This window comes from Microbacterium saccharophilum, assembly GCF_007992455.1.
GTDB lineage: Bacteria > Actinomycetota > Actinomycetes > Actinomycetales > Microbacteriaceae > Microbacterium > Microbacterium saccharophilum.
In genome coordinates, this window is record NZ_BKAH01000007.1 from 113,246 (window position 1) to 168,444 (window position 55,199).

The following is a 55,199-nucleotide window of genomic DNA, read 5'->3' on the forward strand; positions in this document are numbered from 1 at the left end:
CGATCGCGGTGTTCCACCGCGACTTGTCGAAGGCCAGGATGCCGAGCCACACGGGGGCGAGGAGGATGTACAGGACGACCCAGACGGACTCCTTCTGCAGCTTCAGCCCGACCCGCCACGCCGCGAGGGCGAGGACGAGGTAGCTCGCGATGGAGATCAGCTGCCCGACGACCGGCAGCCAGCTGAGGAAGATCGACGCGCCGATGGCGATGAGGATGAGCCACGGGCTCAGGTCGCCCAGCTTCGAGAACACCATGTAGTTGTAGATGGGCACCCATGCGCGCCACTTCCCCTGTACGCCCGCCTTGTCGAAGATCTTCATGAGGAAGAAGGAGGTGATCACGTACAGCGCCACGGCGAAGACGAAGAAGAGGAAGCCGAGCGCGAGTACGGCTGCGATACCCGGACCGTCGTTGTAGTCCATGTCGTCCCTTTCAGAACGTGCGGCATCGCCGCCCGAGGAATCCGGGCGATCGCCCGGTTGGCTCACATCGTAGCGATGCGCGTGGCCGCGAGGGGGAAACTGCGCCACACCTCGCCCCGGCGTGCCGCGGTCGATAGCCTGGCCAGAGCACAGCCGAAGGGACGCCATGACCGACATCAACGATCCGACCCCTCCCCCGCCGCCGAGCGTTCCCGCCGCGGAGGCGGCACGCGCGGCCGCGCGGGACGATGCGACGGGGACGGCGCAACCGGCCTACGACCCGGCCATCGACCCGGACGACACGGGCGTTCCCCAGGCTGCGCCGGGCGCCGACCTCGCTGCGACGGGGCGCGGGTTCCTGAGGTCGCTGTTCGATGTGTCGTTCTCCACGTTCATCACGCGCCGCCTCGCGAGCGCCTTCTATGTCGTGGGGCTCGTCGCCATCGGCATCGCGTTCATCGTGTACTTCGTCGGCGGCCTGGTCTCCGGCATCGGCGCGCTGTGGTGGAACCCGGGCGCGGGCATCTCGCTCATCGTCGCGACGCTCATCGTCGTGCCGATCGCGGCGTTCCTCGCCGTCGTCGTGCTGCGTTTCATCATCGAGGCGGTCGTGGCGCTCATCGCCATCGCGGAGAACACGCAGCAGACCGCGGAGAACACCGAGCGCGGCTGAGCGCCCTCAGACCACGAGCTCCAGTTCGCCCGGGGCCCCGGGCCGCAGCGTCCACCCGGCATCTCCCGCCCAGCGCAGCAGGGCGTCGCGCGTGGACACCCGCGGACGGGCGAGGGCGAGCGCGCGGGTGAACGCGCCTTTGGCGTGCTTGTTGAAGTGGTTGAGCGCCCGGACGGCCCCGTCCGGACCGGCGGTCACGACGCGGACGTAGGCGGAGGCAACTCCCGGCGGGACGGGGCCCAGGGCGGCGTAGGCCTCGGAGCGCATGTCGAGGACGAAGCGCGGGCCGGCCTCCGCGAGGGCGGCCGAGACGGGTTCGGCCCACACCCGGCGCAGCGGCCCGACGCCGGGAAGAGCGGCCCCCGCGGCGAGCCGGTACGCGGGGATGGGGTCGAGCGCCGCGACGGGACCGAACGGCGCGGAGTGGATCAGCACATGGTCGCCCAGCCACCGCCGCGCCGCGGCCGGCAGCGACGCGGCATCCAGCGCGTCGAAGAGCACGCCGGTGTACCGGTCGACCGCGGGCATCGTCGCAGCGGTCCGCAGCTCCGCGTTGACGCCGATCTCGCCGCGCCGGCGGTCGGACAGCTTGAGGATGCGCGCGGCGGCATCGGGATCGGCGCTCAGCGCCACGAGGGCATCGACGACCCGTCGGCGCGGGCCGGTCAGCGCGGGCAGGGCGAGGGACGCGGGATCGAAGGATGCGCCGGCACCACCGGGGCGCTTGGTCTCGGACGGGGGAAGGAGGATCAGCATGGGCGGGAACGACGACGCCGCCCGGCGGACCGGGCGGCGTCGTTCGTGCGTGTCAGGCCTGCAGGGCCGCGTGACCGGCGACGATCGTGAGGACGTCGCCTTCCATCGAGAGGAAGCCGTCGTGCGCGGTCGCGACCACCTTGGCACCGTCGGTCTGCGTGATGCGGACCTGGCCTTCGGCGAGGATCGCGAGCACCGGCTCGTGACCGGTCATGAAACCGATCTCGCCCTCGACGGTCTTGGCGACGACGAGGCTCGCCTCGCCGTGCCAGACCTCCTCCTCCGCGGAGACGAGGGTGACGGTCAGCGCCATGTCAGTTGTTCTCCTTCTGGATCTGCGCCCACTTCTCTTCGACGTCGGAGATGCCGCCGACGTTGAAGAACGCCTGCTCGGCGACGTGGTCGAAGTCACCCTTGACGATGGCGTCGAACGACTCGATGGTCTCCTTGATCGGGACCGTGGAGCCCTCGACACCGGTGAACTTCTTCGCCATGTAGGTGTTCTGGGAGAGGAACTGCTGGATGCGGCGGGCGCGCGAGACGACGACCTTGTCCTCCTCGGACAGCTCGTCGACACCGAGGATCGCGATGATCTCCTGCAGCTCCTTGTTCTTCTGCAGGATCTGCTTCACGGCGGTGGCGACGCGGTAGTGGTCGGCGCCGATGTAGCGCGGGTCCAGGATGCGGCTCGTCGAGGTCAGCGGGTCGACGGCCGGGTAGAGGCCCTTCGACGCGATCTCACGGGAGAGCTCGGTGGTGGCATCCAGGTGCGCGAACGTCGTCGCGGGGGCCGGGTCGGTGTAGTCGTCGGCGGGGACGTAGATCGCCTGCAGCGAGGTGATCGAGTGACCGCGCGTGGAGGTGATGCGCTCCTGGAGCACACCCATCTCGTCGGCGAGGTTCGGCTGGTACCCCACGGCGGAGGGCATGCGGCCCAGCAGCGTGGAGACCTCGGAGCCGGCCTGCGTGAAGCGGAAGATGTTGTCGATGAACAGCAGCACGTCCTGCTTCTGCACGTCGCGGAAGTACTCCGCCATCGTCAGGGCCGACAGGGCGACGCGCAGACGCGTCCCCGGCGGCTCGTCCATCTGGCCGAAGACGAGGGCCGTCTTGTCGAAGACGCCCGCCTCCTCCATCTCGTGGATCAGGTCGTTGCCCTCACGGGTGCGCTCGCCGACACCGGCGAACACCGACACACCGCCGTGGTCCTGCGCGACGCGCTGGATCATCTCCTGGATGAGGACCGTCTTGCCGACGCCGGCGCCGCCGAAGAGGCCGATCTTGCCGCCGAGGACGTAGGGCGTGAGGAGGTCGATGACCTTGATGCCGGTCTCGAACATCTGGGTCTTCGACTCGAGCTGGTCGAAGTTCGGCGCCTGGCGGTGGATGCCCCAGCGCTCGGTGACCTCGATGGTCTCGCCGGGCGCGCCGTTGAGGACGTCACCGGTCACGTTGAAGACCTTGCCCTTGGTGACATCGCCGACGGGGACCGTGATGGGCCCGCCGGTGTCGCGCACTTCCTGCCCGCGGACCATGCCGTCGGTGGGCTTGAGGGAGATGGCGCGCACGAGGTCGTCGCCGAGGTGCTGGGCGACCTCGAGCGTGATCTCGGTCTGCTCCTGGCCGATCGTGATCGTCGTCTTCAGAGCGTTGTAGATGTCGGGGATCGAGTCGTGCGGGAACTCGATGTCGACGACGGGGCCGGTGACGCGCGCAACGCGACCGACGACCGTGGTCTCGGCGGCTTCGGCAGTGACGGTGGTCATTGTCTGTCTCTTTCGGTTGGTCTTACTTGCCCGACGCCAGAGCGTCGGCGCCGCCGACGATCTCGGCGATCTGCTGCGTGATCTCCGCCTGGCGCGCGTTGTTGCGCAGGCGCGTGTAATCGGTGATGAGCTTGTCCGCGTTGTCGCTGGCCGACTTCATGGCCTTCTGCGTCGCCGCGTGCTTGGCCGCCGAGGACTGCAGGAGCGCGTTGAACACGCGGCTCTGCACGTACACCGGCAGGAGTGCGTCCAGCACGGTCTCCGGGCTCGGCTCGAACTCGTACAGCGGGTACACCTGGTTCGTGGCGGACTCCGCCTCGTCGGCCTCGACGACCTCGAGCGGAAGCAGGCGCACCGTCTCGGGCGACTGCGTCATCATGCTGACGAACCGGTTGTACACGAGGTGGATCTCGTCCACGCCCCCCTCGTCGCCGCCCAGGTCGTAGGCACCCAGCAGGGCGCCGGCGATCTGCTCGGCCGTGTTGAAGTGCGGCGTGTCGGTGTCGCCGACCCACTCACCGGCGGACGCGATGCGGCGGAACTGGAAGAAGCCCACCGCCTTGCGACCGACGAGGTAGTAGTCGACCTCCTTGCCCTGCGAGCGGAGGAGCTCCGCCAGCTGCAGGCCTTCGCGGAGGATCTGCGAGTTGAACGCACCGGCAAGGCCCCGGTCGGATGCGAAGATCACGACCGCCGATCGGCGGATGACCTCGCGCTCCGTCGTGAGCGGATGCTGGACGTTGGAGTGCGTCGCCACGGCGGAGACGGCCCGCGTCACGGCACGCGCGAAGGGAGAGGACGCGCGAACGCGCGCCATCGCCTTCTGGATGCGCGAAGCCGCGATGAGTTCCATCGCCTTCGTGATCTTCTTGGTCGTCTGAGCAGAAGAGATCTTCTGCTTGTAGACCCGGAGTTGAGCGCCCATGGGTTCTGTGTCTCAGCAGCGTCGCGGCTCAGCCGCGGCGGCCCTTGACGATCTTCTCCTGGTTCACGTCTTCCTCGTGAGCGGCGGCGACCTCTTCGTGACCCGGCTTGTTGATGGCCTGGCCCTTGCCGCCCTGGAACTCCAGGATGAAATCGTCGGTGACCTTGGTCAGCTCGGCGACGGTGTCGTCGTCGAGGACGTTCGTCTCGCGCAGCCGGTCCAGGACCGTCGTGTTGCGCTTGAGGTGGTCGAGCAGATCGCGCTCGAACCGCAGGACGTCCTCGACCTCGATCGTGTCGAGCTTGCCGTTGGTGCCGGCCCAGATCGAGACGACCTGCTCCTCGACGGGGTACGGATCGTACTGCGGCTGCTTGAGCAGCTCGGTGAGGCGAGCACCGCGCGCCAGCTGGCGCCGCGAGGCGGCATCCAGGTCGGAGGCGAACATCGCGAACGCCTCGAGCGAGCGGTACTGGGCCAGTTCGAGCTTGAGCGTGCCGGAGACCTTCTTGATCGACTTGACCTGGGCGTCACCGCCGACGCGGGACACCGAGATGCCCACGTCGACCGCGGGACGCTGGTTCGCGTTGAACAGGTCGGACTGCAGGAAGATCTGGCCGTCGGTGATCGAGATGACGTTCGTCGGGATGTAGGCCGACACGTCGTTGGCCTTCGTCTCGATGATCGGCAGACCGGTCATGGAGCCGGCGCCCAGCTCGTCGGACAGCTTCGCGCAGCGCTCGAGCAGACGCGAGTGCAGGTAGAAGACGTCGCCGGGGTACGCCTCGCGGCCCGGCGGGCGGCGGAGGAGCAGCGACACGGCACGGTAGGCCTCGGCCTGCTTCGACAGGTCGTCGAAGATGATGAGGACGTGCTTGCCGCCGTACATCCAGTGCTGGCCGATGGCCGAGCCGGTGTAGGGGGCGAGGTACTTGAAGCCGGCGGGGTCGGATGCGGGAGCCGCGACGATCGTCGTGTACTCCATGGCACCGGCGTCCTCGAGCGCGCCCTTGACGCCGGCGATCGTGGAGCCCTTCTGGCCGATCGCGACGTAGATGCAGCGCACCTGCTTGTTCACGTCGCCGGAGTCCCAGTTGGCCTTCTGGTTGATGATCGTGTCGATCGCGATCGCGGTCTTGCCGGTCTGGCGGTCGCCGATGATGAGCTGACGCTGGCCGCGGCCGACGGGGATCATGGCGTCGATCGCCTTGATGCCGGTCTGCATGGGCTCGTGGACGCTCTTGCGCTGCATGACGCCGGGCGCCTGCAGCTCGAGGGCGCGGCGCCCCTCCGAGGCGACCTCGCCGAGTCCGTCGATCGGGTTGCCGAGCGGGTCGACGACGCGACCCAGGTAGCCGTCGCCGACGGGGACCGAGAGGACCTCGCCCGTGCGGGTGACCTTCTGGCCGGCCTGGACGCCGGAGAAGTCGCCGAGGACGACGACGCCGATCTCGTGCTCGTCGAGGTTCAGCGCGAGACCCTCCACGCCGTTGTCGAACCGGACGAGCTCGTTCGCCATGACGCCGGGCAGACCCTCGACGTGGGCGATGCCGTCGGCCGCGTCGACGACGGTGCCGACTTCGGTCGCCGCGGCCCCGGTGGGCTCGTAGGCGGCGACGAAGTCTTTCAGCGCGTCACGGATGACGTCGGGGCTGATGGACAGTTCTGCCATGGTCTTCCTTCTTGTGCAATGTCTGTGTCGCAGAGCCGGGCCCTGCCGTGTCCGCCCCCGGTGGGGCGGGAAGTGTCAGCCCGCGAGCTTCTGACGCAGGTCGTTGAGGCGGGAGGAGACGGTGGCGTCGATCACGTCGTCGCCGATCTCGATGCGGAGGCCGCCGACGACCGTGGGGTCGACGACGACGTTCAGCGAGACCTCGGCGTCGTACCGCTGGCCGAGGGTGCGCTCCAGGCGCGTGCGCTGGGCGTCGCTGAGCGGCGCCGCCGTGTACACGGTTGCCACGGTGCGTCCGCGCTGGTCCGCGACGAGGCGGAGCGCGTGGGTCAGCAGCGAGCGCACGCGACGCTCGCGCGGCTGCTGGACCAGCGACGAGGCGATCAGGGTGGTCGCGCTGCTGGCACGGCCCTTCAGGATCGACTCCACGAGGGCGCCCTTGGCGTCCGCTCCACCCAGCCGGCTGCCGAGCGCGAGTTCGAGCTCGGCGTTGCCGGCGATGGCGCGGATGAGCTCGAACAGCTCACCGTCGACGTCGGCGGCCGCGTCGGCGATCGCCGCCGCGCGGATCGCGAGATCCTCGATGCCCGTGATGAGGTCGTCCTCGGACGACCACCGCTCGGCGACGACGGTCTGCAGCAGCGACACGGTCGTCGGCTGGAAGCCGGCGAACACGTCTGCGACCACGTTGATCCGCGCCCCGGCGGGAGCCGTCGAGTCGAAGAGCGCGCCGCTCAGCTGCGACGTCCCGCCGAGCGCGCGCGCCGCGGCGAACAGCTCGTGGGCGACGCCCAGGTCGACACCGCCGACGGCATCCAGTGCCGCGGTCGAGGCCGCCTGAGCCTGAGTGGTCGCGCTGCCCATCAGTTCGTCGCCTTCTCGGAGGCTTCGAGGTCGGCGAGGAAGCGGTCGACGACGGCCTGGGCCTTCGCGTCGTCGGAGAGGGTCTCCCCGATGACGCCGCCGGCAAGGTCGAGCGCGAGCGTGCCGACCTCGCTGCGCAGCGAGACCAGCGCCGACTGGCGCTCCGCCTCGATCTGCGTGTGCGCGGCGGCGCTGAGGCGCGCGGCCTCGGCGGACGCGGTCTCCTTGGCCTCGGTGACGATCTTCTTGCCGTCCTCACGGGCGGCGTCGCGGATCTCACCGGCTTCCTTGCGCGCCTCGGCGAGCTGCGAGGTGTACTCCTCGAGCGCGGCCTCGGCCTTGCGCTGGGCTTCGTCGGCCTTCGCGATGTTGCCCTCGATGGCCTCGGCGCGCTGGTCGAGCAGCGCCTTCATCTTCGGAAGGGCCACCTTCCAGAAGACGAAGAGGATGACGACGAAGCAGACCGCCGACCAGATGATGTCGTACCACGCCGGGATGAGAGGGTTGTGCGCAGTGGCAGCCTCTTCCGCCGCATACGCGACAAGAGCGTTCAGCATCCTGTCTCCTTAAGACTGGGAAAGCGCGATCAGTAGCCGAAGATGAAGGCGGTGGCGATGCCGATGAAGGCGAGCGCCTCGGTGAAGGCGATGCCGATCCACATCAGGACCTGCAGGCGGCCGGCCAGCTCGGGCTGACGGGCGACGCCCTCGATCGTCTTGCCGACGACGATGCCCACGCCGATGGCGGGGCCGATGGCGGCGAGGCCGTAGCCGACCGTCGCGATGGAACCGGAGACCTCGGCGAGAACCGTAGTTGCGTCCACGGGGGTGTTTCCTTTCAGTTGGGTGGGTGGGCGTGTGCCCGCCCGCTCAGTGCTCTTCTGCCACCGCGAGCTGGATGTAGACCGCGGTGAGGATGGTGAAGACGTAGGCCTGGAGGGCAGCCACCAGGAGTTCGAACAGGGTGAAGATGAAGCCGAACGCGAGGGAGCCTGCGGCCAGCGCCGACCACCAGCCCCCGGCCGTGAAGAGGAAGAACTGGGTGGCGGCGAAGAACAGCACCAGCAGGAGGTGGCCGACCATCATGTTCATGAGGAGTCGGAGGGTCAGGGTGACCGGCCGGATGATGAACGTCGATATCAGCTCGATCGGCGTGACGATGATGTAGATCGGCCACGGGACGCCGGAGGGGAACAGCGCGTTCTTGAAGAAGTTCTTCGGGCTCTTCTTGATGCCGGCGTAGATGAACGTCACGTAGCTGACCACGGCCAGCAGCAGCGGCACGGCGATGATCGCGGTGCCGGCGATGTTCAGGAACGGGATGACGCCGGTCAGGTTCATGAACAGCGTCATGAAGAAGATCGTCGTGAGGATCGGCAGGAAGCGCTGCGCGTCCTTCTTCCCGAGGAGGTCCTCGGCGATGTTGACGCGGACGAAATCCAGGCCCATCTCGACGAGGCTCTGGAAGCGTCCCGGCACGATCGTCATGCGGCGCGTGCCGAGCAGGAAGATCACGACGATGGCGATCGTGGCGAGGAACTGGATCAGGTGGATCCGGTTGATCTCCAGCGCGCCGATCTGGAAGACGGCGTCCGGGAAGAACTCATCGATCGACGGTCCATGGAATCCGCCGTTGTCTTCGGCGGTGGTGGCGAACATGTTCGCAGCTTGAGTAAACAGCGCTGGCTCCAGCTTCGGGGCATCGGTGTCAGCCGAGGCGACGATGGTCGGTGAGCGTCACTGCGCAATCGCTCCGAAGAGCGGGCGGGCGCAGAAACAGCGTATCAGTCCCGCGGGGCGCCTCCGACCTCGGGGGCGGCCTCGCCGCCGTCCTCCCCCAGGTCGGCCGCGGTCGGCAGCGTCACGTCGCTGACGTGCGGAATGCGCATGCGCGTCATGACGACGACGTCGATCACGAGCGAGGCGACGACGCTGGCGATGAGGGCGACGAAGAACACCGGCGGGTTCAGCCACGGCTGCCCCCGCAGGACGACGAGGGCGACGATGAAGAGGATGAACTTGACCACCCACGCCCCCATCACGGTGCCGAAGAAGATGGGGATGTAGAGGGCGTCGCCGTACCAGCGGTTCGCGATCAGGATGCTGGCGCCGGTGAGGCCCAGGAAGACGGCGGCCAGGAGCACGGCGACGAGCGCGCTCCACAGCCCCTCGGTGCCGGCGACCGCGTACCCGGTGATCGCGCCGATCACGGCGAGGGCGCCGGTGGCGCCGGCGGACCACAGCAGGGTGGTGCGCAGGACCGGGGTGCTGGAGACGGTCGGACGAGTCATGGGGTGGGTTCCTGTCGGGCCGGGACGCGGCGCGGGGCGCGGGCGGGTGGGAGGGTGACGATGAGACACGCGGCGAGCCCGACGGCGAGGTAGGCGACCCCGGGCCAGTACAGCCCTGGCCAGTCGGCGGTCGTGCCGATGTACATCAGCAGCACCGCGAGGCTCACGACGAGCGTCCACGCGTAGAAGACGATGACGGCGTTGCGGTCGGTGTGCCCCATGTCGAGCATGCGGTGGTGGAGGTGCTTGCGGTCCGGGGAGAAGGGCGACTTCCCCTTCGCCATCCGGCGGATGACCGCCATCCCGAAATCGAGCAGCGGGAGGAGCACGATCACGACGGGAAGGAGGATCGGGATGAACGCCCCGAGCAGCTGGGAGCGGCCGAACACGTCGTTGTCGCCGAGCACGTCGGGGTCGAGGTCCCCCGTCACCACGATGGAGGCGGTCGCCATCAGCAGGCCCAGCATGAGCGCGCCCGAGTCGCCCATGAAGATCTTGCCCGGGTTCCAGTTCAGCGGGAGGAAGCCGAGGCAGACCCCGACGAGGACGACGGCGATGAACGGCGCGAGGCTGGAGTAGCTGTCGAAGCCCCGGTCGCGGGCGACGAGGTAGACGTAGACGAAGAACACGCCGTTGGCGATGAGGGCGACGCCGGCGACGAGCCCGTCCAGGCCGTCGATGAAGTTCACCGCGTTCATGACGATGACGATCGCGAACACCGACAGCAGGAAGCTCTGCCAGCTGGAGAAGAGCAGCTGACCGCCGATCGGGATGGCGAAGATCTGGATGCCGCCGAACCCGACGATGATGCCGGCGGCGAGGAACTGCGCGCCCAGCTTGATCATCCAGTCGAGGTCCCACAGGTCATCGGCGACGCCGATCACGACGATGAGCAGCGTCGCGCCGAGGATCGACCAGATGCGCGCCGGGTTCTGCCAGAGGATCGCGAAGTAGGGCACCTGCGACGACAGCGCGAAGGCGAACACCACCCCGAGGAACATCGCGACGCCGCCGAGCCGTGGTGTCGGGGTCTTGTGGACGTCGCGCTCGCGGATCGCCGGGTAGAGCTTGTATCGGAGGCTGACCCGCAGCACGACCCAGGTCAGCGCGAGCGTGACCGCCGCGGTCAGGATGAAGGTGAAGACGTAGTGCCTCACGCAGCGCCGCCGGCCTCGGCGGGGTCGTCCTCGAGCAGGTCGCCGAGGATGCCGCGAAGGGCGGCGCGGTCGACGGCACCGTCCCGGAGCACCCGGACGGGGCGGTGGGCGGGGCCGACGAGGCCGGTCGCGTCGATGATCGTGGATGCCACACCGGTCTGCGACGCTCCGCCGTCGAGGTACACCGCGACGCTCTCCCCCAGCATGTCGACGGCGGCATCGACCTCGATCGCGGCGGCCTTGCCCGTCAGGTTGGCGCTGGAGACGGCGAGCGGGCCGCACTCCTCGAGCAGTTCGAGGGCGATCGGCTCGGCGGGCATGCGGACGGCGACCGTGCCGTGCGTATCGCCGAGATCCCAGGAGAGGGACGGCTGCGCGGGGAGCACGATCGTGAGCCCCCCGGGCCAGAACGCCTCCACGAGGCGCTCGACCGGCTCGGGGACCTCGGCCACGAGGGCGCGCATCGTGGTGAGCCCTGCGACGAGGACGGGCGGCGGCGACTGGCGTCCCCGGCCCTTGGCCGCCAGAAGGCGCGCGACGGCAGAGGCGCTGAACGCGTCGGCTGCGACGCCGTAGACCGTGTCGGTCGGGAGGACGATGAGCTCGCCGCGGCCGATCGCCTGGCGCGCCTGGCGCATGCCGGCGAGCAGCTCGGCCTGGTCGCGGCAGTCGAACACGGGAGACATAACCGCACCATTCTAGAGGGGACGCGCCGCGCGCTTCCTGAGCGGGCCGCGGCCGGGTGCGAGGGGTCAGGCGCGCAGCGCGGTCGTCGCGCGGTCGCGCGTCGTGAGGTCGCGGTGGGTGGCGGCGGCCCGCCAGCCGTCGGCGGTCAGGAGGGCCCGGATCGGCTCGCCCTGCCATTCGCCGTGCTCGATGACCAGCATCCCGCCGGGGTGGAGGAGCCGGCGGGCGACGGAGGACAGGATGCGGACGACGTCGAGCCCGTCGGCTCCCCCGTAGAGCGCCGACGGCGGGTCCCAGAAGCGCACTTCGGGGTCGCGCGGGATCGCGGCATCCGGCACGTACGGCGGGTTCGAGACGACCACCGAGACGGTGCCGTCCAGCTCACCGAACGCGTCCGCGAGGTCGACGAAGGCGAGACGGGCGTTGGCTGCGCCGACGGCGGCGAAGTTCTCCTTCGCCCAGACGAACGCGTCCACGGCGTTCTCCGCCGCGTGCACGCGCGCATGCGGCACCTCGGTCGCGAGGGCCAGCGCGATCGCGCCCGATCCGGTGCCGAGGTCGACGGCGACCGGCTCCGGGCCGGCGGCCGCGCGCAGCGCGTCGATCGCGAGCTGGGCGACCATCTCGGTCTCCGGGCGCGGGACGAAGACCCCGGGACCGACGCGCAGCTCGAGGTGACGGAACGGGGCGAGGCCCGTCAGGTGCTGCAGCGGCTCGCGGGCCGCCCGCCGCGCGACGAGGTCGAGGAAGCGGTCCCGCCCCTCGGCGGGCACGTCGTCGCCGCGCATCGCGGCGGCGGCCAGCGCGCCACGGCTCAGCTGCCACACGTGCGCGGCGAGCAGCTCGGCGTCGGCGTCCGGGGTCGCGACGCCGGCGGCGGCGAGCGTCGCCGCGGCGGAGCGGATCAGCGCGGCGAGCCGTTCGGGGGCGGCCGGGCGCGGGGCGTCTGTGGAGCTCATGGGCGCGCACCAGCCTAGCCGCGGCCGCCGTCACATTCGGCCCGTCGGCCGGGCGGACGCGTAGGCTTGACCGACGGTCACCGCCCCGCGCGGGGACGACGCAGATACCCGCATGAAAGGCAGGCCATGTCCGGCATCCACCCCGACATCACGAGCGCGTTCGGCAACACCCCGCTGGTGCGACTCAACCGCGTCGCCGAGGGCCTCCCCGGCACGGTGCTCGCGAAGCTCGAGTTCTACAACCCCGCCTCCTCCGTCAAGGACCGCATCGGCATCGCGATCGTGGATGCCGCGGAGGCCTCCGGCGAGCTGAAGCCGGGCGGGACGATCGTCGAGGGCACGAGCGGCAACACCGGCATCGCCCTGGCGATGGTGGGCGCGGCGCGCGGCTACCGGATCATCCTCACGATGCCGTCCTCGATGTCGGTCGAGCGTCGCATGCTCCTGAAGGCGTACGGCGCCGAACTGGTCCTCACCGAGCCCGCACTGGGCATGAAGGGCGCGGTCGCGAAGGCCGAGGAGATCGCGGCGGAGACGCCCGGCGCCATCCTCGCCAAGCAGTTCGCGAACCAGGCCAACGTCGACGTGCACCGCCGCACCACCGCCGAGGAGATCATCCGCGACACCGACGGACAGGTCGGCTACTTCGTCGCCGGCATCGGCACCGGCGGCACCATCACCGGTGTCGGCCAGGTCCTGAAGGAGCGCGTGCCGGACGCGAAGATCGTCGCCGTCGAGCCCGCCGACTCGCCGCTGCTGACCACGGGCACGCCGGGTCCGCACAAGATCCAGGGCATCGGCCCCAACTTCATCCCGGCGATCCTCGACCAGACCGTCATCGACGAGGTGCAGGACGTCGCGTTCGATGACGCCATCCGCGTCGCGCGCGAGGTCGCGACGAAGGAGGGCATCCTCGTGGGGATCTCCTCCGGCGCGGCCGTCTGGGCGGCTCTGCAGGTCGCTGCGCGCCCCGAAGCCGAGGGCAAGAACGTCGTCGTCATCATCCCGTCCTTCGGTGAGCGGTACCTCTCCACCGCGCTGTACGAGCACCTGCGCGAAGACTGACGCGTGCCCGGCATCCATCCCGACATCACGACGGCTTTCGGGGAGACCCCGCTCGTCCGCCTCAACGCGCTGACGGAGGGCCTCCACGCGGAGGTCCTCGCGAAGCTCGAGTTCTACAATCCCGGCGCCAGTGTGAAGGACCGCCTCGGCTACGCCCTCGTGGAGGCCGCGGAGGCCTCCGGCGAGCTCGTGCCCGGCGGCACGATCGTCGAGTCCACGAGCGGCAACACCGGGATCGCCCTCGCGCTGATCGGCGCAGCGCGCGGCTACCGCGTCATCCTCACGATGCCCGCGTCGATGTCGAAGGAGCGCCGTGCGCTGCTGAAGGCGTACGGCGCGGAACTCGTCCTCACCGACCCCTACAAGGGGATGACGGAGGCCGTCGAGACCGCGCAGCGGATCGTCGCGGAGACGCCGGGGGCCGTGCTCGCGCGGCAGTTCGAGCACGAGGCGAACGCCGCGATCCACCGCGCCACGACGGCGGAGGAGATCTGGCGCGACACCGACGGGCGGGTGGACTGGTTCGTCGCGGGCTCCGGCACCGGCGGCACCGTCACCGGCGTCGGGCAGGTGCTCAAGGAGCGCAACCCCGACGTCAAGGTCGCCCTCGTCGAGCCGAAGGACTCCCCCGTCCTGACGGAGGGTCGCGCCGGCGGGCACCGCATCCAGGGCATCGGGCCGAACTTCGTCCCGGCCGTGCTGGACCGCTCCGTCGTCGACGAGATCTTCGACGTCGAGTTCGACGATGCGATCGAGGTGGCCCGGAGCCTCGCGACCCGCGAGGGGATCCTCGCGGGGATGTCGGCGGGCGCGGCCGTCCGGGCGGCCCTGCAGATCGCAGCCCGGCCGGAGTCGGCCGGACAGCGCATCGTCGTGATCGTCCCGGACTCGGGCGAACGGTACCTCTCGACGGCGCTGTACGCGCATCTGCGGGAAGAGGCGTCGTGACGCGGATCGGACTGCGCGCACGGGTCCGCGAGGACCTTGCGGCCGCGAAGCTGCGCGACCCCGCCGCCCGCGGCGGCCTGGAGATCGCGGTGCTGTACTCCGGCGTGCACGCCGTCTGGGCGTACCGCCTGTCGCACGCGCTGTGGGTGCGGGGTTTCCGCTTCCCCGCCCGCTTCGTGTCGCAGCTGGCCCGTTGGCTCACCGGCATCGAGATCCACCCGGGCGCCCGGATCGGGCGGCGCTTCTTCATCGACCACGGCATGGGCGTCGTCATCGGCGAGACCGCCGAGGTCGGCGACGACGTCATGCTCTACCACGGGGTCACCCTGGGCGGTCGGACGCGTGCCGCCGGCAAGCGGCATCCGACCCTCGAAGACGGCGTCGCGGTGGGTGCCGGCGCGAAGATCCTCGGCCCCGTGCGCATCGGTGCGCGCACGGTCGTCGGAGCGAACGCCGTCGTCACGAAGGACGCCCCGGCGGACTCCGTGCTCGTCGGCGTTCCCGCCAAGCCCCGGCACCGCGTCGCCGGCGACGACACCCGGGCGCTGCTGACGGCGCCCGAGTACTTCATCTAGCCCTCAACGGCGGATGCCGACAGGCGTTGTGCCTGCTCGGCTCAGGCGATCGGCCGGGCTCAGGCGGTTTCCGGCGGAATCAGCCTGACGTGGGCTGAATGCCTGACTCCGGGCGACGCGGCATCCGGAACTCATGCAGTCCGGATCTCTCCAGCACAGCGGATGCCGGCCGGCGGCGCGCTCAGCCGGCGCGGCGCTCGGCGACCTTCTTCTTGAACAGCAGCATCGGCAGCAGCAGGGTCGCGAGCGCCGTGACGATCCAGACGATCACGGGCGCCAGCACCCGGGCGAGCGCGCCGCTGATCGTGAGTCCCGCGCCGGGGATCAGCGCGACGACGACCAGCGCGACGAACGTCGAGAGGATGCCGATCCCGCCCAGGAGCACCGGGGCGTTGCGTTGCGCGACACGCGCGAGCCACGGCGCGAGGACGCTCTGCAGGACGGCGAAGATCACGATCGCGAGGACGAAGCCCCACCAGTCGCCCCAGTCGATGCGGAACCCATCCAGGATGAGGTCGGCCGCGATGAGGCCGATCGCCGCCGAGACGAGGAACACCAGCGCCCGCAGCAGGAACATGATCATGGCGCCGAGCGTAGCGGCCCCGGACGCACGTGGGGAGCGGCCTGCGCCGCCATGTCACGCTTCCTGCGGGTCGAATGCCGCCGACCCGCCCGTGCCGTGACATGCCACGAGCGGATGTCACAGAGGATGCCGGTGCGCTCGGCGATCACCCGCGGGAGGTGTGACACACCCCGGAGCGCGGGGCCCCTTCGGGCCGACACACTGCCCCCGGGCGCCGGCATCCGCCGCGTGGTGTCGGCGAGCGGTCAGGAATCCCCGCCGAGGGCGGCGAGCTGCGCCTCCTCGTCGGCGGCGATCGCCGACTGGACGATCGGCTCGAGCGCGCCGTCCATGACCTGATCGAGGTTGTACGCCTTGTATCCGGTGCGGTGATCCGCGATGCGGTTCTCCGGGAAGTTGTAGGTGCGGATGCGCTCGGACCGGTCCATCCCGCGGATCTGCGAGCGGCGGGCGTCGGATGCCGCGGCATCCAGCTCTTCCTGCTGCCTCGCCAGCAGCCGGGCGCGGAGCACGCGCATGCCGGCTTCGCGGTTCTGCAGCTGGCTCTTCTCGTTCTGCATCGACACGACGATGCCCGTGGGCACGTGCGTGATGCGCACCGCGGAGTCGGTCGTGTTGACGGACTGACCGCCCGGCCCGGACGAGCGGAAGACGTCGATCTTCAGATCGTTGGGGTCGATCTGGATCTCCTCCGGCTCATCTACCTCGGGGAAGACGAGCACGCCGGTCGTGGAGGTGTGGATGCGGCCCTGCGACTCCGTCGCCGGGACGCGCTGCACGCGGTGCACGCCGCCCTCGTACTTCAGGTGCGCCCAGACGCCCTGCGCCGGGTCGGTCGAGGAGCCCTTGATCGCGACCTGCACGTCCTTGTAGCCGCCCAGGTCGGACTCGTTGCGCTCCAGCAGCTCGGTCTTCCACCCCTTCGAGGCGGCGTACTGCAGGTACATGCGCAGGAGGTCCGCGGCGAACAGCGCCGATTCGGCGCCGCCCTCCCCCGCCTTGATCTCCATGATGACGTCGCGGGCGTCGTCGGGGTCGCGCGGGATCAGCAGCCGCCGCAGGCGTTCCTGCGCGTCGGAGACCGCCTCCTCGAGCGACGGGACCTCGGCGGCGAACGCCTCGTCGTCCTTGGCGAGCTCGCGCGCCGCCTCGAGGTCGTCGGCCGCCGCCGCCCATGCGTCATGGGCGGCGACGATCCGCGACAGCTCGGCGTAGCGCCGGTTGACGCGCTTGGCGCGCGCGGCGTCGGCGTGCACGGCCGGGTCGGAGAGTTCCTCCTGAACGGCCTTGTGCTCGGCGATCAGCCCTCGGACGGACTCGAACACGACGCCGCCGATCAGCGGATGCTGTTCTCGTGCCCGTGGCTCGAACCGCCGCCGTGGCCGTCACGAGCGGGCGTCGGAATCGACTTCTGCATCTGCACGAGGAACTCGACGTTGGACTGCGTCTCCTTGAGCTTGCCGAGCACGACCTCGAGCGCCTGCTGCGGGTCGAGTCCGGCGAGGGCACGACGGAGCTTCCAGGTGATCTTGACCTCATCGGCCGAGAGCAGCATCTCCTCCCGGCGGGTGCTCGACGCGTTGACGTCGACGGCCGGGAAGATGCGCTTGTCGGCGAGCTGGCGCGAGAGGCGCAGCTCGCTGTTGCCGGTGCCCTTGAACTCCTCGAAGATGACGTCGTCCATCTTGGAGCCGGTCTCGACGAGCGCCGTGGCGAGGATCGTGAGCGATCCGCCGTTCTCGATGTTGCGTGCCGCGCCGAAGAACCGCTTGGGCGGGTACAGCGCGGACGCGTCCACGCCGCCGGACAGCACGCGGCCGCTCGTCGGCGCCGAGACGTTGTAGGCACGGCCGAGACGCGTGATCGAGTCGAGCAGCACGACGACGTCGCGGCCGAGCTCCACGAGGCGCTTGGCTCGCTCGATGGCGAGCTCCGCGACGGTCGTGTGGTCCTCGGCGGGGCGGTCGAAGGTCGAGGCGATGACCTCGCCCTTGACGGTGCGCTGCATGTCGGTGACCTCTTCGGGCCGCTCGTCGACGAGCACGACCATGAGGTGGACCTCGGGGTTGTTCGTCGCGATCGCGTTCGCGATCTGCTGCAGGACGATCGTCTTGCCGGCCTTCGGCGGCGCGACGATGAGGCCGCGCTGGCCCTTGCCGATGGGGGCGACGAGGTCGATGATGCGCTGCGTCAGCTTCTCCGGGGCGGTCTCCAGGCGGAGGCGGTCCTGCGGGTACAGCGGGGTCAGGTTGCCGAACTCGACGCGACCGGCGGCGTCCTCGACGGACAGGCCGTTGACGGCGTCGACCTTGACGAGCGCGTTGTACTTCTGGCGGCTCGACTGCTCGCCCTCGCGCGGCTGCTTGATCGCGCCGACGACGGCGTCGCCCTTGCGCAGGTTGTACTTCTTGACCTGGCCGAGGGAGACGTACACATCGCTCGGACCGGGCAGGTAGCCGGTGGTGCGGACGAACGCGTAGTTGTCGAGGACGTCCAGGATGCCGGCGATCGGGATGAGGACGTCATCCTCGCCGATCTCGGTCTCGAACTCGTCGCCCGGGGTCTGCGTGCGGCGCTTGTTGCGCTGGCGGCCACGGCCCTGGCCCTGCTCGTCGTCGTTGTCGGCGGGGGCCGCCTTCTCCTCCGGCTGAGCGGCGGGCTGGCTGCCCGCGCCGTTCTGGCCGGCCTGGCCGTTCTCGGCCTTGGCGTTGCGGTTGCGGTTGCGGCTGCGCGAACGGCTGCGGCCGCGGCTGGGCGTCTCGCCGTCGCCCTGGGCGTCGTTGTCGCCCTGCGCGCCGTCGGTGTTCTCACCGTCGGTGCTGTCGGCCTGCGCGGTCTCGACGTGCGCGGCGGCGGTGTCGCCCTGCGCGCCGTCGGTGGCCGGCTCAGCCTGCGCGGCGTCGGTCGCGCCGGCGGCCTGCACGGCGGGCTCGGTGTCTCCGGCGGTGCTCTGCTCGGCGGCGGCGGTCTCGACCGGGGCCTCCGCTGCGGGGGCCTCCGCTGCCGGCGCGTCGTCGGCCGGCGCGTCGGCGGCGGGCGTCTCGGCGACGATGTCGCTGCTCTTCGCGCGGCGCGGCGCGCGCTTGCGCGGCGCCTTCTTGACGGGTGCTTCCTCTGCGGCGGGTGCCGCCTCGGCCGGCGTCTCGTCGGCGGGTGCCTGCTCGAGTGCCGGGGCGTCGGCGGCGGGCGCCTCGTCGGCGGCGGGCGCCTCGGTCGGCGCCTCCTCCGCGGCGGCGTCCTCGGCGGGGGCCGCGGCGGCCTCATCGGCGGGCGCCTGGGCGGCCTCAGCGGCAGGCGCGGCGGTGTCGGCCGCGGCGTCGAGGCCGGGCTGCTCGGCGTCGTTCAGCACGGGGGCGTCAGTGTTCTGGATCTCGGAGAGGGACTCCACGAGTACTCCTTCGTAAGGGGAAAGGTCCGAACCGCTCGGCATCCGGTCAGAGACAGGAGCCGACCCGACCCACATGAACGTCCGTAGCCGCAGAGGACAGCGGGCGCCGATCGGGGTTGCGCGGTGGTTCGCAGATTGCGACGGAGGTCAGATTCACGGGTGACCCGTGGAACCCTCCGTATGGTCCCTCACTGTACCACCCTTGACGTCGACGGCCAGCATGAGCGCCTCCCACGGAGTGTCCGACGCGGAGGCCGCGATCTCAGCCGCCGCAAGGCGCTGGCCGGGGCCGTCGGCGAGCACGAGGACACTGGGTCCGGCGCCGGAGACGACGGCGGCGAAGCCCTCGGCACGCAGGGTCCGGACGAGGGCGTCGGTGGGCGGCATCGCCTGCGCCCGGTAGGACTGGTGGAGCTTGTCCTCGGTCGCGGCGAGCAGCAGCTCGGGGCTCTGCGTGAGCGCCGCGATCAGCAGCGCCGAGCGCGAGACGTTGAAGACGGCGTCCTCGCGGGTCACCTGCAGCGGCGCCAGGCCACGGGCGACCGAGGTCGACATCGTGAAGTCCGGGACGAACACGACCGGTGAGACACCGCGGTGCACGAGCAGCTTCTTGTGCTGCGGGCCGTCGGCATCCAGCCAGGCGATCGTGAGGCCGCCGAACAGCGCCGGTGCGACGTTGTCGGGGTGCCCCTCGAGCTCCGTCGCGAGGCGCAGCAGCGTCGCGTCGTCGAGGTCGACGTCGCCCGCGAGCAGGCCCTTCGCCGCGAGCAGACCGGCGACGACGGCGGCACCGGAGGAGCCCATCCCCCGGCCGTGCGGGATCGTGTTGCGCGCGGACAGGTGGATGCCGGGCATCTCCCGGCCGCACGCGGCGAACGCGTACGCCATCGACCGCACGACGAGGTGCGAGGCGTCCGTGGGGACGTCCTCCGCCCCCTCGCCGGTCACGGTGATCTCCACGCCCGGTCCGTCGAGGGTCGTGACGGTGAGCTCGTCGTAGACGCTCAGGGCGAGCCCGAGCGTGTCGAACCCGGGGCCGAGGTTCGCGCTCGTGGCGGGAACCCGGACGGCGACGGCACGTCCGGCGTCCACCGGCCGCGAAGCGTTCATCCCGCCGCCTGGACGGGCGCCAGGTCCAGGACCGAGGCGACCTCGCTCGTCGTCGCATCCACGACGACGGGCTCGACGGACGAGCCGTCGGCGTTGCGGAGGGCCCACTGCGGGTCCTTCAGGCCATGACCGGTGACGGTCAGGACGACCTTGGCGCCGGCCGGGATGACGCCGGCCTCGGCGCGGTCCAGGAGCCCGGCGACGCTGATCGCCGAGGCGGGCTCGACGAAGATCCCGACCGTGGAGCTCAGGAGCTTCTGCGCCGCGAGGATGCGCTCGTCGTCGATCGCGCCGAACCAGCCCTGCGTCGCGTCGCGCGCCTCGAGGGCGAGCTCCCACGAGGCCGGGTTGCCGATGCGGATCGCGGAGGCGACCGTCTCGGGGTTCTTCACGACCTCGCCGCGCACGAGCGGCGCGGAACCCTCGGCCTGCAGGCCGAACATGCGTGGGACGCGCGTGGAGACGCCGCGGGCGACCTCCTCGCGGTAGCCGCGCGAGTAGGCGGTGTAGTTGCCGGCGTTGCCGACCGGGATGAAATGGAAGTCCGGGGCGTCACCGAGCTGCTCGACGACCTCGTACGCGGCGGTCTTCTGGCCCTCGATGCGGTCGGGGTTGACCGAGTTGACCAGGTGCACGGGGTAGTTGTCGGCGAGCTCGCGCGCGATCTCGAGGCAGTCGTCGAAATTGCCGCGGATCTGGATGAGCGTGCCGCCGTGCGCGACGGCCTGGCTGAGCTTGCCCATCGCGATCTTGCCCTCCGGCACGAGCACGGCGGCCGTGATGCCGGCGTGCGCCGCGTAGGCCGCTGCGGAGGCCGACGTGTTGCCGGTCGACGCGCAGATGACGGCCTTCGCGCCGTGCTCGACGGCGCGCGACAGGGCCACGGTCATGCCGCGGTCCTTGAAGGAGCCCGTGGGGTTCATGCCCTCGAACTTCACGTAGACGTCCGCGCCGGTCATCCGCGACAGCGACGCCGCGGGGATGAGCGGCGTGCCGCCCTCACCCAGCGTCACGACGGTGGAGGCGTCGGTCACGCCGAGCCGGTCGGCGTATTCGCGCATCACTCCGCGCCAGAGGTGTGCCATGTCAGTTCCCTTCCACGCGCAGGACGGAGACGACGCGCTCGACGACGCCGCTCGCGGCGAGCCGATCCACGGTCTCGCTCAGGTCCTGCTCGACGGCCTTGTGTGTTCCGATGACGATCCGGGCGACGCCCGGCTCCCCGTTGCTCTCCCGGATGACGGTCTGCTCGACGGTCGCGATGGAGACGCGGCCCTCGCTCAGGATGCCGGCGACGGTCGCGAGCACGCCCGGCTCGTCGTCGACCTCCAGGGTGATCTGGTAGCGCGTCGTGACCCGGCCGATCGGGACGACGGGCAGGTTCGCGCGGGTGGACTCCCCCACACCCACGCCGCCGGCGATGTGGCGGCGCGCGGCGGAGACGATGTCGCCCAGGACGGCGGACGCGGTCTGCACGCCGCCGGCGCCGGCGCCGTAGAACATGAGGTCTCCGGCGGCCTCGGCCTGCACGAAGACGGCGTTGTTGGCGCCGTGGACGCTCGCGAGCGGGTGCTCGCGCGGGATGAGGGCCGGGTAGACGCGGACGGAGATCGACTCGCCGTCCGCGCCGGTGAGGCGCTCGCACACCGCGAGGAGCTTGATGACGTAGCCGGCGTGCCGCGCGGCATCCATCATCTGCTTGTCGACGGAGGTGATGCCCTCGCGGTGCACGCCGTCGAGCGGCACGGCGGTGTGGAAGGCGAGGCTCGCGAGGATCGCGGCCTTCTGCGCCGCGTCGTAACCCTCGACGTCGGCCGTCGGGTCGGCCTCGGCGTAGCCGAGGGCCTGGGCGTCGGCGAGGACGTCGGAGAACTCCGACCCCTCCCGGTCCATGCGGTCGAGGATGTAGTTGGTGGTGCCGTTGACGATCCCCATGATGCGCTGCACCCGGTCGCCGGCGAGGGAGTCGCGCAGCGGCCGGATGATGGGGATGGCGCCGGCGGCCGCGGCCTCGTAGTACACCGACGCGCCGACCTGGTCGGCGGCCTCGAAGATCTCCGGGCCGTGCGTGGCGAGGAGGGCCTTGTTGGCCGTGACGACGTCGGCGCCGGAGTTGATGGCCGCGAGGATGTGGGTGCGGGCCGGCTCGATGCCGCCCATCAGCTCGATGACGATGTCGGCGCCGACGATGAGCGGCTCCGGGTCGGTCGTCAGCAGCTCGCGCGGCAGGTCGGTGTCGCGCGGCGCGTCGAGGTCGCGCACCGCGATGCCGACGAGGTCCAGAGCGGCGCCGGCGCGGTCCGCCAGCTCGTCTCCGTGCTTGCGGAGGAGCGCGGCGACCTGGGAGCCGACGGCGCCGGCACCCAGCAGAGCCACGCGGAGGCGGCGGTATTCGGTCATTCGGTTCCCTCGGTCAGGCGGATCCCGGCGTCGCGCGCCAGCAGGTCGTCGATGGTCTCGCCACGCACGATGACGCGCGCCCGGCCGCCGGCGAGGGCGATCACGGGCGGACGGGGCACGTAGTTGTAGTTGCTCGCGAGCGAGAAGCAGTAGGCACCGGTGGCGGGCACCGCGACGAGGTCCCCCGGGGCGACATCGCCCGGCAGGTACTCGGCATCCACGACGATGTCGCCGGATTCGCAGTGCCGTCCGACGATGCGGACGAGGGCGGGGGCCGCGTCGCTCGCGCGCGACGCGATGCGGGCGGAGTAGTCCGCGCCGTACAGGGCGGGGCGGGGGTTGTCGCTCATCCCCCCGTCGACGCTCACGTACACGCGCTCGAGGTCGTCCGAGACGCGCACGGGCTTGACGGTGCCGACCTCGTACAGCGTGACGCCGGCACGGCCGACGATGCTCCGTCCAGGTTCGAACGCGAGGGTCGGCACCGGGATGCCGTGCTGCGCGCACTGCGCGGCGACGGCGTCGACGATCCCGGCGGCGAGCTCCGCGATCGGGGTCGGGTCGTCGGCGGTCGTGTAGGCGATGCCGAACCCGCCGCCGAGGTTCAGGAGCGGCACGTCGCCGCCCGCGAGAAGCTCGGCGTGCACCTCGACGAGCCGGGCCGCGGACTCCGCGAAGCCCGCGGTGCCGAAGATCTGCGAGCCGATGTGGCAGTGCAGGCCGAGGAAGCGCAGCGAGGGCAGGGCGCGGATGCGGGCGACGGCGGCGGGTGCGGCCTCCAGCGCGAAGCCGAACTTCTGGTCCTCGTGCGCCGTGGCGAGGAAGTCGTGGGTCTCGGCGTGCACGCCGCTGTTGACGCGCACCAGCACGCTCTGCACGACGCCGTGCCGCTCCGCGACGGCGGCGAGCCGCTCGATCTCGAGGGGACTGTCGACGATGACCGAGCCCACGCCGACGGTGACGGCGCGCTCCAGTTCGGCGACGGACTTGTTGTTGCCGTGCAGCCCGATCCGCGCGGGGTCGGCGCCGGCGGCGAGGGCGACGGCCAGCTCTCCCCCGGTGGCGACGTCGACGGCGAGACCCTCGGCCGTGACCCAGCGGACCACCTCGGTGCTCAGGAACGCCTTTCCGGCGTAGTAGACGCGTGCCTGCGCGCCGTGCCGCGCGGCCGCGGCCGCGAACGCCTCGCGGACCTCGCGGGCACGCGCACGCACCTCGTCCTCGTCCAGGACGTACAGCGGGGTGCCGAACTGTGCGCGCAGCGTCGTGGCGGGGATGCCGGAGAGGGTGAGCACGCCGTCCCGGTCGCGGCGGGATCCCGCGGGCCACACCTCGGGGGCCAGAGCGTTCGCATCCGCCGGCACGGCAAGCCACTCCGGGACGAGCGGGCGGGCGGGCGACGCGGACACGGGGATCACCAATCGGGCGGGAACGGGCCTGCGGGCGGTGTCATCACGCTCCGGCAGTCCTTGCAGTCTAGGGCACGGGGCATGGCGGGCCCGTCGGTGTGACGAGCGCCGGACGCCTACCCGCAGGTGCCGTTCGCCTGCATCGCCGGGTCCCGCAGGATGCCGCTGTCGATGTCGAAGCGCGCGACGACACCGCGCTCGTCGACCTGGACGTCGGCGAGCGTCAGGGCGGCCGGCAGGTACTGGGCGAGGCAGACCTCCCACTCCTCGAGGAAGGAGCCGACGAGCGGTCCGAGCTGCTGCCGGACGGCATCCGCCGACACCTCGGCGTCGCCGACCAGGAGCGTCGTGGGAGCGAGGACGAGGTCGCCCTCGCGCGCCTCCGCCGTGAGTCGCACGCCGAGCGGGACCGTGGCCCCGAACACGTCGAACGCGGTCTCGAGGGCGACCTCCGGCGCTGCGAGGCGGAAGGCGTCGACGGGGAAGCCGTCCACCCGCGCCAGGAGAGCGCGGGTCTGCGCGTCGTCGAGGATGATCTCCGCCGACCCCGAGCTCCAGTCGACGCCGCCCCAGACGGGCACGTCCTGCAGGTTCACCCGGACGTCGCCGGCGAGGCCGTCGAGCTCCACGTCATCCGTGGCAAGGGTCATCTCGGGAACGCTGCCGACCACGAGCTGCGGCAGCAGCAGCCCCGGGATCTCGACGTCGATCTCCTGATCGGCGGGAAGGCCCAGATTCGAGACGAGCTGGTCGCGGATGACGTTCGGCGCGAGGGCACGCGCGGCGACCTCTCCCACGACGACGAGCAGAGCCACGACGACCAGCACGATGACCAGGGCGATCCAGCCGCGGCCGCGGCGGCGCGGCTCATCGGCGACCGTGGCCCAGCGGACCTCGGGGAGCGGGGTGGTGGGCTGCGCGTCGCCGGTCGTCACGTCACATCCGCTCGGGAGCGCTCACGCCGAGGAGGCCCAGGCCGTTGCGGAGGACCTGACCGGTCGCGTCGTTGAGCCACAGGCGCGTGCGGTGCAGGTCGGTGACCTCCTCGTCGCCGAGCGGCGTGACGCGGCAGCTGTCGTACCAGCGGTGGTAGAGGCCGGCGAGCTCCTCGAGGTAGCGGGCGACGCGGTGCGGCTCGCGGACCTCCGCGGCGAACGCGACGATGCGCGGGAACTCCTGCAGCGCACCGAGGAGCGCCGACTCGGTCTCGTGGTCGATGAGCTCCGGCGCGAACGCGGAGCGGTCGACACCGGAGTCCGCGGCGTTCCGCCCGACGTTGTGGGTGCGGGCGTGCGCGTACTGCACGTAGAAGACCGGGTTGTCGTTCGTGCGCTTCTGCAGCACGTCGAGGTCGATGTCGAGGTTAGAGTCGGCAGAGCTGCGGACGAGCGCGTAGCGCGCGGCATCCGTCCCGACGATCTCGACGAGGTCCTCGAGGGTCACGACGGTGCCGGCCCGCTTGGACATGCGCATCGGCTGGCCGTCCTTGACGAGGTTGACCATCTGGCCGATCAGGATCTGCAGGTTGACGTACGGCTCGTCCCCGAACGCGGCGCACATCGCCATGAGGCGCTGCACGTAGCCGTGGTGGTCGGCGCCGAGCATGATGATGCAGCGGTTGAAGCCGCGTTCGCGCTTGTCGAGGTAGTAGGCGAGGTCGCCGGAGATGTAGGCGGGCTGCCCGTCGGACTTGATGACGACGCGGTCCTTGTCGTCGCCGAAGTCGGTCGAGCGCAGCCACGTCGCCCCGTCGGCCTCGTAGATGTGGCCGAGGGCGCGCAGGCGCTCGACGGCACGGTCGACCGCGCCGGAGTCGTGCAGATCGTTCTCGTGGAAGTACACGTCGAAGTCGACGCCGAACTCGTGCAGCGACTGCTTGATCTCGTTGAACATGAAGCCGACGCCGATCGCGCGGAACGCCTCCTGCTTCGCCGCCGGCTCGAGGTCGTCGATGTCTCCCTCGTAGGCCAGGGCGACGCGGCGGGCGATGTCGTGGATGTACGCCCCGCCGTAGCCGTCCTCCGGCGTCGGTCGCCCCTCGTGGGCGGCGATGAGGCTGCGCGCGAAGCGGTCGATCTGGGCACCGTGGTCGTTGAAGTAGTACTCCCGCGTCACGGCCGCGCCCTGCGTGGCGAGCATGCGCGCGAGCGAATCGCCGACGGCGGCCCAGCGCGTGCCGCCCAGGTGGATGGGACCCGTCGGGTTGGCGCTGACGAACTCGAGGTTGATGACCTCGTCGGCACGGCTGTCGTTGGTGCCGAAGGCGGCGCCTGCCTCGACGATGGTCTTCGCGAGGGCGCCGGCGGCGGCGGCGGCCAGGCGGATGTTGATGAATCCCGGGCCGGCGACCTCGACGCTCGCGATGCCGTCGACCTCACCGAGGCGCGCGGCGATCTCCGCCGCGAACTCCCGCGGGTTCGCGCCGATCGTCTTGCTGAGCTTCAGCGCGGCGTTGGACGCCCAGTCACCGTGGTCGCGGTTCTTCGGGCGCTCGAGGACGAGGTCCGAGACGGTGAGTCCTTCGCCGGCGCCGACTCGTCGCGCCTCCGCGAGCGGGGCGATGACGGCGAGCAGGGCTTCGGAGAGGGCGTCAGGATTCATAACCTCTCAAGTCTACGGGCCGCACCCGCGCCCTCCTTCTGCCGGCGGAGGATGCCGCGGCTCAGGCGAGCTGGATGAGCTCGGCCCCGTCGTCGTGCGCGGGGTCGGATGCCGCGGCGACGATGTCGAGACCGTCGAACTCGGCGGCGTCGTCCGGCACGACGGCTGCGTCGACCCGCATGCGGGACAGCCCGACGTGGCCGCCGTGGTAGCTCAGGAAGGCGCAGTCCGCGGCATCCCGCCCCGTCGCGATGCGCACGAGGGAGCGGCGGTTGGCCAGCCGCGTCGCGTCCAGCACGTACCAGCTGCCGTCGAGGTAGGCCTCGGCGACCGCGTGGAAGTCCATCGGGCGCAGGCCGGGCGCGAAGCAGGCCGCGTAGCGGGCCGGCATGTCCATGGCGCGCAGCAGCGCGATCACGACGTGCGCGTAGTCGCGGCAGACGCCCTGGCCGGTCATGAGCGTCGTGACGGCGGAGTCGGTGCCCTGGCTGAGGCCGGGCGTGTACGTCGTGCTCGCCCCGACGAAGTCGCTGACCGCGGCGATCAGCTCGTGTCCCTGGAGCCCGCGGAACTGACGTCGCGCCTGCGAGAAGACCTCGTCGGACTGGCAGTAGCGGCTCGGACGCAGGTAGGTGATGGCTTCGAGGTCGCTCGTGGCCCGCTGCGTGCCGAGGCCCTCGACGACCGCCTCGTAGCGCACTTCGAGCCGTCCGGCCTCGCCGAGGAGCCGGTGCAGGCGGCTCCCGGACTGGTCCACGATCTCGGTCGGCGTGTACACGCGATCGCCCTGCGTGAAGGTCAGCTCCTCGCGGACGACGGGCGCGGGCTGGGCCGCCGCGATCTGGAAGATCAGGTCGACGGAGGACCCCAGATCCAGGTCGAGTTCGGCGGTCACGATGCGTTGCACCGGGATATCCTCGCATGCCCCGCGGCGTGCTCCGGCACGTGCGCGCCGTGCGTCCCGGGGGGCCTCCCGCGCGCTGATTCTGTCCGGCGCGGAACGTGACGTACCCTCTTCGCATGCGCGCGACCGACCCGACCTCCCGGCACATCCCGCCGTGGGTCATCGGGGGCCTCGCCGTCGTCGTCGCCGCCGTCGCCGTCGTGGCCGTCTGGCGCCCGTGGGCGACGCCCGCGGCCACCGTCGCGGCCGGCTCCGGCGACACGGCCGTCGCCGTCACGCCCGACCTTCTCGACCTGCCCGAGAACCCGACCGTCCTCATCTTCGGCGACTCCTGGACGTTCGGCTCCGCCGCGACGGACCCGGCCCTCGGCTACGCCTACGTCGTGTCCGCCCTCACCGGGTGGACCACGGTCGTGGACGGCGTGCGCGGCAGCGGCTACCTCAAGCCCGGCATCGACGGACCCGACTTCGGCACCCGCATCTCGGCGCTCGACCCCACGCTCGACCCCGACCTCGTCATCATCCAGGGGTCGATCAACGACCGCCGCCTCCCCGCGACCGGCTACGACGCCGCCGTCAACGCCGCGTGGGACCGGCTGTCCGCCACGTACCCGTCCGCGCGCGTCGTCGTGCTCGGACCCGCCCCGCAGGTGCTTCCGGTGCAGAAGGCGACAGCGCGGATCGACCGCGATCTCGCCCGCCTGGCCGCCCAGCGCGGCTGGTGGTACCTCTCCCCCCTCCAGGAGGGGTGGATCACCCAGGCGAACTACCTCGACGTCATCGACACCGGCGTCGGCCGGAACCATCCGTCGACCGCGGGACACGCCTACCTCGCCGAGCGCCTGGCGGAGGCGGTCGCGACCATCTCGCGGTGATAGTCTCGATCGGTACGCCTCCGTAGCTCAGTGGATAGAGCGCCGGTTTCCGGTACCGTAGGTCGCAGGTTCGACTCCTGTCGGGGGCACCAGTCAGGGCAAGGGATCGCGGGTCATGAAGACCCTGCGGTCCCTTCTCCTTTTCCCGTGCGCGGCACGGCGCTCACTCGCAGGCGAGGCCGTCGCCGTCGCCGTCGCCGTGGTTGCCGGTGCCGTTCGCGAACCACTCGTAGAGCTCGGCGTCCGCCGGGTCGTTCTGCTGGAACGGGCCGGTCGGGTGACCGGCGCCGTTCTTCTTGAGCTTCGTGCACGAGGTGTACTGCTCCCACCACCGCTCGGTCGCGGGCACCACGGGCGCCACGGGGGCGGGCGGCGCTGCGGCGGCGGGCTGACAGGCGACGGTGATCACCGAGCCGTCCGCCCCCAGCGTGGCCCGCTGCGCCGAGCGGTACTCCGCCTCCCACGGGTGGGCCGGGTACCCGTCGAGGGAGTCGTAGCGCGCGACCGCCGTGCCGGCCTGGATCTGCAGCATCCCGAGATCGATGCCGCTCGCCGTGCTGACGTGCCGGAGGAGGCGGCCGTACCGGTCCTGATCGTCCTGCCCCGCCGGGAGCTCCAGCGTCACGGGATCGCCGCCGGCGAGCACGCCTGCGATCGTCGCGGACGACTCGTCGTGCCCGCACTCCCCTCGTTCGGGCGTGTCGATCCCGATGATGCGGACGGTCCCCGCACTGGTCTCGATCGTGTCGCCGTCGACGACCGACACGAAGGTGACCGGCTCCGCCGCGGGCTCCGCGGGGACCGACGCGGCGGGGGTGGCCAGCGGGACGGGGGTGGATGCCGCGGCATCCGTCCGCGCCGGCTGTGTCACGCACGCCGAGAGCACCGCCGCGATGATCCCGGCGGCGCCGATCGACCCCAGTGTCCGTCCGACTCGCACGCGCTCCCCGTTCCGTCGCTCCCGGAGCACGGCGCGGCGCAGCGCCGGCCGGCGATCCCCAGATCACGTCGAAGCTAACAGCCCGACGACGACCGCCCGCGCCGCCGGCGCGGCGCGGCCGCAGAGCGGGCACCGGATGCGCAACGGCGGATCTCATGCGCGCCGCGCCGCGGGCGCGCGACATCCGGGTCACGACGCTCAGGATCTCCGCCGTTGGATCCGCCGTTGGATCCGCCGCTGGGCCCGCCACCCCAGATGGCGCCGACGCCTGGGAAAGATCCCGGACACACGAAGATCGCCCCGGAGCCGAAGCCCCGGGGCGATCATCAGTTGCGTTTTCGGTCTCTGTTCCCGGTTCTCTTCCGAGTTCCTGTGTCTCCGTTTTCCTTCGCGAGCACCAAGATACTCAGCCGCGCCGAGCCGTCAAGATGTCACCGCGAAGTCATTTCGAGTTCATGTTGAAGGTGAGGATGCCGGGGACGCGCGCCGCACGTCATCCTCGAGGATGACGGGGATCGGTCCGGCGGCCGACGCGGACGGCGCGGCCCGGTTCGTAGCGTCGGATCATGGCCACCGCGACCCTCTCCGTCCCGTCCTTCGCCCGCCGCCCCTCCCCCGCCGAGCGCGTCTCGGCGGGCACCGCCGCGGTCCTGTCGGTGCTCGGCAGCATGCTGGCGTTCGGGATCGCGGCGCTCGGCCTCCTGGTGGTGCCGGTCGCGGCCGCGGTCGTCTTCGGACCCGCCTTGCTCGCCCTCTTCTGACCCCGCGCTACGGCGAGATGAAGAACAGCCAGTCCAGGAGCCCGGGGTTGTGCGCGTGGACGAGCACCGCGAACACGACGGCGTCGAAGAGCAGGTGCACCGTCACGACGTAGCCGAGCGACTTGGTGCGCAGGAAGATGACGGCCTGCAGCAGCGCGAACGGGATCGTGAGGACCGGCCCCCACGCGCGGTAGCCGAGCTCCCACAGGAACGAGACGAACACCACCGCCTGCAGCACGTTCGCGGCCCCGTCGGAGAAGTGCCGGCGCAGCAGCGCGAAGCACGTGCAGATGAAGAACAGCTCGTCCCAGATGCCGACGGCGCCCACCCCGACGAACAGTCGCGCGATGAGATCGGGCGTGTCGACCACGGGCCAGTTCAGGTACACGCCGCTCGTGAGGAAGTAGAACGGCAGCAGCAGCCAGCCGAGGATGAGGACGGCGCCGAGCCACATCCACTGCCACGGCTTCCACGCGTGCCCGCCGCGCCACGGGAACCGGATCGCGCGGTCGCGGTACACCCACCGGGAGATGACGTACGGCACGACGACGGCGCCGCCGAGCGCCAGCGTGAACCGCACCATGGCGAGGTCGTCGAGTTCCGCGGCCAGATCGATGGCGCTGACGATCAGCAGCCCGACGGCGATGAGCGAGAGGTCACGGGTCAGCGACGGTGCCCGCCCCACGACGGCGCCGCGCTCCATGAGCGCGGCGGTCAGCATCCCCGCGGCCAGCAGGATCCAGCCGAGCCACGACACCTGCAGCACGAACAGCGCCGGGGCGGCGAGGCAGACGAGCGCCGCGGGGATCGTCCGCAGCGAGACGACCGGGCGTATGCCGGGATCGGAATCGGCCGGCATCCCGGTTACGCCCCGTCGCGACGCACGTACACGAGGTCGCGGATGTCGCGCCCCTTCGCCAGACCCTTGCGCTCGAACGCGGTCATGATGCGGCCCTCGAAACGCGGCGCCCACGCCCCCTCGAAGCCCGGCGCGAACTCCGTCGCGGCGGTCATCACCTCGCGCATCTGGAGCGCGTAGTCCTCCCAGTCCGTCGCGAGCCGCAGGCGACCGCCCGGCTTGAGTGCGCGGGCCGCGACGGCCGGGAAGCCGGGAGCGACGAGGCGGCGCTTGGTGTGCTTGTTCTTGTGCCACGGGTCGGGGAAGAAGATCCAGATCTCGTCGACGGATGCCGCCGGCAGCAGGTGCTCGAGAACCTCGGGGGCGTTGGCTTCGACGAGCCGGAGGTTGTCGATGCCGGCACGGTCGGCGTCCAGCATCGTGCGGGCGAGACCCGCGCGGAACACCTCGACGGCGAGGAAGTCGGCCTCCGGCGTCGCGCCGGCGGCGTGCACGATCGCGTGTCCCTGCCCCGACCCGATCTCCACCACCAGCGGAGCCGACCGCCCGTACACGGCGGTCAGGTCGACGGGGTCGCCCGGGCGGATGCTGGTGACCGCGGCAGCCCGCTCCACGTCCAGCAGGTAGTGGGGGGACAGGGCGGCCCAGGCGCGCTCCTGCCCGTCGCTCATCCGGCCGCTGCGGCGGACGAAGGAGACGGGCTTGTCGCGGAACCGCGGAGCGTCGGGGGCGTCGTCGTCGGGGACGTCGTCGGCGTCGGGATGCGGCATCCCCCCAGGCTACCGAGTCACCCGCGCCGGGCGCCTCACGCCGTGACGAAGTCGATGAGCTCCTCGACGCGGCCGAGCAGGGCGGGGTCGAGGTCCCGGTAGGAGTGCACGGCGCCGAGGATCCGCTGCCAGTTCCGGGCCAGGTCGGCGGGTGTCTCCGCCGGCCAGCCGAGGGCCCGGCTGACGCCCACCTTCCACTCGATGCCGCGCGGCACGTCCGGCCACCCGGCGATGCCGAGGGCCTTCGGGGTGACGCACTGCCACACGTCGACGTGCGGGTGCCCCACGATCCGGACGAAGCGGCCGTGCGGACCGCGCTCGACGGCCTGCGCGAGGCGTGTCTCCTTCGATCCCGGGACGAGGTGGTCCACGAGCACGCCGTACCGGCGCTCCGCGGACGGCGGGTCGTCGCGGAGGACGGCGTCGAGCAGGTCGACGCCCTGCAGGTACTCGACGACGACCCCCTCGACGCGCAGGTCGTCGCCCCACACCTTCTCCACCAGCTCCGCGTCGTGCTTGCCCTCGACGAGGATCCGCGACGCGCGGGCGACGCGGGCGCGCGCCTCCGGGGCGGCGAAGGAGCCGGATGCCGTGCGTGCCGGCGCTCGGGATGCCGCGGCCTTCGGCGCGGTCAGCTGCACGGGCCTGCCCTCCAGCAGGAAGCCGCCGCCGAGCGGGAAGAGGCGGACGCGGCCGTGCCGGTCCTCGAGCTCCACGAGGCCGCTCTGCCACCCGGCCACCGCGCCGCAGAACCCGTCGGCGGCGACCTCCACGACGAGATCGCGGACGGCCTCGACGACCGGGACCACGGGACGTCCCGCCGTGCGCCAGCCGGGGGCGAGCACGTCGCCCGCGTATCGATCTTCCATGTGAGCCTCCGAACGCGTGAGCCTAACCCGGCGCCGCGTGGCCCCCGCCGAGCCACGCGCGGGATGCGCGGGAACGGTCTGCGCCGAGCTATCGCCTCATGCGAACCGGGGAATAGACTCGCGGAGGGGGCGGCCTCCGTGCCCCCGGAGGAGGATCCACCGATGCGATCGCGATGGGCTCTGGCGCTCACTGCCGCACTGGCGATCGTCGTGGGCGGCACTGCCGGCGCCGCGCTCGCGACCGGCCCCGTCTCCCTGGGGGCGACGCGTGTCCTCGACGACGCCGGCGTGCTGTCGGCGGCCGAGGAGGGCGAGGTGCAGCAGCGCTCCGAGCAGCTGTCCGCGGCATCGGGCGTGGACCTCTGGGTGGTCTACGTCGACGTGTTCACGGACCCGGCCAACCCCGAGGCCTGGGCGACCCGGACGGCGGAGGACAACGGCCTCGGCCCGAACCAGTACCTCCTCGCGATCGCGACCGAGGGGCGCACGTTCTATCTCTCCGGCGACTCGGCGGGTCCCGTCGACTTCGCGGCTCTCGGCACCATCGAGCAGCAGCGCATCCGGCCCGCCCTGGGCTCGGGAGACTGGGCGGGCGCGGGCATCGCGGCCGCCGACGGCCTCGAGAACGCCGTGGGCGGCGGCGACGGCGCTCCCGGGGCCGCGCCGGGCGGCGGCGGGTTCGGCGGCATCCTCGTCTTCCTGCTGATCGCCGCGGCGGTCATCGTCGTCATCTGGCTCATCGTGCGCGCACGCCGGAAGGGCACGGCCGTCGCCGGCGGCGCCGCGGGCCCGCAGGCCGTGGCCGCCGTTCCCACCGAGGAACTCGCCCGCCGCGCGGCATCCGCGCTCGTGCAGACCGACGACGCCGTCAAGACCAGCGAGCAGGAGCTCGGGTTCGCTCGCGCCCAGTTCGGCGACGCCGCGGCGGCCGAGTTCGAGGAGACCCTCACGCGCGCGAAGGCGATGCTCGAGCAGGCGTTCTCCCTGCAGCAGCAGCTCGACGACGAGGTACCCGACACCGAGCAGGACGTCCGGGCGTGGAACACGCAGATCCTGGAACTGTGCGAGACGGCGAACGCCGAGCTGGACGAGAAGGCCGAGGCGTTCGACGAGCTGCGCAAGCTCGAGCAGAACGCGCCGGAAGCCCTCACCCGCGCGCAGGAGCTGAGGGCGACCGTCGCTGCGGGCATCGCCGAGGCGACCGAGCGCCTCGCCGCGCTGCAGACGACCTACGCCGCCGACGCGATCGCGACCGTCGCCGACAACCCGGCGCAGGCGCAGCAGCGCATCGCGTTCGCCGACGAGCGACTGACCGCCGCGGAGCAGGCCATCGGCTCCGGTGACGGCTCCGCGGCCGCCGTCAGCATCCGCGCCGCCGAGGAGGCGCTCGGCCAGGCGCGCATGCTCGAGGATGCCGTCACGAAGCTGCAGGCCGATCTCACGGCCGGCGAGCAGAACGCCGCGGCACTGATCGCGGACCTCGAGAAGGACCTCGCGGCCGCCGGTGCGATGCCGGACCGGGACGGGCGCCTCGCCCCCGTCATCGCGTCCACGCGGCAGCAGGTCGATGCTGCGCGCAGCAACCTCACGGGTGCGCAGAAGCGTCCGCTCGGGGCGCTCGCGGCGCTCGAGGCCGCGAACACCGAGATCGACACCCTCCTCGCCGGCGTTCGCGACGCGCAGGCGCAGGCGCAGCGCGCGAGCCAGCTGCTCGGCCAGCAGCTCATGCAGGCCCAGGCGCAGGTGTCCGCCGCGGAGGACTTCATCACCTCGCGCCGCGGCGCGATCGGCGCGGAAGCCCGCACCCGGCTCGCGGAGGCCGGCGCCTCGCTCATGCAGGCGCAGCAGCTCGCCGCGAGCGACCCCGCACAGGCCCTGCAGTACGCGCAGCGCGCCAACGACCTCGCCGGGCAGGCCATCCAGTACGCGCAGAACGACGTCGGCGCCTTCTCCGGCGGTGGCGGACTCCTCGGCGGCGGCAACTCCGGTGGCGGCGGGAACATGATGGGCGCCGTCCTCGGCGGCATCGTGATCAACTCCCTCCTCGGCGGTGGCGGCGGCGGTATCTTCGGCGGGGGAGGCGGCCGCGGCGGCGGCGGCTTCGGCGGCGGCGGCTTCGGCGGCGGCATCGGCCCGGGCAGCTTCGGCGGCGGGGGCACGCGGGGCCGACGCGGAGGGGGCCGCTTCTGAGCGCGGCGCCGCACACATCCCAGAAGGTGACATGGACTTCCGACGACAACTGAAGAAACTTCCCGCTAGGAAAGGAAAACCGATGGCAAAGCAGTCCATCTTCGGACGCATCTCGACCCTGATGAAGGCGAACATCAACGCCCTCCTCGACTCGGCCGAGGACCCGGAAAAGATGCTCGATCAGCTCGTGCGCGATTACACGAACAACATCGCCGACGCCGAGGCCGCGATCGCCGAGACGATCGGCAACCTGCGCCTCCTCGAGCGCGACCACGAGGAGGACCGGAAGGCCGCCGTGGAGTGGGGCAACAAGGCCCTCGCGGCGAGCAAGAAGGCCGACGAGCTCCGCTCGGCCGGCAACACGGCCGACGCCGACAAGTTCGACAACCTCGCGAAGATCGCGCTGCAGCGTCAGATCGGCGAGGAGAACGAGGTGCGCGCGATCGCGCCCTCCATCGCCGCGCAGACCGAGGTCGTCGAGAAGCTCAAGGACGGCCTCAACGGCATGAAGGGCAAGCTCGAGCAGCTGCGCTCGAAGCGCTCCGAGCTGCTCGCCCGCGCGAAGACCGCGGAGGCCCGGAACAAGGTCCACGACGCCGTCAAGTCGATCGACGTGCTCGACCCGACCAGCGAGCTCGGCCGCTTCGAGGACAAGGTCCGACGCCAGGAGGCCCTCGCCGCCGGCAAGCAGGAGCTCGCCGCCTCGTCGCTGGACGCGCAGTTCAACCAGCTCGAGGACGTCGGGGAGCTCACCGAGGTCGAAGCCCGCCTCGCGGCGCTGAAGACCGGGGGCACCCCCGCCCCGGCGATCGAGCAGTAATCGGCGCGAGCCGTCCCACCGTGGCACGGCGCCGACTCCGGTCGGCGCCGTGCCCACCCGCCTCGAGAGGCTGCGCATGACCCGGTTCGTCGTGGTTCCGCAATGGCAGGGCTCGCCGGCCGCGCGCGCGATGCTGCTCATCGACGGCGCGGAGGCGATCGCAGGCGACCTGCCCCGCGCCTCCTCCACGCGCATCGACGTCCCGCTGGAGGCCGGCGAATCGCTCGGCAGCCCGGTCCGGCGCCTGAGTTCGCTCACGCGCATCCGCGACCTCGTGGCCGCCGAGCTCGCCGACCGCGCCGAGTCCGATGGCGACCAGCCGACGGTCGTGATCGGCGGCGACTGCGGCGTCGCGGTGCCGGCGGTCGCCCACGCGGCCACCCGGCATCCGGGGATGGCCGTCGTCTGGTTCGACGCGCACGGCGACCTGCACTCCCCCGACACCTCCCCCTCCGGCGCGTTCGCCGGCATGGCCCTGCGCGCCGTGTTCGGCGACGGTGAGCTCTCCGCCGGGGGCGCCGTCACCGCCGACCGCGTCATCCTGGCCGGCGCCCGCGAATTCGAGGACGCCGAAGCCGCACTCGTCGCCGCCACCGGGCTCCGCGTGCTCGGCGTCGCCGACCTCGCCGACCCGGAGGCCCTCGCCGACGCCGTCGCCGCAACCGGCGCGGATGCCGTCTACATCCACGTCGACCTCGACGTGCTCGACCCGGCCGTCATGACCGGCCTCACCTCGGCCGTCCCGTTCGGGCTCGCCGTCGCCGATGTCACGGCGTCGATCGCCGCCCTGCGCGCGCGCCTGCCGCTGGCGGGCGCGTCGGTGTGCGGTTTCGCGCCCGCGACGCCGGCTGCCGCCGTCGACGACCTCGGCAGCATCCTGCGCATCGTGGGCGCCCTCGCATGATCGCGACACCGCCGGCCGGCTGGGAGGCCGCCGCCGAGCGGGCGGTCGCCCGCGGCGAACGCCTCGACCGCGCCATCCCCTCGTTCCTGCTCGACTCCCCGATCAGTCGGCTCGGCTACTGGTGGGGCACCGCCGTCGGGTGGCTGTGGGGATCGCTGTGGTCCACGGGGCCGGTGCTCCGCCGCGGGGGCCTTCTCGTGTTCCGCGGCATGCCGTCCTGGACCTACGGCCGAGGCGGCGTGTGCGTCGGACGCTGCTACCTGACGGGCGACGGCGTCCTCACCGAACGCATCCTCCGGCACGAGGCCGTGCACGCCGCGCAGTGGCGGCGCTACGGGTTCCTCATGCCGGTGCTGTACCTCGTCGCCGGGCGCAACCCGCTGAAGAACCGGTTCGAGATCCTCGCGGGACTCGAAGACGGCAACTACGTGCCACGGACCACGGGACGCTGAGGACGCCGAGTCCCCACGCAGGCCCTACCGTGCGGACAGCAGGCCGAAGCGCTCGGGAGCGCTGATCGCGGACGCGTCGATGTGCAGTGCGCTGGTCAGATGGTCGACGATGTCGGCCGTGCCCAGGAACCCGCCGAGCAGGTGGATGCGGGTCGCGTCGTCCTCGCGGCACAGCATCTCGTCCGCCCACGCCGTGACGGCGCGCGCCAGGGCTTCGCCGGGCGCGCAGGCGCGACCGGTCCCGGGCGCTCCGGAGCGCCGCGAGCGGTCGAGCCAGGTGACGGTCATCCGTGCCGGGGCCGCAAGACGCCCGATCCAGCCGGCATCCGGCACCTCCACGAACACGCGGCCGGTCGAGCACAGCGGGAGCGTCGCGATCAGCGCCTCGAGTTCGGCGAGCGAGGACTCGTCCGCCGTGATGAGGTGCTGGACGCGCGTGTGCTTGGACGCCCGGCAGGCGGCGGGGGTGTGCGCGGTGGAGCGGGACATGATGCGACCACTATACCCCGCGAGGAAGGGTTGCCTAACCTTGGTCTGGGGGCGCGGCCGATGCGCCGTCAGCGCGAGGCGATGAGGACGCGCTGCAGCTCGACGATCTCGTCGTCGCCGAGGCCGTGCGCGCGGAGGAACTCCACGGGCGCCCCGAAGCGGGCCCGCAGGTCGTCGAGCACGCGGCGCATGGCGGGCGCGGGCGACCGGGTCGCGAGCTCCTCGAGGTGTCGCGCCTCGGGGTGCAGGCTCCGCAGGTAGGCGAGCACCCGCTCGTTGCGCTGCGCCGGCAGCAGCGCCTCGGTGCGCGCGTAGTCGGCCACGACGGCATCCTCGTCGACGCCCGCGGCAGCCAGTGCGAGCGCGACGGTCACGCCCGTGCGGTCCTTCCCGACGGTGCAGTGCACGAGCACCGGCTGGTCGGCGATCACGGCGCGCACCACCTCGACGATGCTCTCCCCCGCGCCGTCGACGAGGGAGCGGTACAGGTCGTCGAGGGTGAGGTCCTCGGCGAAGAAGGATGCCGTCGACCCCGCGAACAGGGGGATCCGGACCGTCTCGTGGCCGAGGTCGGCGAGCCGGGTCGGCTCCCACGCGACCTCGGCGTCGTCGCGGAGATCCACGATGCGCCGCAGGCCCAGCCGCCGCAGCGTCTCCCGTCCCGCGGCGTCGACGCGGGCGAGGTTCCCGGACCGGAACAGCACGCCGGGACGCGTCGTCCCCCCGCTCGCAGGGAGGCCGCCGGTGTCCCGGAAGTTCAGGGCACCCGCGACGGTCAGCGGGTCCGTCATGCCGGGTCCGCGATGGCCCCCCGCCGCGGCGGGACGGGGTACTTGCCCGCGATCGTGATGCGGTTGAAGGCGTTGATCGACACGAGGAGCCAGCTCAGCGCGACGTACTCCTGCTCGGAGAGGATGCCGCCGACGTGGTCGTAGACCTCATCGGGGATGCCGTCCTCGTGGATGTACACGTAGCACTCGGCGAGTTCGAGGGCGGCCCGCTCCCGGGCCGTGAAGACACCGGAGTCGCGCCACGTCGCGATCTGCGCGATCTCGTCGGCCGTGAGCCCTGCCGCGACGGCCCGGTCGACGTGGATGCGGACGCAGTACGCGCACCCGTTCAGCTGAGAGGCATGGACGAGGGCGATCTCCTTCATCCGCGCGTCGATGCCGGCCTCTGCCGCGATCTCCCCGACGGTCTGCGAGAACGCCTCGAGCGCGTCGTACGCGGGACGAGCCGATCGGGACAGATGGACGCGGCGTTCCGGGGTCATGACGCCCACCCTACCGACGGCATCCGGGAGAATGGATCGACCATCGCCCCGTCACCCCGAGGATGCCGCGTGACCACGACCCCGTTCGACGAGTTCTCCTTCCTCCCCGCGCAGGCGGCCGGCATCGGGGTGACGGCGATCCCGCCGGTGCGCCGGGTGACGGCGCCGCTGCCGGACGGCCGGACGGTCAGCGCGCTGCAGTACGGCGACCCGGCCACCGGGGAGTTCCCGCCCCCTGCGGTCACGCTCCTGCATGGCGCGGGACTGAACGCCCACACGTGGGACACGACGGTCCTCGCCCTCGGCCTGCCCGCGCTCGCCGTCGACCTGCCCGGGCACGGCGACTCGTCGTGGCGTGCGGACGGCGCCTACACGGGCCGCGTGCTCGCGGCGGACCTCGCCGCGGTGCTCCCGGTGTGGGCGGCGTCGCCGCAGGTGCTCGTCGGCCAGTCGCTCGGCGGCCTGACCGCCGCGGCGCTGACCGCCGCGCACCCGGAGCTCGTGCGCCGACTCATCGTCGTCGACATCTCCCCGGGGCTCGACCCGAACGGCGGCGCCAGCCAGATCCGCGCGTTCTTCGCCGGCCCCACCGACTGGGCCTCGCGGGAGGAGCTCGTCGACCGCGCCCTCTCCTTCGGCCTCGGCGGGTCGCGGGAGGCGGCGACGCGCGGCGTGTTCCTCAACTCCCGCGTCCGCGAGGACGGGCGGGTGGAGTGGAAGCACCACTTGGCGCACCTCGCCCACCTCCTGGCCGCCGACCGCGCGGCCGCGGCCGCGGCCGACAGTGCGGCGAGCGCGTCGGCCGGGGTGCTCTCCGCCGCCGGGTGGGACGACCTCGCGGCCGTGGCGGTCCCGGTCACCCTCATCCGCGGCGACCGCGGCTATCTCACCCCCGCCGACGTCGACGAGTACCGGCGGCGCCTGCCCGCCGCCGAGGTCATCACGGTCGCGGCCGGGCACAACGTGCAGGAGGACCAGCCCGTCGAGCTCGGCGGACTCCTCGCGGCACGCGTTCATGACGCCGGATGACCCCGCAGCGGACGCGTCACCCTAGGCTGTTGTGCGCACCACGTCCGCAGACCCGCATCGGACAGCGATGATGCCGAGTCTGCACCTGCGAAAGGACCACCCCCGCATGCTTCGTCGTACCGCCCTCGCCGCCGCGGCGATGCTCGCCGCCGGCGCCCTCCTCCTGACCGCGTGCACGGGCAGCGCAGAGCCCGGTCCGTCCGAGACCGAGCTGACCGCCGACCCCGACGCCTCCGTCGGGATCCGCCTCGTGCTGGAGCCCGGGAACCTCGACATCCGCGAGACGGCGGGCGCCGCGCTCGACCAGATCCTGATCGACAACGTCTACCAGGGCCTCGTCGCCCGGACGCCCGACCAGGAGGTCGTCCCCGCCCTCGCCAGCGACTACGAGATCTCCCCCGACGGCCTCACCTACACGTTCACGCTCCGCGAGGGGGTCACGTTCCACGACGGCCAGGATCTGACGCCCGAGGACGTCGTGTGGTCGCTCACACAGGTGCGGGACAACGCCGCCTACCGCGACTCCGCGCGCCTCGCCGGCGTCACCGGCATCACCGCGGAGGGGCAGACGATCACCCTCACCCTCGGCGCGCCGGACTCGACGCTGCTGTGGAACCTCACCGGCCGCGCGGGACTCATCCTCAAGAAGGACGACACGATCGACCGCAAGACGGCCACGAACGGCACCGGCCCGTTCACCCTGGCCGGCTGGAAGCAGGGCGCCAGCATCACCTTCGCGCGCTACGACGGCTACTGGGGCGAGCCGGCACAGGTGGCCGAGGTCGTCTTCAGCTACATCCCGGAGACCCAGGCGGCGCTCAACGGCGCCCTCGCCGGCGAACTCGACGTGCTGACCGGGTTCGACGCGAACCTGAAGGACCAGATCGAGGCCGGCGGCGACTTCGCGCTCGTGCTCGGCAAGTCCACCGACAAGGGCACGCTCGCGATGAACTCGAAGAGCGGCCCGCTGAGCGACGAGCGCGTCCGCCAGGCGATCCGCCAGGCGATCGACAAGGATGCCATCGTCGAGGCCCTCGGCGCGGGACAGACCCAGTACGGCCCCATCCCCGAGCTGGACCCCGGCTACGAGGACCTCTCCGAGGTGGCGCCGTTCGACCCCGATGCGGCGCGCGCCCTCCTGAAGGAGGCCGACGCGGAGGACCTGACGCTGACGCTGACGCTGTACAACGGGTACGGCACGACCGTCTCGCAGATCCTCGTGTCGAACCTCGACGATGTGGGCATCACGCTCAAGGTGAACCAGGTCGAGTTCCCCACCTGGATCAACGACGTCTACATCAACCAGGACTACGAGCTGAGCTTCGTGCTGCACACGGAGTCGCGGGACTTCGAGAACTGGGCGAACCCGGAGTACTACTTCACGTACGACAACGCCGAGGTGCAGAAGCTGTACGCGGAGTCGGTCGCCGCCGTCGACCCCGACGAGGCCGCAGACCTCCTCGCCCAGGCCGCGCGCATCGTGTCGGAGGACATGGCGGCGGACTGGCTGTACAACGGCGCCTCCGTGCTCGCGGTCGCCTCGAACGTCACGGGCGTGCCGTCGGTGAACGTCAACGAGCGGCTCAACCTCGCCCAGCTGGTCAAGAGCACGGAGTGATCCGGTACGCCCTGACACGATCGGCCCTGCTGCTGCTCGGGCTGTTCGTCGCCAGTGCGCTCATCTTCTTCACCCTCCGGGTCCTGCCCGGAGACGTAGCCCAGCTCATCGCCGGGATCAACTCGACGCCGGAGCAGATCGCGGCGATCCAGCAGCGCCTCGGCCTGGACCAGCCGCTGCCCGTGCAGTACGCCACCTGGATCGGCGGCATCCTGACCGGCGACCTGGGCGAGTCGATGCTCACCGGCACACCGGTCGCGAGCGAGCTCGCGCAGAAGGCGCAGGTGACGATCCCGCTCGGCCTCCTGTCGATGACCGTGGCGATCGTCATCGCGCTCCCCTTCGGCGTGCTGTCCGCGATCCGGCGCGGCCGCGCCGACGGCACGGCGCTGAACGTCGGCGCGCAGGCGGTGGCGGCCGTCCCCGTCGTGTGGGCGGGCATGATGCTCGTCGTCGTGTTCGCCGTCTGGCTCGGCTGGCTGCCGGCGCAGGGCTTCCCCCGATCCGGCTGGTCCGACCCGGGCGCGGCGCTGCGCGCCCTGCTGCTGCCCGCCATCACGATCGGGGTCATCGAGGGCGCGATGCTGCTGCGGTTCGTGCGCTCGGCGACCCTGCAGGCGGTCGGCGAGGACTTCGTGCGCACCGCCGCCGCGAAGGGCCTCACCCGCACGCAGGCCCTCATCCGGCACGGCCTTCCGACCGTCGGACTGTCGATCATCACCGTCCTGGGCCTTCAGGTCGCCGGGATCATCGTCGGCGCCGTCGTCATCGAGCAGCTGTTCACCCTGCCCGGGATCGGACGGATGCTGGTCGCCGACGTCAGCAATCGCGACCTGCTCAAGGTGCAGGGCGAGCTCCTCGTGCTCACGAGCTTCGTCCTCATCGTCGGGTTCCTCGTCGACCTCGCCCACCGGGCCATCGACCCACGGCAGCGGGAGGCGGAATGACCCGGTTCGCCTGGCTCCGCCGGCTGTGGGCGCTGTCCACGGGCCGCTTCGGTCTCCTCGTGGCCGCGGGCATCGCCGTCGTCGCGATCGCGGCACGGTTCTGGACGCCGTTCAACCCGCAGCGCGTGGACATCGCCGGCCGCTGGGCGCCGCCCGGCTGGCCGCACCTCCTCGGCACCGACGGGTCGGGCCGCGACATCCTGAGCCTTCTCATGGCCGGCGCCGGCACGACGCTCCGGGTCGCGGTGGGCGCCGCCGTCGTCGCGACCGTGATCGGCATCATCCTCGCCTCCCTCGGCGCCCTGACCGCCCGCTGGATCCGCGAGTCCGTCGCCGTCGTCGTCGACATCCTCATCGCCTTCCCCGTGCTCATCATCGCGATGATGATCTCCGCCGTGTGGGGCGGTTCGCTCTGGGTCGTCATCATCTCGGTGGGGATCGGGTTCGGCGTGAACGTCGCCCGGGTCACGCGGCCGGAGCTGCGTCGCGTGCTGCACAGCGACTTCGTCCTGGCGGGCCGCGCGAGCGGCCTCACCCCGTTCCAGAACCTGTGGCGGCACCTGCTGCCCAACGTCGCGCCCGTCTTCATCGTGCAGCTGTCGTGGGCGATGGCCGTCGCCGTGCTGGCGGAGGCGGGCCTCAGCTACCTCGGGTTCGGGGCCCCGGTCACCGAGCCGTCCTGGGGGCTGCTGCTGAAGGATCTGCAGGCGTACATCACGGTGTACCCGCTCACCGTCGTGTGGCCGGGTCTCGCCATCACCCTCACGGTGCTCGGCCTGAACCTCCTGGGAGATGGACTCCGTGAGGCCACCGATCCCACCCTGTCCCCGCGCCGCGCCGCCCATCACGTGCCGGAGGTGGTCGCGTGAGCCTCGAGGTGCGCGGTCTCACGATCGAGATCTCCGGTCGCCGTGTCGTGGACGGCATCTCCTTCGACGTCCCCGACGGTGCGCGCGTCGGCCTCATCGGCGAGTCCGGCTCCGGCAAGTCCCTCACAGCCCTCGCCCTCCTCGGGCTCCTGCCGGGCGGTGCGACGGCGAGCGGCAGCATCCGCTGGGACGGCCGCGAGCTGATCGACCTCCCCGATCGCGACCTCGCCCGGCTGCGCGGCGACGAGATCGGGATCGTCTTCCAGGAGCCGCGCACCGCCCTGAACCCGATCCGCACCGTGGGGCGGCAGATCGCCGAGTCCGTCCGCATCCACGAGGGACTCGGCCGGCGCGAGGCGCTCGCCCGCGCCGTCGCCGAAGCCGCCCGCGTGCGCCTCCCCGACCCGGAGCAGATCGTCGGCCGCTACCCGCACCAGCTCTCCGGAGGGCAGCGGCAGCGTGTGGCGATCGCGATGGCCCTCGCGTGCCGCCCGCGCCTCCTCATCGCCGACGAGCCCACGACGGCCCTCGACGTCACGATCCAGTCGGAGATCCTCGAGCTGCTGCACTCCCTCGTCACCGATGACGGGATGTCGCTCGTCTTCATCACGCACGACCTCGCCGTGCTGTCGCAGATCGCGACGCACGCCGTCGTCCTCGAAGACGGCCGCGTCGTGGAGGAGGGACCCATCTCGCGGCTGCTCACCGCGCCGTCCTCCCCCGTCACGCAGGGGCTCCTCCGCGATGCGACCGCGACCCTGTGGCGTCCGGGGGGCCGGTCATGAGCGACGAGCTCATCCGCGCCCGCGGACTCGGCCGCCGGTTCCGTGCACCCTCCCCCGGCCTGTTCGCAGCGCCCCGGTACACGACCGCCCTCGACGACGCCGACGTCGACGTCCGCGCCGGGTCCGCCGTCGGGATCATCGGCGAGTCCGGCTCCGGGAAGTCCACCCTCATCCGCCTGCTGCTCGGACTGAACACCCCGACCTCCGGCACCGTGGAGTTCGACGGCCGGCCCGTCGACGCCACGGCGGGTGCCCGGTCGCTGCACTGGCTGCGCCGCGAGACGGGGATCGTCTTCCAGGACCCGTACGCGTCGCTGGATCCGCGGATGAGCGTGGGGCGGATCGTCGCCGAGCCGCTGTGGGCTCTCGGCATCCCCGGTGATCGGCGCACCCGCGTGCGCGAGGTGCTGGCGGACGTGGGCCTGGAGCCGGAGATGGCCGACCGCTTCCCGCACGAGTTCTCCGGCGGCCAGCGGCAGCGGATCGCGATCGCGCGCGCCATCGCGCACCGCCCCCGCGTGCTCGTCGGCGACGAGCCGCTGTCCGCGCTCGATGTGACGGTGCGCGCGCAGATCCTCGAGCTGCTGCGCGAACTCCGTCGCCGCGAGCAGCTCACCCTCCTCCTCGTCTCGCACGACATCGGGGTCGTGCAGAACCTCTGCGACGAGGTGCTCGTCATGAAGGACGGACGCATCGTCGAGGAGGGCCCGACGGAGAAGGTGCTCCTGGAGCCTCAGGTCGCCTACACGCGGCGACTGCTGGCGTCCATCCCCATCATCGACGCGCGAGACCACGGGGTCGGTGGCGCGGGCTAACGTGTCGCACATGCACGCGATCGTCCCCCCGTACCTGCTGGCCCGGCTCGCCGCGACGCAGGAACCGCATCTGGCCCATGCCGCCGAAGCCGCCCGCGCCACGCTGGCCGTCGCCCGCGAGTACCGGCCGGTGCGCGGCCGCCTCGACCTGTCCGTCGACGGCGACGCGCTCGTCGTGGAGGTCTCGCCGGCCCCCGACCGGGTGATCTCGGACGCGCAGAACCGGACGACGCTGCCGGGGGTGCGGGTGCGCGGCGAGGACGATCCGGCCACCGGCGACCGCGCCGCGGATGAGGCGTTCGACGGTCTGGGCGCGACCTTCGACATGTACTGGGATGCGTTCCGGCGGGCCTCGATCGATGGCGTGGGCGGCACGATGGCTGCGACCGTGCACTACGGCGTCGACTACGACAACGCATTCTGGAACGGCGAGCGGATGGTGTTCGGCGACGGCGACGGCGAGGTCTTCGCCGGCTTCACGCGCAGCGTGACCGTCATCGCGCACGAACTCAGCCATGGCGTCATCGAGAACGCCGGCGGACTGGAGTACACCGGCCAGTCCGGCGCGCTCAACGAGTCGATCGCGGACGTCTTCGGCGCGCTGACGGAGCAGCACCTGCAGGGGCAGTCCGTCGATGAGGCGTCGTGGCTCATCGGCGCCGGCATCTTCACCGACGCCGTCCAGGGCACCGCGCTGCGCTCGATGAGCGCTCCCGGCACCGCCTACGACGACGACGTGCTGGGGCGCGACCCGCAGCCGGGGCACATGGCGGACTACGTCGAGACGACGGAGGACAACGGCGGCGTGCACATCAACTCCGGCATCCCCAATCGCGCGTTCCATCTGGCGGCCATGGCGCTGGGCGGGCACGCGTGGGAACGCGCCGGCCGCATCTGGTACCTGACCCTCACCGGCGGGCGCCTCAGCCCCCGTTCGGACTTCGCGGCGTTCGCGGCGGCCACCCGGGCGACTGCGGCAGAGGAGTACGGTGAGGACTCGGAGGAGGCCGCCGCCGTCCGGGACGCATGGACGGGCGTCGGCGTGATCGAGGATGGCCGCTGAACCCGAAGACGCACCTGCCGTCGCCGTGACCGTCGTGCGCACGGGCGGGCTCGCGGGCCTGTCCCGCCGCTGGCACGCGGTCGGCGGCGAGGAGTCCGACCTCGTGGCCCTCGTTCACCGGTGCCCCTGGGACGACTGCCGGGAGGACGCGGCGGCGCCGGAAGGGGCGGACCGGTTCACCTGGTCGGTCTCCGCCGTCTGCGGATCCGAGGAGCGTCACGCCGAGCTCGCCGAGCACGACCTCGACGGGCCGTGGCGCGAGCTCGTCGACGCCGTGCGCGAGCGGGCGCGGTCAGTCCCGGCGCCGCAGGAATGAGCGCTTCTTCACCGGCTCCAGGTGCTTCTGCATGTAGATCGTGCCGAGCCAGCGCCCGAATTTGAACCCGACCCTGCCCATGCGGCCGACCTCGACGAAGCCGAGCCGCTCGTGCAGGGCGACGGAGGCCTCCGCCCCGCGGTCGCTGATGACGGCCACGATCTCGCGGATGCCGAGCTGCCGGCACGCGTCGATGAGGGCTTCCAGCAGCGCCCGCCCGAGCCCCTTGCCGGTGGCCGCCTGACCCAGGTAGATGGAGTTCTCCACCGTGTACCGGTAGCCCGACTTGCCGGTCCACGGCGACACGTAGCCGTAGCCGAGCACCTGCCCCGACGGCGAGACGGCGACGAGGAACGGGAGGCCGAGCTTCTGCAGGTGGTCGAACTTGTCGGCCCACTGGGCGTGCGTCCACCGTTTCTCGTCGAAGGTGACGACGGAGTTGGTGACGTAGTAGTTGTAGATCTCCCGGATGTCGGGGACGTCGCCGCGCACGGCAGGACGGATCTCGTACGTGAACGGCCGCTCGGGCTCGGGCTGGCGCCGCAGGTGCCGGGGCAGCCGGCGCCGGTCCCGGTCGTATTCCTCCTCCAGCATGCCGACAGCCTACGCGGGCAGGGCGTCCGGGTCGGGCACGCGCCAGTCGACCGGGTCGGCACCGCGCTCCCGCAGCAGCTCGTTGGTCCGGGAGAACGGCCGCGAGCCGAAGAATCCCCGCCGCGCGGACAGCGGGGAGGGGTGCGCCGACTCGATGACGGGGGTCGAGCCGAGGAGCGGCTTCAGGCCTGCGGCATCCTTGCCCCACAGGATCGCCACGAGCGGCTGGGCACGGGCGACGAGGGTCCGGATGGCGTGCTCCGTCACCGCCTCCCAGCCCCACCCGCGGTGGGATGCTGGGGCGCCGGGGGCGACGGTGAGCACCCGGTTCAGCAGCATGACGCCCTGGTCGCTCCACGCGGACAGGTCGCCGTGCGCGGCCGGCGGGATGCCGATGTCCTCGTGCAGCTCGCGGTAGATGTTCTGCAGGCTCCGCGGCAGCGGCCGCACGCTCCGCTCGACGGCGAACGACAGCCCGATGGGGTGTCCCGGGGTGGCGTACGGGTCCTGACCGACGATGAGCACCTTCACCTCGCTCAGGGGGCGGGCGAACGCACGCAGGACGCGGTCCCCGGCGGGAAGGTAGCCGCGCCCGGCGGCGAGCTCGGCGCGCAGCCGGGCGCCGAGCGCCGCGATGTCGCCCGCCACCGGGGCCAGGGCGGCGGCCCACTCGGCGTCGAGGAGCCCGGCTTCGGCCAGCTCGTCGAGCGACGCGGACATCAGGCGGTCGCCGCCGTGCCCGCATCCTCCTGGAGGACGCTCCCCTTGGCCGACCACGGGAAGTCGATCCACCGGTCGGTCTCGCGCCACGAGTAGTCGGGCATCGCGACGGAGCCCGGCTTCGTGTAGATGCAGACCGACCGCACGTCCGCGCCGACGTCGCCCAGCAGCTTGACCGCGAGCGCGAGCGTGCGGCCGCTGTCGGCGACGTCGTCGACGAGGAGGACCCGCTTGCCGGGCAGGTAGCCGAGGTCGAGGTCGGGCGGCAGGAGCTCGGGCGCGTCGAGGACCGTGCCGATGCCGGTGTAGAACTCCACGTTCAGCGCTCCGCAGCTCTTCACGCCCAATCCGTACGCGATGGCGCCGGCCGGCAGCAGTCCCCCGCGCGCGATGGCGACGACGACATCGGGCACGAAGCCGTCGGCGACGATCGCCCGCGCCAGCTCCCGAGATGCGTCTCCGAACCCGTCCCAGGTCAGGGTCTCCCGCTCGTGCGTCACCCGGCGCCTCCTCTTGCTCCGCACCAGCCTAGAGGTGCCGCGAGGCGCCGCCGGCGCGCCCCTAGACTGAGCGCCGTGACCACGACCCTCCGCACCTCCACGCTCGGGATCACCGCGAGCCTCATCGGCTGGTTCATCGTCGTGGAGCTCGTCTCCGGCATCCTGCAGGGGTACTACGTGCCGCTGTTCAGCGACATCGTCCTGACGCTCGGCATCCACGACTCCGACGTCAACTGGTTCGAAGCGGCGCAGCTGCTCCTGTCCGCCCTCGTCGTGCCGGTGCTCGCGAAGCTCGGCGACATGTTCGGGCACAAGCGGATCCTGCTGATCGCGGCGATCCTCACGGCCGGGGCGACGTGGTGGCTCGCATTCGCGACGTCGTTCTGGACGTTCCTCATCGCGTGGGCGCTGCAGGGCTTCTACGTCGTCTGGCTGCCGCTGGAGATCGCGCTCATCTTCGAGCGCGGCCGCACGCAGAACCACGGCGTCTCCCTGACCCGCCGCGCCGCCGGCCTCCTCGTCGTGGGCCTCCAAGCCGGCGCCATCATCGGGGCACTCGCCGCCGGGCGCATCTTCGCCGCGACCGGCGAGAACCTCGCGCTCACCCTCCTCGTGCCCGCCGTCGCCGTCACCCTCGTCGCCGTCGTCATCTGGCGCTGGGTCCCCGAGTCCGAGCCGGTGCCCGGCCGGCGCCTGGACACCGGCGGCTTCGTCCTGCTGGCCCTCGCCCTGCTCCTGGTCACGAGCGCGCTGACCTTCCTGCGGCTGAACGGCCCCGGTGCCGTGTGGGTCTGGCTGCTGCTGGCCGCCGGCGTCGCCGGGTTCGTGGTGTTCGTGCGCTACGAACTGCGTCAGAGCGACCCCGCCGTCGACATCCGCGTGCTCCGCCGTCCCGAGATGTGGCCGGTGCAGGCGACGGCGTTCCTCGTCGGGATCAGCCTGCTCGGCGCGCAGGGCCCGCTCTCCACGTACGCCGGCACCGACCCGTCGCTCGGGTACGGGCTGGGGCTGGATGCCACCGACCGGTCGAACATCATCGGCGTGTACCTGGTCTCCCTCATCGTCGGGGCGGTGATCTTCGCCGTCACCTCACGCCGGGCGAGCCCCCGCGTCGTGCTGATCGCTGCGGCGCTCCTCGTCGGCGTCGGCTACGCCCTGTTCCTGCCGTTCCACGTCGAGGTGTGGCAGGTGCTGCTGAACCTGTCGATCGCGGGGCTCGGCTGCGGCGCCCTGGTCGGCGCGATGCCCGCGGCCGCGGCGGCGGCCGCTCCCCGCGGCCAGACCGGCGTGGCCTCCGCCCTCACCAACACGACGAAGACGATCGGCGGCACATTCTCCTCCGCCGTCTTCGGCGTCGTGCTGGCCGCCGGGGCGGGCGCGGTCGCGAGCGAGACCGCGGCGTCACTGGGCGGCTACCTCACGGTGTGGGCGATCTGCGCCGCGGGCGGCTTCCTCGCCGCGCTGCTCCTCGTCTTCGTGCCCAAGGTGGCCTTCGCGGACGCTCCGCCGGCCTGACCGGGTCGCCCGCCGTCAGTCGAGGTTCAGACGCGGCCGCAGCGGGCCGCGCGCGAGCAGGTGCTGCGCCGACTGCGCGACGGGGCGCATCGTGACGAGGTCGAGGTTGACGTGTCCGGGCGCGTTGAGCGCGTACGCGATGACGTCCGCCACGTCCTCCGCCGTCAGCGGCTCCGCGACGCCCTCGTAGACGCGCTCCGCGCCGGCCCGGTCGCCTCCGAGCCGGTTGAGCGTGAACTCCTCGGTCTGCACCATGCCGGGAGCGATCTCCGTGACGCGGATCGGCTCGCCGTTGAGCTCGAGGCGCAGCGCATGCACGAGCATCGATTCCCCCGCCTTCGCGGCGTTGTACCCCGCGCCGCCGGGATACGCGGTCTGCGCGGCCGTGGACGTCACATACAGCGTGTCGGCGTGGCCGTCGACGGACGCCTGCCGCAGGAGCGGCAGCAGCGCCGCCGTCACGAGCTGCGCCGACAGCACGTTCACCTCGAACATCCAGCGCCAGTCGTCGGGGTCGCCGTCCTCGACGCGATCGGTCCCGCGCGCGCCGCCGGCGATGTGCACGAGCGCGTGGACGGGTCCGGCCTTCTCGAGGTGCTCGGCGAGCGCGTCGACGTCCGCGGACACCGTGAGGTCGGCGGCGAAGGAGACCGAGCCGATCTCCTCGTCGAGGCGGGCGAGCCGTTCGGCGCGGCGGGCGACGCCCACCACGTCCCATCCGCCGGCGCGCAGGGCGCGCACCGTCGCTTCGCCGATCCCGGAGCTGGCACCGGTCACCACGGCGCGTCGTGTCGTCATGGCCTCCACGCTACCCACCCGGCCGCGACGTGGCATCCGCGCCCTCCGCGCGCCGCGTTACGTCACATTTCCGGCGCGTTGTCGCGCCCCCGCCGCGACCGTACTGTCGGTGGTGGCCCGCGGCGTCCGTCGCCGGCCCCGACCGACCAGCAGGAGTCCGGCATGTCCGCACCCGAGAACTGGCGCTTCGAGACCAAGCAGATCCACTCCGGCGCCGCCCCGGATCCGGTCACGAAGGCCCGCGCCACCCCCATCTACCAGACGACGTCGTACGTCTTCGACAACGCCGACCACGCCGCGAACCTCTTCGCCCTGGCCGAGTTCGGCAACATCTACACCCGCATCCAGAACCCCACCCAGGATGTCCTGGAGCAGCGTCTCGCCGCACTCGAGGGCGGCACCGGCGCCCTGGTGCTCTCCAGCGGCCAGGCGGCGTCGACCTTCGCCGTCCTGAACATCGCCGAGGCGGGCGACCACATCGTCTCCTCCAGCTCGATCTACGGCGGCACGTACAACCTGTTCAAGTACACCCTCGCCAAGCTCGGGATCGAGACGACGTTCGTCGAGAACCAGGACGACCCGGAGGCGTGGCGCGCCGCCGTCCGCCCCAACACGAAGCTGTTCTTCGCGGAGACGATCGGCAACCCGCAGATCAACGTCCTGGACATCCGCACGGTCGCCGACGTGGCGCACGCGTCCGGCGTCCCCCTCATCGTCGACAACACGATCGCGACCCCGTACCTCATCCGGCCGTTCGAGCACGGCGCCGACATCGTCGTCCACTCGGTGACGAAGTTCCTCGGCGGTCACGGCACGACCATCGGCGGCGCCATCGTCGACGGCGGCACGTTCGCCTGGTCGCAGAACTCCGAGCGCTTCCCCGGCCTCACGACGCCGGACCCCTCCTACCACGGCGCCGTCTACACCGACGCGGTCGGCGACGGCCTCGCGTACATCATCAAGGCCCGCGTACAGCTGCTGCGCGACCTCGGCTCCGCGATCTCGCCGCAGAGCGCCTGGAACCTCATCCAGGGCATCGAGACGCTGTCGCTGCGCATCGAGCGCCACGTCCAGAACGCACAGGAGATCGCGGAGTGGCTGGAGAACCACGACGACATCGCGTCGGTCAACTACTCCGGCCTGCCGACCTCGCCCTGGTACGCCGCAGCGAACACGTACGCGCCGAAGGGCGTCGGCGCGGTGCTCTCGTTCGAGCTGAAGGGCGGTGTGGAGGCGGGCCGCGAGTTCGTGAACTCGCTGACGCTGTTCAGCCACCTCGCCAACATCGGTGACGTGCGCTCGCTCGTCATCCACCCCGCCTCGACGACGCACTCCCAGCTGACCCCCGAGCAGCAGCTCACGAGCGGCGTCACGCCGGGCCTCGTGCGCCTGTCGGTGGGCCTGGAGAACATCGACGACCTCAAGGCCGACCTCGAGCAGGCTCTCGGCGCCGCACGCCGCGTGTCCGAGGCCGCCCGCGCCTGATCCGTTCCTCCTCAGAACACGACGGATGCCTCACCCTCCGGGGTGGGGCATCCGTCGCCTGCGGTCACTCGGCACACCCGGAGTGGTAACGGGGCGTCGCCGCGGTCTCCAGTCCAGGGACTGTGCGCAGCATCCGTATTATTGGCCGCATGCCCAAACGCCGACGCGCATCCTGGTGGACACGCAGAGGCGGATACCTTCTCGTGGTTGCGGCTGTCCTCGCCACGGTCGCAGTTGTCATCGCCGGGATGCGACTCAGTCCGACCAAGCCCGACCGTCCGGTGACGATCAGCACTGCGGACTGGGCGCCGTACGTCGGCGAGGATCTCCCCGGCGGGGGGCCGCTCGCCGCGCTTGTGCGACTCGTCCTGGCCCAACAGGGATACCAGGCGTCCGTCGATTTTACGACCTGGGACCTCGCACTCTCGCGCGCTCGCCAGGGCCAGGCGCTCGCAGCATTCCCGCTGGTGGCCAGTAGGGAGCGTGCTGCCACCCTGCTGGCGTCCGATCCGCTTGTCGACTTCGAGTACGTCCTGTTCCGCGACACGTCGCTGTCCGCACCGGATGTCGACGAGGCGTCCGACCTCGGCGAACTGCGGGTGGCGAGAATCGCCGGCTACGACTATTGGCCCGCCCTGGACGATGCCGTCGGTCAGTACGTCGAGTTCGACACCAGCGCAGACGCCTTCCGTGCACTGGCCGAGGGGGCGGTGGACCTCGTCGCCGAGGGGCGTGTCGCGGGCGAGACGCTCTTGAACAGCCCGGAGCTCGACCTGGATGCGGCTCGTTTCGCGCCGCTCGACGGCGACGCGTCCTGGCTCCGTTCGACGGAGTCGCTGCGACTGTTCGTCGCAGCCGATGCCGATGGACGCCGGCTTATCGAAGACTTCAACCGTGCGCTCGCTGACGTCCGACTTACGCCGGAGTATCGCGCCCTGACCTCCTCGCTCGCGTCGGAGAAATCGGGCCAGACGGTGCGGCTGGACGCCCTCGACGGCTCGCCCGTCGTCCTCCAGAACGAGGCGGGCGAGACTCTGGCCGTGCTCCCACGCGGCTCCAGCGCGGTCGTTCTGGAATGGCCTGAGGTCTTCGGTGTCACGGCTTCTGCCGCGCTTCCCACCCGGGTCAAGATCACTAGCGGTCCGGGACGAGGGAAGGTCGGCCTTGTGGATCTCGCCTTGATCGAAATGGAGGGATGATGACCCGTCTCCTCACTGTCGCGCCGACGCCCATCGACTTCGCCGTGTCCGCGGGGGCCGAGGTGCGCGATCCGGCCGGATACGCGCGGTTCTGGAAGCGCGTCGAGCGCGAGAGCGACATCAGCGGCATCAGATTTGACCACGCCGTCGAGCTGCGCGAGTCACCCCGCTACGGGTCCCTACGGGCAGATGCACTGCAGCGCACTCTGCATGTCCTCAGCGGCGAGTTCACCCCAGACGAGCTTCCATTCGAGGTGCCGAACAACTTGACCTCGCTGTGGGGCTGCGTCCGAAAGATCCGCTTCTGGCTGTACGACCACTCCGTGGTCGTGGTCGAATTGGATGGCCAGGTGAGCGACTGGCTCGGCGACGCTGCGACGGACTCCGGGGAGCGGCTCGATGACCTGCAAGCCGAGGCGATTTCGCTCAGCGGCTTGGTGGTCAGCGCGGTCGCCGCTCTCAAGCTGCAGCCCGTTCTCAATGTTGCCCGGCGCCTGGACCCCACTTCCGCGTTCGTGGATTGGCAGGCCGAAGAATGGGCGGATGTCTCGCCTCGATGGGTCTCACGCAGCCTCGTCCTCGACTTCGACGACCCGGATAGCGAACGGATCGCCCGGCATTGGCTCGCCGACATCGGGGACGAGACGGCGGTCGACGAGCTTGTCGCCGGAGGGTCCGCGCACGTCTCTCGATGGCTCAATTACGTCCACCGCGGCTATCGGGCTGGCGTCGCCACGGCGCTGCTGCCGGACGCGTCCGAGGCATGGCGCGCAATGCGCTACGCGCAGTACTTCTACGCTGCACTGGATCTCGTAGATGATCGCCTCAACGGCGTGCTGGCCGAAACAACCGAAGGCCTCAAGGCGTGGGAGCAGACGGATCTCACCGAGCGCCTCCGCAGGCTCTCGCATCGGGCCGAGCTGGTGATGCTCGACCTTCAAGACCTCCGCAAGTACGTAACGCGCCGCGTACGCGCTGAAATGGACCGCATCCTCGACGTGTGGAGCTATGCCGACCTGGTTGAGGAACCCGTGAGGTTCAAGATCACGATTTGCGACCGACGCCTCGAGGAGCTCGCTGCCGGAAGGCAAGCCCGAGCAGGAACCGTCACCGACGTCATCCTCCTCGGCATCGGTGTCACCTCGGTTCTTGGAACCGCGTTGGCCGTCACGGATTTCGGCCGTTCCGTCGCGACCGATCCGGACCAGGCCGGCTACGGGTCGGCGAGCAGCGGACTCACGGAGTGGTTCGCATCTCAGCCCGCGGACGCCATCCTCGTCGGTTCCGTCGTCGTCTCCGCGTTGCTTGTGGTTCTCTTTCTGGCGGTGCGGCGGTCCGGCTCGTCATGACGTTGAGGCCAGGTCGGCGCGCCGTCGGTCTGATGGCACTCACCCAGTTCTTGCTCGAAGTGCAGTTCTGGTTCCCTTTGTGGCTCGTCTTCCTGCTGGAGCTCGGCTTCGACCTCACGACCGCAGTGATCGCGGACGGCGTGTTCCGGCTCGTCTCCGTCGTGGCGGAGATCCCGCTGGGCATGCTGGCCGACAGAGTCGGGAGGAAGAACTGCTACCTGCTGATCAGCGGCCTGAGTGCGGCGACGTTCGCGGGCATTGCCGTGATCGAAGACTCCTGGCACCTCTTCGCCGTGTGGATACTGTGGGGGTTACTCTGGGCGCTCAATTCCGGGGCTGCGACGTCCTATGCGTTCGAGATCAGCCAGACGCTGGGGCCTCGTGGTGGGGCGCGGGGATTCGGCCTCATCAAAGGAGCAGCGCAGCTCGCGGCACTGGTGTCGCTCATATCGGCGGGGTGGTTCTACGAACTTGATCCGGCGTTGCCGTTCTGGCTCACCGCCGTCCTGGCCGTGGTCGCCGGGTTGCTCGCGCTCGGCCTGCCTGACATTCCTCACGAGGTGTCCCGGCCGACTTTGCGCAGCGTGCGCCACGACATCCGGGGGGCGGTCGCCTCCCCAGGCACCCGGGCGGCCATCGTGGTCGCCGTGCTATTCCTCTTCCACGCCTGGAGTGTCCGCATCCTCTTCCAGCCGCTCGCCCTGGATCTGGGTCTGACACCTACCGAGACCGGGTGGATGTATGCCTTGGTGGCCGCCGTCGCGATCGCTGCCGCAGTGGCGATCGGATGGGCTCCACCGGCCCACCGCCCAGGCGTTGTGGGCCTGGGCGGTGGACTCACAGTTGCGGCGTGCGCGGCGACCTGGGCCATGCCCGCATTCGGACCGGTGCTCTGGCTACCCGTCCTGAGTCTCGGATGGGCTGCGGCATGGACGACGCTCGAGCTCGAACTAGCTGAGCGCACTCGGCCCGCGGTACGCGCGACCGTGCTCTCGATCGTCTCCTGCGCGGCCGGCATCGGGATTGCCGTCGCACGGCCGGCACTGGGCATCATCGCAGATAGCGCCGGAAGTCCGGCAGCGTTCGGTCTATGGGCTCTGGCCGGGGTGGTTGTGGTCGCCGCCATGGCGATTCCACTTCTCCGGATGCGGGAACACTCGGCTCCTGCGCGCCGCCATTCGTCCGCGAAAACCGCTCCGCGGGTTCTCGGCACCTGAGGCGGCCTTCTCCCCCCCCCCCCGG

The 55,199-nt window shown here is 71.4% G+C and carries 58 protein-coding genes and 1 tRNA gene (1 of these 59 cut by a window edge); 24 read left to right on the top strand and 35 right to left on the bottom strand.

Going from position 1 to position 55,199, the window contains the following annotated elements:
- Window positions 1-424 carry the 5' portion of a DUF5684 domain-containing protein gene (locus MSA03_RS09000; protein WP_174799862.1) on the bottom strand. Its footprint begins 383 nt before the window's first position, so the window shows 424 of its 807 coding nt (coding positions 1-424); its start codon is at window positions 422-424; its stop codon lies beyond the left edge, outside the window.
- Between the two features lie 166 nt (window positions 425-590).
- Here MSA03_RS09000 and MSA03_RS09005 point away from each other — a divergent pair, with 166 nt between their 5' ends.
- Window positions 591-1,097, top strand: coding sequence for a DUF4282 domain-containing protein (locus MSA03_RS09005; protein WP_231478592.1), 507 nt, complete (start codon window positions 591-593; stop codon window positions 1,095-1,097).
- Window positions 1,098-1,103: 6 nt separating this feature from the next.
- On the opposite strand, the gene MSA03_RS09010 is transcribed toward MSA03_RS09005, so the two are convergent.
- The 13 genes from MSA03_RS09010 to prmC all read right to left on the bottom strand — a co-directional run bounded on the left by MSA03_RS09010 (window position 1,104) and on the right by prmC (window position 12,170).
- Entirely contained in the window at window positions 1,104-1,853 is a 750-nt protein-coding gene (locus tag MSA03_RS09010) for a YaaA family protein (protein WP_147050592.1), read from the bottom strand.
- A gap of 52 nt (window positions 1,854-1,905) precedes the next feature.
- Window positions 1,906-2,166 carry a F0F1 ATP synthase subunit epsilon gene (locus MSA03_RS09015; protein WP_028496095.1) on the bottom strand — a complete coding sequence of 87 codons (261 nt, stop codon included), beginning with the start codon at window positions 2,164-2,166 and terminating at the stop codon, window positions 1,906-1,908.
- A gap of 1 nt (window position 2,167) precedes the next feature.
- Complete coding sequence (gene atpD / locus MSA03_RS09020) at window positions 2,168-3,619, bottom strand: F0F1 ATP synthase subunit beta (RefSeq protein WP_028496096.1); 1,452 nt, start codon at window positions 3,617-3,619, stop codon at window positions 2,168-2,170.
- A gap of 22 nt (window positions 3,620-3,641) precedes the next feature.
- A complete protein-coding gene (locus MSA03_RS09025) occupies window positions 3,642-4,544 on the bottom strand; it encodes a F0F1 ATP synthase subunit gamma (RefSeq protein WP_028496097.1) in 903 nt (300 codons plus the stop codon).
- A gap of 28 nt (window positions 4,545-4,572) precedes the next feature.
- Window positions 4,573-6,213 (bottom strand): F0F1 ATP synthase subunit alpha, encoded by a 1,641-nt coding sequence (gene atpA / locus MSA03_RS09030; RefSeq protein WP_147050594.1) that lies wholly within the window; start codon window positions 6,211-6,213, stop codon window positions 4,573-4,575.
- 75 nt (window positions 6,214-6,288) lie between these two features.
- Window positions 6,289-7,077, bottom strand: a complete 789-nt coding sequence (locus tag MSA03_RS09035) for a F0F1 ATP synthase subunit delta (RefSeq protein ID WP_147050597.1) — start codon at window positions 7,075-7,077, stop codon at window positions 6,289-6,291.
- Entirely contained in the window at window positions 7,077-7,634 is a 558-nt protein-coding gene (locus MSA03_RS09040; protein WP_147050599.1) for a F0F1 ATP synthase subunit B, read from the bottom strand. The genes MSA03_RS09035 and MSA03_RS09040 overlap by 1 nt, the downstream gene beginning before the upstream one ends.
- Window positions 7,635-7,663: 29 nt before the next feature.
- On the bottom strand, window positions 7,664-7,900 hold the full coding sequence (atpE, locus tag MSA03_RS09045; protein WP_028496101.1) for an ATP synthase F0 subunit C: 237 nt from the start codon (window positions 7,898-7,900) through the stop codon (window positions 7,664-7,666).
- A 46-nt stretch (window positions 7,901-7,946) separates the two neighbouring features.
- Window positions 7,947-8,735: a F0F1 ATP synthase subunit A gene (atpB, locus tag MSA03_RS09050; protein ID WP_028496102.1), complete on the bottom strand. Its 789-nt coding sequence runs from the start codon at window positions 8,733-8,735 to the stop codon at window positions 7,947-7,949.
- 125 nt (window positions 8,736-8,860) lie between these two features.
- Window positions 8,861-9,367 (bottom strand): Cg1360 family ATP-synthase-associated protein, encoded by a 507-nt coding sequence (locus MSA03_RS09055; protein ID WP_147050602.1) that lies wholly within the window; start codon window positions 9,365-9,367, stop codon window positions 8,861-8,863.
- Complete coding sequence (locus tag MSA03_RS09060; RefSeq protein WP_147050604.1) at window positions 9,364-10,524, bottom strand: MraY family glycosyltransferase; 1,161 nt, start codon at window positions 10,522-10,524, stop codon at window positions 9,364-9,366. Before MSA03_RS09060 ends, MSA03_RS09055 begins: the two co-directional genes overlap by 4 nt.
- The gene (locus MSA03_RS09065; RefSeq protein ID WP_028496105.1) at window positions 10,521-11,210 is read right to left on the bottom strand and encodes an L-threonylcarbamoyladenylate synthase; all 690 of its coding nucleotides are present in this window, start codon (window positions 11,208-11,210) and stop codon (window positions 10,521-10,523) included. The genes MSA03_RS09060 and MSA03_RS09065 overlap by 4 nt, the downstream gene beginning before the upstream one ends.
- A 66-nt stretch (window positions 11,211-11,276) precedes the next feature.
- On the bottom strand, window positions 11,277-12,170 hold the full coding sequence (gene prmC, locus MSA03_RS09070; protein WP_147050607.1) for a peptide chain release factor N(5)-glutamine methyltransferase: 894 nt from the start codon (window positions 12,168-12,170) through the stop codon (window positions 11,277-11,279).
- Window positions 12,171-12,296: 126 nt separating this feature from the next.
- On the opposite strand from prmC, the gene cysK (MSA03_RS09075) reads away from it, so the two are divergent.
- The 3 genes from cysK (MSA03_RS09075) to epsC are packed head-to-tail and all read left to right on the top strand — an operon-like array spanning window position 12,297 to window position 14,758.
- Complete coding sequence (gene cysK, locus MSA03_RS09075) at window positions 12,297-13,235, top strand: cysteine synthase A (RefSeq protein WP_147050609.1); 939 nt, start codon at window positions 12,297-12,299, stop codon at window positions 13,233-13,235.
- A gap of 3 nt (window positions 13,236-13,238) precedes the next feature.
- Complete coding sequence (gene cysK, locus MSA03_RS09080; RefSeq protein ID WP_147050611.1) at window positions 13,239-14,183, top strand: cysteine synthase A; 945 nt, start codon at window positions 13,239-13,241, stop codon at window positions 14,181-14,183.
- 5 nt (window positions 14,184-14,188) lie between these two features.
- Window positions 14,189-14,758 (top strand): serine O-acetyltransferase EpsC, encoded by a 570-nt coding sequence (epsC, locus tag MSA03_RS09085; protein WP_174799872.1) that lies wholly within the window; start codon window positions 14,189-14,191, stop codon window positions 14,756-14,758.
- Between the two features lie 181 nt (window positions 14,759-14,939).
- Here epsC and MSA03_RS09090 read toward each other — a convergent pair whose 3' ends face one another.
- The 10 genes from MSA03_RS09090 to MSA03_RS09135 all read right to left on the bottom strand — a co-directional run bounded on the left by MSA03_RS09090 (window position 14,940) and on the right by MSA03_RS09135 (window position 27,156).
- Window positions 14,940-15,341 carry a phage holin family protein gene (locus MSA03_RS09090; protein WP_147050615.1) on the bottom strand — a complete coding sequence of 134 codons (402 nt, stop codon included), beginning with the start codon at window positions 15,339-15,341 and terminating at the stop codon, window positions 14,940-14,942.
- 245 nt (window positions 15,342-15,586) lie between these two features.
- Complete coding sequence (gene prfA / locus MSA03_RS09095) at window positions 15,587-16,666, bottom strand: peptide chain release factor 1 (protein ID WP_147050617.1); 1,080 nt, start codon at window positions 16,664-16,666, stop codon at window positions 15,587-15,589.
- Between the two features lie 11 nt (window positions 16,667-16,677).
- Entirely contained in the window at window positions 16,678-18,729 is a 2,052-nt protein-coding gene (rho, locus tag MSA03_RS09100; RefSeq protein ID WP_371863092.1) for a transcription termination factor Rho, read from the bottom strand.
- A gap of 153 nt (window positions 18,730-18,882) precedes the next feature.
- Window positions 18,883-19,839: a homoserine kinase gene (gene thrB / locus MSA03_RS09105; RefSeq protein WP_147050621.1), complete on the bottom strand. Its 957-nt coding sequence runs from the start codon at window positions 19,837-19,839 to the stop codon at window positions 18,883-18,885.
- Window positions 19,836-20,924 carry a threonine synthase gene (gene thrC / locus MSA03_RS09110; RefSeq protein WP_147050622.1) on the bottom strand — a complete coding sequence of 363 codons (1,089 nt, stop codon included), beginning with the start codon at window positions 20,922-20,924 and terminating at the stop codon, window positions 19,836-19,838. Before thrC ends, thrB begins: the two co-directional genes overlap by 4 nt.
- Before the next feature lies 1 nt (window position 20,925).
- The gene (locus MSA03_RS09115; RefSeq protein ID WP_028496115.1) at window positions 20,926-22,239 is read right to left on the bottom strand and encodes a homoserine dehydrogenase; all 1,314 of its coding nucleotides are present in this window, start codon (window positions 22,237-22,239) and stop codon (window positions 20,926-20,928) included.
- Complete coding sequence (gene lysA / locus MSA03_RS09120; RefSeq protein ID WP_147050624.1) at window positions 22,236-23,648, bottom strand: diaminopimelate decarboxylase; 1,413 nt, start codon at window positions 23,646-23,648, stop codon at window positions 22,236-22,238. The genes MSA03_RS09115 and lysA overlap by 4 nt, the downstream gene beginning before the upstream one ends.
- 116 nt (window positions 23,649-23,764) lie before the next feature.
- Window positions 23,765-24,583 carry an LmeA family phospholipid-binding protein gene (locus MSA03_RS09125; RefSeq protein ID WP_147050626.1) on the bottom strand — a complete coding sequence of 273 codons (819 nt, stop codon included), beginning with the start codon at window positions 24,581-24,583 and terminating at the stop codon, window positions 23,765-23,767.
- 1 nt (window position 24,584) lies between these two features.
- Window positions 24,585-26,249 (bottom strand): arginine--tRNA ligase, encoded by a 1,665-nt coding sequence (gene argS / locus MSA03_RS09130; RefSeq protein WP_147050627.1) that lies wholly within the window; start codon window positions 26,247-26,249, stop codon window positions 24,585-24,587.
- A gap of 61 nt (window positions 26,250-26,310) precedes the next feature.
- Entirely contained in the window at window positions 26,311-27,156 is an 846-nt protein-coding gene (locus MSA03_RS09135) for a transglutaminase-like domain-containing protein (protein WP_147050629.1), read from the bottom strand.
- A gap of 113 nt (window positions 27,157-27,269) precedes the next feature.
- Here MSA03_RS09135 and MSA03_RS09140 point away from each other — a divergent pair, with 113 nt between their 5' ends.
- Both MSA03_RS09140 and MSA03_RS09145 read left to right on the top strand, forming a co-directional pair.
- Complete coding sequence (locus MSA03_RS09140) at window positions 27,270-28,028, top strand: SGNH/GDSL hydrolase family protein (protein ID WP_036272328.1); 759 nt, start codon at window positions 27,270-27,272, stop codon at window positions 28,026-28,028.
- 16 nt (window positions 28,029-28,044) lie between these two features.
- A tRNA-Arg gene (locus MSA03_RS09145) sits at window positions 28,045-28,120 on the top strand.
- Window positions 28,121-28,191: 71 nt separating this feature from the next.
- On the opposite strand, the gene MSA03_RS09150 is transcribed toward MSA03_RS09145, so the two are convergent.
- Window positions 28,192-28,968, bottom strand: coding sequence for a thermonuclease family protein (locus tag MSA03_RS09150; RefSeq protein ID WP_147050631.1), 777 nt, complete (start codon window positions 28,966-28,968; stop codon window positions 28,192-28,194).
- 566 nt (window positions 28,969-29,534) lie between these two features.
- Between MSA03_RS09150 and MSA03_RS09155 the strand changes: the two genes are divergently transcribed.
- Entirely contained in the window at window positions 29,535-29,729 is a 195-nt protein-coding gene (locus MSA03_RS09155) for a hypothetical protein (protein ID WP_028496121.1), read from the top strand.
- Between the two features lie 7 nt (window positions 29,730-29,736).
- On the opposite strand, the gene MSA03_RS09160 is transcribed toward MSA03_RS09155, so the two are convergent.
- The 3 genes from MSA03_RS09160 to MSA03_RS09170 are packed head-to-tail and all read right to left on the bottom strand — an operon-like array spanning window position 29,737 to window position 32,227.
- The gene (locus MSA03_RS09160) at window positions 29,737-30,588 is read right to left on the bottom strand and encodes a CPBP family intramembrane glutamic endopeptidase (protein WP_036272589.1); all 852 of its coding nucleotides are present in this window, start codon (window positions 30,586-30,588) and stop codon (window positions 29,737-29,739) included.
- Between the two features lie 5 nt (window positions 30,589-30,593).
- Entirely contained in the window at window positions 30,594-31,358 is a 765-nt protein-coding gene (gene trmB / locus MSA03_RS09165; protein ID WP_147050633.1) for a tRNA (guanosine(46)-N7)-methyltransferase TrmB, read from the bottom strand.
- 35 nt (window positions 31,359-31,393) lie between these two features.
- Window positions 31,394-32,227 (bottom strand): DUF3097 family protein, encoded by an 834-nt coding sequence (locus MSA03_RS09170; protein WP_147050636.1) that lies wholly within the window; start codon window positions 32,225-32,227, stop codon window positions 31,394-31,396.
- A gap of 162 nt (window positions 32,228-32,389) precedes the next feature.
- Between MSA03_RS09170 and MSA03_RS09175 the strand changes: the two genes are divergently transcribed.
- The 4 genes from MSA03_RS09175 to MSA03_RS09190 all read left to right on the top strand — a co-directional run bounded on the left by MSA03_RS09175 (window position 32,390) and on the right by MSA03_RS09190 (window position 36,593).
- The gene (locus tag MSA03_RS09175) at window positions 32,390-34,417 is read left to right on the top strand and encodes a TPM domain-containing protein (protein ID WP_147050638.1); all 2,028 of its coding nucleotides are present in this window, start codon (window positions 32,390-32,392) and stop codon (window positions 34,415-34,417) included.
- Between the two features lie 82 nt (window positions 34,418-34,499).
- Window positions 34,500-35,237, top strand: coding sequence for a PspA/IM30 family protein (locus MSA03_RS09180; protein ID WP_147050640.1), 738 nt, complete (start codon window positions 34,500-34,502; stop codon window positions 35,235-35,237).
- A gap of 76 nt (window positions 35,238-35,313) precedes the next feature.
- On the top strand, window positions 35,314-36,141 hold the full coding sequence (locus MSA03_RS09185) for an arginase family protein (protein ID WP_147050642.1): 828 nt from the start codon (window positions 35,314-35,316) through the stop codon (window positions 36,139-36,141).
- Window positions 36,138-36,593: a Fe-S oxidoreductase gene (locus tag MSA03_RS09190; RefSeq protein WP_147050644.1), complete on the top strand. Its 456-nt coding sequence runs from the start codon at window positions 36,138-36,140 to the stop codon at window positions 36,591-36,593. Before MSA03_RS09185 ends, MSA03_RS09190 begins: the two co-directional genes overlap by 4 nt.
- A gap of 24 nt (window positions 36,594-36,617) precedes the next feature.
- Here the strand turns inward: MSA03_RS09190 and MSA03_RS09195 are convergent, their stop codons facing one another.
- The 3 genes from MSA03_RS09195 to MSA03_RS09205 all read right to left on the bottom strand — a co-directional run bounded on the left by MSA03_RS09195 (window position 36,618) and on the right by MSA03_RS09205 (window position 38,355).
- Window positions 36,618-37,082, bottom strand: a complete 465-nt coding sequence (locus tag MSA03_RS09195; protein WP_028496129.1) for an SIP domain-containing protein — start codon at window positions 37,080-37,082, stop codon at window positions 36,618-36,620.
- A 68-nt stretch (window positions 37,083-37,150) separates the two neighbouring features.
- The gene (locus MSA03_RS09200) at window positions 37,151-37,873 is read right to left on the bottom strand and encodes a tyrosine-protein phosphatase (RefSeq protein WP_147050646.1); all 723 of its coding nucleotides are present in this window, start codon (window positions 37,871-37,873) and stop codon (window positions 37,151-37,153) included.
- Entirely contained in the window at window positions 37,870-38,355 is a 486-nt protein-coding gene (locus tag MSA03_RS09205; RefSeq protein WP_147050648.1) for a carboxymuconolactone decarboxylase family protein, read from the bottom strand. Before MSA03_RS09205 ends, MSA03_RS09200 begins: the two co-directional genes overlap by 4 nt.
- Window positions 38,356-38,424: 69 nt before the next feature.
- Here MSA03_RS09205 and MSA03_RS09210 point away from each other — a divergent pair, with 69 nt between their 5' ends.
- The 8 genes from MSA03_RS09210 to MSA03_RS09245 all read left to right on the top strand — a co-directional run bounded on the left by MSA03_RS09210 (window position 38,425) and on the right by MSA03_RS09245 (window position 45,797).
- Window positions 38,425-39,384, top strand: a complete 960-nt coding sequence (locus tag MSA03_RS09210; RefSeq protein ID WP_244946380.1) for an alpha/beta fold hydrolase — start codon at window positions 38,425-38,427, stop codon at window positions 39,382-39,384.
- 106 nt (window positions 39,385-39,490) lie between these two features.
- Window positions 39,491-41,002, top strand: a complete 1,512-nt coding sequence (locus tag MSA03_RS09215; RefSeq protein WP_147050652.1) for an ABC transporter substrate-binding protein — start codon at window positions 39,491-39,493, stop codon at window positions 41,000-41,002.
- The gene (locus tag MSA03_RS09220; RefSeq protein WP_028496134.1) at window positions 40,999-41,949 is read left to right on the top strand and encodes an ABC transporter permease; all 951 of its coding nucleotides are present in this window, start codon (window positions 40,999-41,001) and stop codon (window positions 41,947-41,949) included. The genes MSA03_RS09215 and MSA03_RS09220 overlap by 4 nt, the downstream gene beginning before the upstream one ends.
- Window positions 41,946-42,818, top strand: coding sequence for an ABC transporter permease (locus tag MSA03_RS09225; RefSeq protein ID WP_028496135.1), 873 nt, complete (start codon window positions 41,946-41,948; stop codon window positions 42,816-42,818). Before MSA03_RS09220 ends, MSA03_RS09225 begins: the two co-directional genes overlap by 4 nt.
- Window positions 42,815-43,603, top strand: coding sequence for an ATP-binding cassette domain-containing protein (locus tag MSA03_RS09230; protein WP_028496136.1), 789 nt, complete (start codon window positions 42,815-42,817; stop codon window positions 43,601-43,603). The genes MSA03_RS09225 and MSA03_RS09230 overlap by 4 nt, the downstream gene beginning before the upstream one ends.
- Complete coding sequence (locus tag MSA03_RS09235) at window positions 43,600-44,418, top strand: ABC transporter ATP-binding protein (RefSeq protein WP_147050654.1); 819 nt, start codon at window positions 43,600-43,602, stop codon at window positions 44,416-44,418. The genes MSA03_RS09230 and MSA03_RS09235 overlap by 4 nt, the downstream gene beginning before the upstream one ends.
- Before the next feature lie 10 nt (window positions 44,419-44,428).
- A complete protein-coding gene (locus MSA03_RS09240; RefSeq protein WP_028496138.1) occupies window positions 44,429-45,481 on the top strand; it encodes a M4 family metallopeptidase in 1,053 nt (350 codons plus the stop codon).
- A complete protein-coding gene (locus MSA03_RS09245; protein ID WP_147050656.1) occupies window positions 45,471-45,797 on the top strand; it encodes a protealysin inhibitor emfourin in 327 nt (108 codons plus the stop codon). The genes MSA03_RS09240 and MSA03_RS09245 overlap by 11 nt, the downstream gene beginning before the upstream one ends.
- Here the strand turns inward: MSA03_RS09245 and MSA03_RS09250 are convergent.
- Genes MSA03_RS09250 through MSA03_RS09260 form a run of 3 tightly spaced genes read right to left on the bottom strand, consistent with a single transcriptional unit; the run spans window position 45,774 to window position 47,611 of the window.
- A complete protein-coding gene (locus MSA03_RS09250; RefSeq protein ID WP_028496140.1) occupies window positions 45,774-46,391 on the bottom strand; it encodes a GNAT family N-acetyltransferase in 618 nt (205 codons plus the stop codon). The genes MSA03_RS09245 and MSA03_RS09250 overlap by 24 nt on opposite strands.
- 9 nt (window positions 46,392-46,400) lie before the next feature.
- Window positions 46,401-47,111, bottom strand: a complete 711-nt coding sequence (locus tag MSA03_RS09255; RefSeq protein ID WP_147050658.1) for a uracil-DNA glycosylase — start codon at window positions 47,109-47,111, stop codon at window positions 46,401-46,403.
- Window positions 47,111-47,611 carry a phosphoribosyltransferase gene (locus MSA03_RS09260; RefSeq protein ID WP_147050660.1) on the bottom strand — a complete coding sequence of 167 codons (501 nt, stop codon included), beginning with the start codon at window positions 47,609-47,611 and terminating at the stop codon, window positions 47,111-47,113. Before MSA03_RS09260 ends, MSA03_RS09255 begins: the two co-directional genes overlap by 1 nt.
- Window positions 47,612-47,686: 75 nt before the next feature.
- Here MSA03_RS09260 and MSA03_RS09265 point away from each other — a divergent pair, with 75 nt between their 5' ends.
- Window positions 47,687-49,126, top strand: a complete 1,440-nt coding sequence (locus tag MSA03_RS09265; protein ID WP_147050662.1) for an MFS transporter — start codon at window positions 47,687-47,689, stop codon at window positions 49,124-49,126.
- Window positions 49,127-49,141: 15 nt separating this feature from the next.
- On the opposite strand, the gene MSA03_RS09270 is transcribed toward MSA03_RS09265, so the two are convergent.
- Window positions 49,142-49,924 carry an SDR family oxidoreductase gene (locus tag MSA03_RS09270; RefSeq protein WP_174799868.1) on the bottom strand — a complete coding sequence of 261 codons (783 nt, stop codon included), beginning with the start codon at window positions 49,922-49,924 and terminating at the stop codon, window positions 49,142-49,144.
- A gap of 78 nt (window positions 49,925-50,002) precedes the next feature.
- Between MSA03_RS09270 and MSA03_RS09275 the strand changes: the two genes are divergently transcribed.
- The 4 genes from MSA03_RS09275 to MSA03_RS09290 all read left to right on the top strand — a co-directional run bounded on the left by MSA03_RS09275 (window position 50,003) and on the right by MSA03_RS09290 (window position 55,174).
- Complete coding sequence (locus MSA03_RS09275) at window positions 50,003-51,409, top strand: bifunctional o-acetylhomoserine/o-acetylserine sulfhydrylase (RefSeq protein WP_261798695.1); 1,407 nt, start codon at window positions 50,003-50,005, stop codon at window positions 51,407-51,409.
- A gap of 122 nt (window positions 51,410-51,531) precedes the next feature.
- Entirely contained in the window at window positions 51,532-52,608 is a 1,077-nt protein-coding gene (locus tag MSA03_RS09280) for a substrate-binding periplasmic protein (RefSeq protein WP_147050663.1), read from the top strand.
- The gene (locus MSA03_RS09285) at window positions 52,608-53,957 is read left to right on the top strand and encodes a hypothetical protein (RefSeq protein WP_147050665.1); all 1,350 of its coding nucleotides are present in this window, start codon (window positions 52,608-52,610) and stop codon (window positions 53,955-53,957) included. The genes MSA03_RS09280 and MSA03_RS09285 overlap by 1 nt, the downstream gene beginning before the upstream one ends.
- A 32-nt stretch (window positions 53,958-53,989) precedes the next feature.
- Entirely contained in the window at window positions 53,990-55,174 is a 1,185-nt protein-coding gene (locus MSA03_RS09290; protein WP_170245479.1) for an MFS transporter, read from the top strand.
- The last annotated feature ends 25 nt before the right edge of the window (window positions 55,175-55,199 follow it).

Coding starts and splice junctions, on each gene's coding strand:
- MSA03_RS09005 (WP_231478592.1), top strand. CDS start 591: ATGACCGACATCAACGATCCGACCCCTCCCCCGCCGCCGAGCGTTCCC.
- MSA03_RS09010 (WP_147050592.1), bottom strand. CDS start 1,853: ATGCTGATCCTCCTTCCCCCGTCCGAGACCAAGCGCCCCGGTGGTGCC.
- MSA03_RS09015 (WP_028496095.1), bottom strand. CDS start 2,166: ATGGCGCTGACCGTCACCCTCGTCTCCGCGGAGGAGGAGGTCTGGCAC.
- atpD (WP_028496096.1), bottom strand. CDS start 3,619: ATGACCACCGTCACTGCCGAAGCCGCCGAGACCACGGTCGTCGGTCGC.
- MSA03_RS09025 (WP_028496097.1), bottom strand. CDS start 4,544: ATGGGCGCTCAACTCCGGGTCTACAAGCAGAAGATCTCTTCTGCTCAG.
- atpA (WP_147050594.1), bottom strand. CDS start 6,213: ATGGCAGAACTGTCCATCAGCCCCGACGTCATCCGTGACGCGCTGAAA.
- MSA03_RS09035 (WP_147050597.1), bottom strand. CDS start 7,077: ATGGGCAGCGCGACCACTCAGGCTCAGGCGGCCTCGACCGCGGCACTG.
- MSA03_RS09040 (WP_147050599.1), bottom strand. CDS start 7,634: ATGCTGAACGCTCTTGTCGCGTATGCGGCGGAAGAGGCTGCCACTGCG.
- atpB (WP_028496102.1), bottom strand. CDS start 8,735: ATGTTCGCCACCACCGCCGAAGACAACGGCGGATTCCATGGACCGTCG.
- MSA03_RS09055 (WP_147050602.1), bottom strand. CDS start 9,367: ATGACTCGTCCGACCGTCTCCAGCACCCCGGTCCTGCGCACCACCCTG.
- MSA03_RS09065 (WP_028496105.1), bottom strand. CDS start 11,210: ATGTCTCCCGTGTTCGACTGCCGCGACCAGGCCGAGCTGCTCGCCGGC.
- prmC (WP_147050607.1), bottom strand. CDS start 12,170: ATGAGCTCCACAGACGCCCCGCGCCCGGCCGCCCCCGAACGGCTCGCC.
- cysK (WP_147050609.1), top strand. CDS start 12,297: ATGTCCGGCATCCACCCCGACATCACGAGCGCGTTCGGCAACACCCCG.
- MSA03_RS09090 (WP_147050615.1), bottom strand. CDS start 15,341: ATGATCATGTTCCTGCTGCGGGCGCTGGTGTTCCTCGTCTCGGCGGCG.
- thrB (WP_147050621.1), bottom strand. CDS start 19,839: ATGAACGCTTCGCGGCCGGTGGACGCCGGACGTGCCGTCGCCGTCCGG.
- thrC (WP_147050622.1), bottom strand. CDS start 20,924: ATGGCACACCTCTGGCGCGGAGTGATGCGCGAATACGCCGACCGGCTC.
- MSA03_RS09115 (WP_028496115.1), bottom strand. CDS start 22,239: ATGACCGAATACCGCCGCCTCCGCGTGGCTCTGCTGGGTGCCGGCGCC.
- argS (WP_147050627.1), bottom strand. CDS start 26,249: ATGAATCCTGACGCCCTCTCCGAAGCCCTGCTCGCCGTCATCGCCCCG.
- MSA03_RS09140 (WP_036272328.1), top strand. CDS start 27,270: ATGCGCGCGACCGACCCGACCTCCCGGCACATCCCGCCGTGGGTCATC.
- MSA03_RS09155 (WP_028496121.1), top strand. CDS start 29,535: ATGGCCACCGCGACCCTCTCCGTCCCGTCCTTCGCCCGCCGCCCCTCC.
- MSA03_RS09160 (WP_036272589.1), bottom strand. CDS start 30,588: ATGCCGGCCGATTCCGATCCCGGCATACGCCCGGTCGTCTCGCTGCGG.
- trmB (WP_147050633.1), bottom strand. CDS start 31,358: ATGCCGCATCCCGACGCCGACGACGTCCCCGACGACGACGCCCCCGAC.
- MSA03_RS09170 (WP_147050636.1), bottom strand. CDS start 32,227: ATGGAAGATCGATACGCGGGCGACGTGCTCGCCCCCGGCTGGCGCACG.
- MSA03_RS09175 (WP_147050638.1), top strand. CDS start 32,390: ATGCGATCGCGATGGGCTCTGGCGCTCACTGCCGCACTGGCGATCGTC.
- MSA03_RS09180 (WP_147050640.1), top strand. CDS start 34,500: ATGGCAAAGCAGTCCATCTTCGGACGCATCTCGACCCTGATGAAGGCG.
- MSA03_RS09185 (WP_147050642.1), top strand. CDS start 35,314: ATGACCCGGTTCGTCGTGGTTCCGCAATGGCAGGGCTCGCCGGCCGCG.
- MSA03_RS09190 (WP_147050644.1), top strand. CDS start 36,138: ATGATCGCGACACCGCCGGCCGGCTGGGAGGCCGCCGCCGAGCGGGCG.
- MSA03_RS09195 (WP_028496129.1), bottom strand. CDS start 37,082: ATGTCCCGCTCCACCGCGCACACCCCCGCCGCCTGCCGGGCGTCCAAG.
- MSA03_RS09200 (WP_147050646.1), bottom strand. CDS start 37,873: ATGACGGACCCGCTGACCGTCGCGGGTGCCCTGAACTTCCGGGACACC.
- MSA03_RS09205 (WP_147050648.1), bottom strand. CDS start 38,355: ATGACCCCGGAACGCCGCGTCCATCTGTCCCGATCGGCTCGTCCCGCG.
- MSA03_RS09215 (WP_147050652.1), top strand. CDS start 39,491: ATGCTTCGTCGTACCGCCCTCGCCGCCGCGGCGATGCTCGCCGCCGGC.
- MSA03_RS09225 (WP_028496135.1), top strand. CDS start 41,946: ATGACCCGGTTCGCCTGGCTCCGCCGGCTGTGGGCGCTGTCCACGGGC.
- MSA03_RS09235 (WP_147050654.1), top strand. CDS start 43,600: ATGAGCGACGAGCTCATCCGCGCCCGCGGACTCGGCCGCCGGTTCCGT.
- MSA03_RS09240 (WP_028496138.1), top strand. CDS start 44,429: ATGCACGCGATCGTCCCCCCGTACCTGCTGGCCCGGCTCGCCGCGACG.
- MSA03_RS09245 (WP_147050656.1), top strand. CDS start 45,471: ATGGCCGCTGAACCCGAAGACGCACCTGCCGTCGCCGTGACCGTCGTG.
- MSA03_RS09250 (WP_028496140.1), bottom strand. CDS start 46,391: ATGCTGGAGGAGGAATACGACCGGGACCGGCGCCGGCTGCCCCGGCAC.
- MSA03_RS09255 (WP_147050658.1), bottom strand. CDS start 47,111: ATGTCCGCGTCGCTCGACGAGCTGGCCGAAGCCGGGCTCCTCGACGCC.
- MSA03_RS09270 (WP_174799868.1), bottom strand. CDS start 49,924: ATGACGACACGACGCGCCGTGGTGACCGGTGCCAGCTCCGGGATCGGC.
- MSA03_RS09285 (WP_147050665.1), top strand. CDS start 52,608: ATGACCCGTCTCCTCACTGTCGCGCCGACGCCCATCGACTTCGCCGTG.
- MSA03_RS09290 (WP_170245479.1), top strand. CDS start 53,990: ATGGCACTCACCCAGTTCTTGCTCGAAGTGCAGTTCTGGTTCCCTTTG.